General features: G+C 57.4%; 40 protein-coding genes and 1 pseudogene (1 of these 41 running past the window's edge). 22 read left to right on the forward strand and 19 right to left on the reverse strand.

Features of this window, described 5'->3' with window-relative positions:
* Positions 1-27: 27 nt before the first annotated feature.
* The 3 genes from M3089_RS06955 to M3089_RS06965 all read left to right on the forward strand — a co-directional run bounded on the left by M3089_RS06955 (position 28) and on the right by M3089_RS06965 (position 2919).
* The gene (locus M3089_RS06955) at positions 28-1182 is read left to right on the forward strand and encodes a retropepsin-like aspartic protease (protein ID WP_249082842.1); all 1155 of its coding nucleotides are present in this window, start codon (positions 28-30) and stop codon (positions 1180-1182) included.
* A 273-nt stretch (positions 1183-1455) separates the two neighbouring features.
* On the forward strand, positions 1456-2577 hold the full coding sequence (locus tag M3089_RS06960; RefSeq protein ID WP_249082844.1) for a family 43 glycosylhydrolase: 1122 nt from the start codon (positions 1456-1458) through the stop codon (positions 2575-2577).
* A gap of 18 nt (positions 2578-2595) precedes the next feature.
* Positions 2596-2919 (forward strand): beta-xylosidase family glycoside hydrolase, encoded by a 324-nt coding sequence (locus M3089_RS06965; protein WP_262922165.1) that lies wholly within the window; start codon positions 2596-2598, stop codon positions 2917-2919.
* Positions 2920-3012: 93 nt separating this feature from the next.
* On the opposite strand, the gene M3089_RS15920 is transcribed toward M3089_RS06965, so the two are convergent.
* A complete protein-coding gene (locus M3089_RS15920; RefSeq protein WP_394802263.1) occupies positions 3013-3156 on the reverse strand; it encodes a helix-turn-helix domain-containing protein in 144 nt (47 codons plus the stop codon).
* A 460-nt stretch (positions 3157-3616) separates the two neighbouring features.
* Complete coding sequence (locus tag M3089_RS06970) at positions 3617-3796, reverse strand: hypothetical protein (RefSeq protein WP_249082848.1); 180 nt, start codon at positions 3794-3796, stop codon at positions 3617-3619.
* A gap of 105 nt (positions 3797-3901) precedes the next feature.
* Here M3089_RS06970 and M3089_RS06975 point away from each other — a divergent pair, with 105 nt between their 5' ends.
* From M3089_RS06975 to M3089_RS06985, 3 genes are all read left to right on the forward strand, one after another.
* Positions 3902-4297, forward strand: a complete 396-nt coding sequence (locus M3089_RS06975; protein WP_249082850.1) for a hypothetical protein — start codon at positions 3902-3904, stop codon at positions 4295-4297.
* A 224-nt stretch (positions 4298-4521) separates the two neighbouring features.
* A complete protein-coding gene (locus tag M3089_RS06980; RefSeq protein WP_249082853.1) occupies positions 4522-6180 on the forward strand; it encodes a hypothetical protein in 1659 nt (552 codons plus the stop codon).
* A 67-nt stretch (positions 6181-6247) separates the two neighbouring features.
* On the forward strand, positions 6248-6523 hold the full coding sequence (locus M3089_RS06985) for a DUF6377 domain-containing protein (RefSeq protein ID WP_249082856.1): 276 nt from the start codon (positions 6248-6250) through the stop codon (positions 6521-6523).
* An 814-nt stretch (positions 6524-7337) separates the two neighbouring features.
* On the opposite strand, the gene M3089_RS06990 is transcribed toward M3089_RS06985, so the two are convergent.
* The 6 genes from M3089_RS06990 to lipA form a co-directional block, all read right to left on the reverse strand.
* Positions 7338-8687 carry a RagB/SusD family nutrient uptake outer membrane protein gene (locus M3089_RS06990; RefSeq protein ID WP_249082859.1) on the reverse strand — a complete coding sequence of 450 codons (1350 nt, stop codon included), beginning with the start codon at positions 8685-8687 and terminating at the stop codon, positions 7338-7340.
* Positions 8688-9588: 901 nt separating this feature from the next.
* Entirely contained in the window at positions 9589-11340 is a 1752-nt protein-coding gene (locus M3089_RS06995; protein WP_249082861.1) for a glycoside hydrolase, read from the reverse strand.
* Positions 11341-11425: 85 nt separating this feature from the next.
* Entirely contained in the window at positions 11426-13054 is a 1629-nt protein-coding gene (locus tag M3089_RS07000) for a RagB/SusD family nutrient uptake outer membrane protein (RefSeq protein ID WP_249082863.1), read from the reverse strand.
* A 19-nt stretch (positions 13055-13073) separates the two neighbouring features.
* A complete protein-coding gene (locus M3089_RS07005) occupies positions 13074-16100 on the reverse strand; it encodes a SusC/RagA family TonB-linked outer membrane protein (protein ID WP_249082865.1) in 3027 nt (1008 codons plus the stop codon).
* A 142-nt stretch (positions 16101-16242) separates the two neighbouring features.
* On the reverse strand, positions 16243-17682 hold the full coding sequence (locus tag M3089_RS07010) for a hypothetical protein (RefSeq protein ID WP_249082867.1): 1440 nt from the start codon (positions 17680-17682) through the stop codon (positions 16243-16245).
* Positions 17683-17962: 280 nt separating this feature from the next.
* Positions 17963-19792: a lipoyl synthase gene (gene lipA / locus M3089_RS07015; protein WP_249082868.1), complete on the reverse strand. Its 1830-nt coding sequence runs from the start codon at positions 19790-19792 to the stop codon at positions 17963-17965.
* Positions 19793-20449: 657 nt separating this feature from the next.
* Here lipA and M3089_RS07020 point away from each other — a divergent pair.
* From M3089_RS07020 to M3089_RS07030, 3 genes are all read left to right on the forward strand, one after another.
* The gene (locus tag M3089_RS07020; RefSeq protein ID WP_249082869.1) at positions 20450-22117 is read left to right on the forward strand and encodes a DUF6377 domain-containing protein; all 1668 of its coding nucleotides are present in this window, start codon (positions 20450-20452) and stop codon (positions 22115-22117) included.
* Between the two features lie 662 nt (positions 22118-22779).
* Entirely contained in the window at positions 22780-24750 is a 1971-nt protein-coding gene (locus M3089_RS07025; protein ID WP_249082873.1) for a glycoside hydrolase family 97 protein, read from the forward strand.
* Between the two features lie 309 nt (positions 24751-25059).
* Positions 25060-25944: a hypothetical protein gene (locus M3089_RS07030; RefSeq protein WP_249082876.1), complete on the forward strand. Its 885-nt coding sequence runs from the start codon at positions 25060-25062 to the stop codon at positions 25942-25944.
* A 194-nt stretch (positions 25945-26138) separates the two neighbouring features.
* Here M3089_RS07030 and M3089_RS07035 read toward each other — a convergent pair whose 3' ends face one another.
* The 5 genes from M3089_RS07035 to M3089_RS07055 form a co-directional block, all read right to left on the reverse strand.
* Entirely contained in the window at positions 26139-26729 is a 591-nt protein-coding gene (locus tag M3089_RS07035) for a septal ring lytic transglycosylase RlpA family protein (RefSeq protein ID WP_249082877.1), read from the reverse strand.
* 15 nt (positions 26730-26744) lie between these two features.
* Entirely contained in the window at positions 26745-28082 is a 1338-nt protein-coding gene (gene gdhA, locus M3089_RS07040; RefSeq protein ID WP_249082880.1) for an NADP-specific glutamate dehydrogenase, read from the reverse strand.
* Between the two features lie 1388 nt (positions 28083-29470).
* Complete coding sequence (locus M3089_RS07045) at positions 29471-30754, reverse strand: O-acetylhomoserine aminocarboxypropyltransferase/cysteine synthase family protein (RefSeq protein ID WP_205111047.1); 1284 nt, start codon at positions 30752-30754, stop codon at positions 29471-29473.
* A gap of 125 nt (positions 30755-30879) precedes the next feature.
* Complete coding sequence (locus tag M3089_RS07050; RefSeq protein WP_249082882.1) at positions 30880-31926, reverse strand: glycoside hydrolase family 43 protein; 1047 nt, start codon at positions 31924-31926, stop codon at positions 30880-30882.
* 19 nt (positions 31927-31945) lie between these two features.
* Positions 31946-34411 (reverse strand): alpha-L-arabinofuranosidase C-terminal domain-containing protein, encoded by a 2466-nt coding sequence (locus M3089_RS07055; RefSeq protein ID WP_249082885.1) that lies wholly within the window; start codon positions 34409-34411, stop codon positions 31946-31948.
* A gap of 871 nt (positions 34412-35282) precedes the next feature.
* On the opposite strand from M3089_RS07055, the gene M3089_RS07060 reads away from it, so the two are divergent.
* Complete coding sequence (locus tag M3089_RS07060; RefSeq protein ID WP_249082887.1) at positions 35283-36152, forward strand: PepSY-like domain-containing protein; 870 nt, start codon at positions 35283-35285, stop codon at positions 36150-36152.
* Positions 36153-36372: 220 nt separating this feature from the next.
* Positions 36373-39333 carry a PEP/pyruvate-binding domain-containing protein gene (locus M3089_RS07065; protein ID WP_249082889.1) on the forward strand — a complete coding sequence of 987 codons (2961 nt, stop codon included), beginning with the start codon at positions 36373-36375 and terminating at the stop codon, positions 39331-39333.
* 285 nt (positions 39334-39618) lie between these two features.
* Here M3089_RS07065 and M3089_RS07070 read toward each other — a convergent pair whose 3' ends face one another.
* Positions 39619-40560 (reverse strand): peptidoglycan DD-metalloendopeptidase family protein, encoded by a 942-nt coding sequence (locus tag M3089_RS07070; protein ID WP_394802264.1) that lies wholly within the window; start codon positions 40558-40560, stop codon positions 39619-39621.
* Between the two features lie 838 nt (positions 40561-41398).
* On the opposite strand from M3089_RS07070, the pseudogene M3089_RS07075 reads away from it, so the two are divergent.
* A pseudogene (locus M3089_RS07075) lies at positions 41399-42403 on the forward strand (glycoside hydrolase family 43 protein); the annotation flags it as partial.
* Between the two features lie 52 nt (positions 42404-42455).
* Here the strand turns inward: M3089_RS07075 and M3089_RS07080 are convergent.
* Positions 42456-43295: an ADP-ribosylglycohydrolase family protein gene (locus M3089_RS07080; protein WP_249082894.1), complete on the reverse strand. Its 840-nt coding sequence runs from the start codon at positions 43293-43295 to the stop codon at positions 42456-42458.
* 661 nt (positions 43296-43956) lie between these two features.
* Here M3089_RS07080 and M3089_RS07085 point away from each other — a divergent pair.
* Complete coding sequence (locus M3089_RS07085; protein WP_249082896.1) at positions 43957-44793, forward strand: hypothetical protein; 837 nt, start codon at positions 43957-43959, stop codon at positions 44791-44793.
* 480 nt (positions 44794-45273) lie between these two features.
* On the opposite strand, the gene M3089_RS07090 is transcribed toward M3089_RS07085, so the two are convergent.
* On the reverse strand, positions 45274-46347 hold the full coding sequence (locus M3089_RS07090; protein WP_249082898.1) for a DUF4831 family protein: 1074 nt from the start codon (positions 46345-46347) through the stop codon (positions 45274-45276).
* Positions 46348-46380: 33 nt separating this feature from the next.
* Positions 46381-47895 carry an NAD(P)H-hydrate dehydratase gene (locus tag M3089_RS07095; protein WP_249082900.1) on the reverse strand — a complete coding sequence of 505 codons (1515 nt, stop codon included), beginning with the start codon at positions 47893-47895 and terminating at the stop codon, positions 46381-46383.
* Between the two features lie 89 nt (positions 47896-47984).
* Here M3089_RS07095 and hpt point away from each other — a divergent pair, with 89 nt between their 5' ends.
* The 5 genes from hpt to M3089_RS07120 all read left to right on the forward strand — a co-directional run bounded on the left by hpt (position 47985) and on the right by M3089_RS07120 (position 52396).
* A complete protein-coding gene (gene hpt / locus M3089_RS07100; RefSeq protein ID WP_249082902.1) occupies positions 47985-48524 on the forward strand; it encodes a hypoxanthine phosphoribosyltransferase in 540 nt (179 codons plus the stop codon).
* A gap of 123 nt (positions 48525-48647) precedes the next feature.
* The gene (locus M3089_RS07105; protein WP_205111018.1) at positions 48648-49223 is read left to right on the forward strand and encodes an adenylate kinase; all 576 of its coding nucleotides are present in this window, start codon (positions 48648-48650) and stop codon (positions 49221-49223) included.
* 5 nt (positions 49224-49228) lie between these two features.
* Positions 49229-50422: a GTPase ObgE gene (obgE, locus tag M3089_RS07110; RefSeq protein WP_249082904.1), complete on the forward strand. Its 1194-nt coding sequence runs from the start codon at positions 49229-49231 to the stop codon at positions 50420-50422.
* Positions 50394-51203 (forward strand): peptidoglycan editing factor PgeF, encoded by an 810-nt coding sequence (pgeF, locus tag M3089_RS07115; protein WP_249082907.1) that lies wholly within the window; start codon positions 50394-50396, stop codon positions 51201-51203. Before obgE ends, pgeF begins: the two co-directional genes overlap by 29 nt.
* Positions 51204-51223: 20 nt before the next feature.
* Positions 51224-52396 (forward strand): M23 family metallopeptidase, encoded by a 1173-nt coding sequence (locus M3089_RS07120; protein WP_249082910.1) that lies wholly within the window; start codon positions 51224-51226, stop codon positions 52394-52396.
* Between the two features lie 309 nt (positions 52397-52705).
* Here the strand turns inward: M3089_RS07120 and M3089_RS07125 are convergent, their stop codons facing one another.
* Positions 52706-54373, reverse strand: coding sequence for an ABC transporter ATP-binding protein (locus M3089_RS07125; protein WP_249082912.1), 1668 nt, complete (start codon positions 54371-54373; stop codon positions 52706-52708).
* A gap of 64 nt (positions 54374-54437) precedes the next feature.
* Positions 54438-55325 carry an NAD kinase gene (locus M3089_RS07130; RefSeq protein WP_249082915.1) on the reverse strand — a complete coding sequence of 296 codons (888 nt, stop codon included), beginning with the start codon at positions 55323-55325 and terminating at the stop codon, positions 54438-54440.
* A 156-nt stretch (positions 55326-55481) separates the two neighbouring features.
* On the opposite strand from M3089_RS07130, the gene M3089_RS07135 reads away from it, so the two are divergent.
* The 4 genes in view from M3089_RS07135 to recG are tightly spaced (at most 56 nt apart) and all read left to right on the forward strand, a layout consistent with a single transcriptional unit that may run on beyond the window.
* Entirely contained in the window at positions 55482-56198 is a 717-nt protein-coding gene (locus tag M3089_RS07135) for a pyridoxine 5'-phosphate synthase (protein ID WP_205111006.1), read from the forward strand.
* A 56-nt stretch (positions 56199-56254) separates the two neighbouring features.
* Complete coding sequence (locus M3089_RS07140) at positions 56255-56815, forward strand: DJ-1 family glyoxalase III (RefSeq protein WP_249082918.1); 561 nt, start codon at positions 56255-56257, stop codon at positions 56813-56815.
* Positions 56812-57516, forward strand: a complete 705-nt coding sequence (locus M3089_RS07145; RefSeq protein WP_317236428.1) for a 2-C-methyl-D-erythritol 4-phosphate cytidylyltransferase — start codon at positions 56812-56814, stop codon at positions 57514-57516. Before M3089_RS07140 ends, M3089_RS07145 begins: the two co-directional genes overlap by 4 nt.
* A gap of 9 nt (positions 57517-57525) precedes the next feature.
* Positions 57526-57671: the 5' portion of an ATP-dependent DNA helicase RecG gene (gene recG / locus M3089_RS07150; RefSeq protein ID WP_249082921.1), read on the forward strand. 1954 nt of this gene lie beyond the right edge of the window; the window shows 146 of its 2100 coding nt (coding positions 1-146); it begins with the start codon at positions 57526-57528; its stop codon lies beyond the right edge, outside the window.

Below are 57671 nucleotides of genomic sequence, written 5' to 3' on the forward strand. Positions count from 1 at the left end.
TTATGTACTAATCAAATTTTTCCGAGTATGAAGAAGATAGCTTTTATTTTAATATTAGTCTTGTCATGTATTGCTACAAAAGCCCAAACCATAGACGAGCGTATAGGTGCGGCGATTAATTCGTCGGACAATTTCGGTCTATACGACATATATTACAATGCTCCGAAAGATTCGATAGATCCTTTTCTGGAATTGTTTTCACGGTGTTTGATTGGCAACCGCTTCAATCGCCCTGACATTTCCATTCCGGCCTTTGATGAACTTCTGAAAAAACAATCTGATCGTCTTGACCTGAACTTGCTTCTTCAATGTTCCGTTATGTTCTCAATGGATTTAAGCCGTGTAGGTAAGAATGAAGAAGCATACAACCTGATGTCCGCTGTATTGTCTTCTGCTTGCCAAATGGTAGATTCTGTGAGTCTTTCTCCGTATGCAGATATGATGGATCGATACAAAGCTCTTACAAAGTATTCGCCATATAGTATTTCCATTTCCGGTGAAAAAGGTATTACTCCGTTTGATACTATTCGTGTGGGAAAGCCTGACAGCAAACAATATCTGATGCAAATTACCGAAGCCGCAATAAACGGCCATCCTGCGAATATAACATTTGATACCGGAGCCGGAGTTAATGTTATAACCGATTCGTTGGCAAATGCCTATGGCTTGGAATTGCTTGATGCCAATGTTGCGGCAACTGGAGTTGCATCGTCTGCCGGACGGTATGCTGTTGCCAAAGAATTAAAGTTGGGGAACATTACAGTCAAAGATGTGCCGTTTTATGTTATCGACATACGCAGCCACCATGAAGAAGCAGACAAGTACACAAATGTTTTTGAATTGGTTGTAGGCAGCGAACTGATGCTTCAACTAAAAGATGTTACACTCGACTTCTCGGCAAAAGAAATACAGGTTCCTCTTATCACATCCGACCCCTCCAACGTGAGACCTAATATGAGCTTTTCGTCGGACATGAACCTTCTTACTGCTGCCGAAACCAACCAACAGCTCATGCTAATAAAACTTGACAGCGGCGATTCTTCATACGGACGGCTTAATAAGGCGTTTTTTGAAGCTAACAAGGATTATCTCACATCACAATGTCAGAGCGACACAGTAAATCAGGCTGGTGTCGGGGCGTGTGGTCGGTACTTTGCTATAAATTGCAGGATGCGACACTGACTATTGGTGGTAATACGGTTAAATTGCCGTCGATTCAAGTGCAGACCGAACAACAAGAAAATCATTATATGGATGACAACAACCTCGGCCTGATGGGTATGATGCTATTCCGTAAAGTACGCTTTAATCTTGTTGATATGGTTTTCTCGACCGAATTGTAAATAAGTCCATATTTTTTGTTTGATTGCCAGTTTCCTAATTTGAGCGGATTTGCTACATCCACCAATGGGAAACTGATGGAAATACATAAATCCTCACTTTATATTATTGGTAATGAAAAAGCTGGCTATTGTTTTTCTTCTTTCTGTTTTCATGCTTCCGGCGCGAGGCAGCGATTCCGTTTCAGGCTTTCCGCGTGTTATTTTGCCGGGCGACTTTGCCGACCCGACGATTGTTCGCGATGGAGCGGATTATTACATGACCCATTCGGCGTTCAGTTATGCCCCGGGATTCCTCGTCTGGCATTCGCGCGACCTGCTGTCTTGGGAGCCTGTCTGCCGTGTGCCCGGCTCGGGCTATGCCCCCGACCTCATAAAGTACGATGGCAAGTTCTATATCTATTACCCTGCCCATGGCACCAACTATGTGACTTGGGCCACAGACATAAAGGGCCCTTGGAGCAAGCCCATCGACCTGAAGGTGGGCGGCATCGACCCCGGTCATGTAGTCGACAGCCTCGGCAACCGTTACCTCCACCTCTCCGGCGGCACCATGGTCGAACTGTCTCGCGACGGCCTTTCTGCCGCAGGCAAGCGCCACAAGGTTTACGAGGGATGGCAGTATCCCGAAGACTGGGAAGTGGAATGCTTCTGCCTCGAGTCGCCCAAGCTCACATTCCACAACGGATATTTCTATATGACAAGTGCCGAAGGCGGCACCGCAGGGCCCGCCACGAGCCACATGGCCGTGTCGGCGCGCTCACGTTCGGCTGTAGGCCCATGGGAAAACTCGCCTTACAATCCCGTTGTGCATACCTACAGCGCCTCCGACCCGTGGTGGTCAAAGGGGCATGCCACCATCATCGACGACGTTAACGGCAATTGGTGGATAGTGTACCATGCTTACCAGAAAGGACTTCACACCCTCGGGCGCAGCACACTCATCGAGCCGATAGAGTGGACTGCTGACGGATGGTTTCGCACCAAGCCTTCAGCCAAGCCCATATCCCGGAATCCGCCCGTTGTGTTCTCCACGCCGTCCGACACGTTCGACGGCAACACCCTCGGCCTGTTGTGGTCGGGATGGCGGCGTCTGGGCAGTTCAGATGCCGTTGTTTCCGGCGGAAAGTTGTCGCTGCAGTCCAAGGGCAGCGGCATTGCCGACGGCCGTGTGCTCGTGACCACTCCCACCGATGCCCGCTATGATGTGCGTGTCGATGCCTTGGCCGATGGCTGAAGCGGTGCCGGCCTGACTCTGTTTTACAACGAGAAGGCTTTCATAGGCATAGTGGCAACGGCCGACAGCATAGCCTACTGGACATCGTCAGAAGTGCGCCATGCCGTGCCCAACGGCTTTGGGCGTGCCATGACGCTGCGCATTGTAAACGACAGCAACCGGTGCTCGCTGCAGGCCAGCCCCGATGGCAAGTCGTGGCGCGTGCTCGCCGACGGCATCGATGTGTCGGCCATGAACCACAACGAGCTTCGCGGCTTCCTTGCCCTGCGCGTAGGGCTTGTGGCTACGGGGCAGGGTGCGGCGCGCTTCGATAATTTCAGTTATGCCAAGCTGGGGCGCTGACACCGGCGCCATGGCCTTGCCGGTGTTAGTATGGCGTATTTTTGCTTGACTGTGCCCGTGGCTTTGCCGGATGCCTGTGGCCCTGGCGGCCTCTCAAGGTACTTCAGATGCTTTCTTATAGGTGAACCCGAGGCGGTTCAGCAGGTCTACAACCCCTTGGGGCGTGTACTCCACACCGAACGTGGACTTTATTCTTGCCGCCATGCTCCTGGCATCCGTGTAGATGTGCCCATGCAGTTCTTGCGCAAGGCTGCCAACTGGATGCTGTCAATAAGCCCCCAATAGCCTTTGTGGCGGTTCTCCAAAAGTTCATCGACACCGCCGTGAAAATAGACGGAACGGTAACGGTATGCTGTGGAAACGTCTTTTCCAAGACATTAGGCTACGTAAGAGGGGAATTGCCCATGCCCAACATCAGGATGCAAGCCACACGGGCATAGTCGGAACTACCGGCCAAATTCCGTTTAAGTTTACGCAAAACCTCCATTTATGATGTTGACAATTGGATTCACATAAGTAGGTGTTCAATATTAATTGCCATCAAATTGTGCACTCTGTCGGACCGCATACCAAAGTCCGAAAGGGCACACAAGATGGTGGCAAAGATATAGAGTACACCTGCAAGGGCAATTGTATCGGTTAATTTTGGACAGCTACTTACTGCAAAGATGGTACTTATGGGCGAATTATTCGCATTTCATTCGCATATTATTTGCTTTTGACAATAATTTTCTTGGCTGTTTATTGTAGGCGTTATATCTTTGTTGCTGTAAAAACTCGCCGGCGTGATTTCAAGTCCGCCCATGTTGGGCAGGCGTTGAATTCCTTCAGGGCGCTGCACATAAAGCACTGTAGATTCCTCTGTTGGTAAAGCCATGGTTTATTAAGAGGTCGCCATGCCCCTTGCGCACAACATGGCAGCATAGCCTGATAGCTCGAGTAGGGCATAACATTGCATTACTTAAAAAAGAAAAGTAATAGCATGAAGAAAATCATTATGCTTGCTGCTTTCGTAGCAATGACTACTGCAGCAATGGCTTGGGGAACTCAGGTGCCTGGAAATGGACAAACCTTGGAGCAGACATACTATGGAACAAAGGCCAGCAATATCCCCGAGAATCCATGCAAGGGTGCTACAACACGTGTTTGTGGCAAGGTCGTAGTAACCAACAACAACGGGATGATATCCCAGATCACCTATAGGCCCAACGGTTGGGTTATCTATTACGATGAGAAGCCTAAGAGTGAGTGGGTAAAAGAGCACGTCAACGAGGGTAACGCTGGCGTAGCAGCGGGTTCGTTGAAACCTTTTGTGTGGGAGGATTCTGACACAGACAACAACAGTGACATTTTTGATGGTAATGGTGGCGACAACTGATGTTGACAATGCCATGAATGTATGATAGGGTGGAGGCGGCCGGATATTGTCCGAGCAGCCTCCCCGCTTTAAATCATAAACATTTTGTTATGAAGAAACTTACATTAATCTTATTCGCTTTGCTTACGGCCGTCACGGAGTCACGCGCCGTTGGTGACTCTCTGCTGAGGGTTAACATGGCTATGGACCTGTAGATACGGCAGAAGCCGGGCAGCGAGAAGCTGTTGGCAGAATACCTGAACAGCCTGCCTGCAGTTCTCGACACGGTTTACGCCATAATATATGAGCCGGCTCAATGCCCGCGCTGCGAGGCGAGCATTCATGTTGATTACGCTGCGTTGAAGCGCGTGCGCCCCGATGCGCCGATGGTGCTCATCACCTCGTATCATGACTCCGCGAGTGCGGCGGCCTACAACCGCAAGAAAGGTTACATTGCCGATGGTTATATTTATGACACGGAGGGGGCGTATCGCAGCATCTTCAGTTTCAACTCAGGGAGCATGATAGGCACTTACATACTTAAGATGTGCCGTTCTACAGGGCAGCTGTTGTTTGGCGCAGAGTCTTTCTATATGGGCAGCAATGCATTCATGCGCGAGCTTACGGCGTGGAGCGGGCCTATGCCTGCTCATGACTTTGGGGTGGAAGGCGTAGGTGTTGACGAGGCAGCAAGCCAGCCGGTAAAGCCAGGATGCGCCCCGATAAGCGGCAGATATAAAGACCATACGTTGTCTACCGGCGGCGAGCCTCTGTCGGAAGTATATGATGTGCCAAAGTATGACGGCAACTATTTTTATTACAACGACAAGCTGGCCAACGGCATAATGCTGTTTCGCGATGGCGGAGACAGCCTGCGTTTCGTCTCGAAGATAGAAGCAGACAGTACCGAGAAAGACCGCTTCATAGAACTCGACGAGCCGTTGAGGTCGATGCGGGACGACGTGTACTACATTCCCTGTGCAGCCTCCATGCTCGACGGTGGCAGCATGGGCGTTTCTTACTCACTGCCCCACCTCATGTTGGACACCATCGCCAAGAACGGCGGCATAGCATATTTCAATAAAGCGGTGGTTCTTGTCCGCGATGTCAGTACGGGCGAGCCTCTGCCGATGTTCGTGCCCGACTTTGACATGGCTGACACCTTGTTCTTTTATAAGCACTTCACGTTTACCACTTTCAAAGGTGAGGCAGTGTTTGCCTGCCAGAAACTGACATGGCCGATGGATTATGAGCGTGAGGAATATGAGCACAAGCCGTATCTAAACCCGTTCTGCGACGCCTTCTACAGTTCTGGCAATCCGTGGATAGCCACGTTCAGCCTCAATACAGGCAAGCTGACGGGGCATTTCGGCGAGCTTGAACCGTGTGCCAAGGCCGGCCGTACCGGCTATGAGTTTGTCAGTCCGATAATGTACGGCAACGGGAAAGAGCTGCTCTATTCAGACGGATATTCCGGCACGGTGCATATCACTGACAATCTGCACGGCGGAACAGACAAGGCATATTCGGCCTTTGCGGTTGATACGGCGGCGTTCCCCCGGCCTGACACCGCAATGTTTTACACCGAAGGGTATGCCAATGCTTATAGCCGTTATTACTACCGGCGCATCATTTCGGCCCGGATGGACGATGAGAGGGTGTATTGCATAGTAAAGTATATGCCAAACGGCCTTTACGTCCCGTCAGTTGAGAGCAATGATTTTACCTTCGTTGCCATCGACCGCCGCAGCGGCCGGGCCACCGAAAGCCTGTTGCCGCACATCGGCGGATGTCACACCTTGGGCTTCGAGTTGCACTCGTCGGCTGGCCGTACGGTTCCCTTCGGCCTCTATCATCGTGATGACGGCGGCTATGTGGTTCGCGAATGGACGGGTGAAGAGTAGCGATTGGGGTTGATGGCGTTTGGCCTGTCTGCCATGTCGGGTTTCCGGCTACCGCCGGTACAGCATCATGTCCGGCCAGTCGGCGTTTTTCTGCGGATGCAAGGGCGACGAAGCCAACGGGAAGCCCTACCTGCTCATGGACGCCGTCTCTGGCTGCACCGGCTGTATCCGTGAGGAGAACTCGCTGCGCGGACTGGCCTTGATGCTCTTTGATGAAGGCGACTACGAGCGTGCTTACAGGTATCTCAATGCGTCGATAGGCAATGCCAACAGCTATGGCGCGTGGCTGCGCAACATCCGGGCCTCCACGCTGCAACCCATTATCTTGCCGTGTACAATGTGATGAGGAGGATCTGCGCAGTCGCGCTCAGGCCATGACGGGCTGCATATAGGTCATTGCCTCTATGCTTGTGGTGGTGCGGGTGTTTTCCCGAGATGTACCGTCAGGCCGCCGTGGATGTGTTTGTGGAGCTTTTCCCGCCATTGCTCTTTGTCCCTAAAGGCCTACCGGGAGTTGCTGCCGAAAGAAGGCCATGCCAAGCATTGTGCAGCTGCCTTGGCACGGCTCTTTTTTCAGCCCTGAGGCGTGGGCGTTGTCGGCGTAGGGCCGTTGCTGTTGGAATCAGGCAGCATGCCTGTTTGGCTTCTGCCAGCATGCACTGCGGCAGCCTGAGGGCGCGCACCACCATTAACAATTTTATGTTAAAGGCCACTGCAGGGGTGGCTTTTGCCAATGACAAGACATACAATTGGTTGCAAGGCATGGCGTTTTGCCATGTGGAAAGGGCCGTTTTGGCCGCCGAAACGGCCCGTGCCGCAGTGAGATACGTGCCGTTTTGGGGCGTGGAATGGCATAGGCCGTAAACCAAGGCGTGGTATGCTGTTTCTTGGTTGCATATTTCCATGTATGTGCTGATAGCCTATAGACATTGCAGCCCCGTGGAGGGTGGCATGCCGGAATCACAGTTCGCAATCAACAAAGACAAGCAAACGCCAGGAGACGGGCCCCAGGCACGTTGCCGTCAGCCCGTTTCCTGGCGTTTGTTTTTGCCAATGCCGTAGTGTCAGTTCAACCCTGTCAGGTTGCAATAGCCAAGCGTGAAAGCCGGTGAAAGCTGCAAAGCCGCATCCACTGCCATCCTACGGGCGGTGCTGGTTCAATAGCCCGGGTTCTGCTTCAGCGCTGCATTCACTTCCAGTTCGATTTGCGGCAAGGGCATCAGCAGTTCGTGCTCTTCGCAGCCGGCGGTCTCTTGCGCCAGCCCAATGCGTTTCAGCATGCTCCAGTAGCCCCACGACAGGCCATTGGCCCGCCAGGCCTCGGCCAGAGTGTGCGCATCGGCGTTGCTGCCAAGCATGGCTTCCTGCAGCAGCAAGTTGGTTTTTTCAGGCGTATAGTTGGGTATCCTGTCGCCCAATGCCTGGTAAATTTCGGGCGAGTCTTGCTCTGAAACCACTATGCTGAAGTCGGGTTGGCAGCCTGACAGCAATTGGGCTGCCTCTTCCCTGTTGCCCCGGCATAGTGCTATTTCGCCGAGCATGGCCTTTACCGTTTCTTTAGTCACACCGTGTTCCCTGTCGGTCAGCATGTCTATGTTTCTCAGCGTGTTGTCCAGTTCGGCGTATAAATCCTGTGGCGACAGTATTTGCATTTGCGTTGCGTCGAAGGTGTTGTCCTTGTCGTAGGTGGTTATGTAAGGCACGTTCCCCCACAGTTGTGCAATGTTGAGATATACAATGCACCTAATTGCCCTTGCTTCGTCGGCGTAAGCCCTTAGTGTCTGTTCGTCGAGGCCTGTGTTGTCGCTTTTTTCAATGGCTGCGGCCAAGAAGTTTGCCTTGTTGATTACCGTGAACGCGGCAGTCCACGTGTCGTAGACAATGTTGCTGTTTGGCGTGATCGGATTGGCCCTGTTGCCTTGGAAGTCCTTGCCTGTGAGCCTGATTTTTTCCAGCAACAGCTGTTTATATTCATATCCGCCCAGGTCGCGGTAGAGCAAATTGACTATGTTGTCCAACTCCCCCTGTGACATGTTCTCGTTGCCGGGCGAGACCGAAGGCAACGGGTCGATGAGGTTGTCTTCGTATTCTGCCTTCAGCTCATTGATTTTGCTTTCGCTCCCGTCGTATCGGGTGAGCATGAAAACCACGTCGCCATCGGTCAGCGACAAGCTGTTGCCCACTATTCCGGCCACACCTACGAACACCTCGCCCCTTGCGGGCTTTATCGTGACAAGGTTGTCGGCTATGGTGTATTGCAGTGTGGTGGTTTCAGCGGCCCATCCACCGTATGCATAGGTATTGACGGTGGCGGTGCCTGTTCCGTCGGCCTTGAACGTAAGGCTCCATATCACATTGTCGTCAGTGTAGTACCAGTGTCCGGTCATTTCGTTTGTCACGCCCCCTTCTGGCGAACCGTCATCATTGTCAGAGCAAGCGGTCAGCCATGCCATGCAGACCAAAAGCATCAGTGCCGCCATCAGTCGTGAAGTAATCGTTTTGTTCATTTTGAATATGATTTGGTTGTTAGTCGATTGTTGTTTTCAATGCCCGTGTTGTGTCTCATCCTGCTTCTCGGCGACGGAAGCGAACACAGCTTCATGCCTGCCACGCATCGTGAGTGCAGCTTGTCTTATGCAAAGATAATGCAAGCGAGCGGCAAGTGAGCTTGCTCACAGTTGCCCGAGTGTAGCTTATCTTATGCAAAGATAATGCAAGCGAGCGGCAAGTGAGCTTGCTCACAGTTGCCCGAGTGTAGCTTATCTTATGCAAAGTTACAAAGTTTTTCCTGCTTTGGTTGGCAAGAGGGCAATTTTTGTTTTTCCGTATAAATAATACGGCGCGGGTGGGAGGCAGGCGATTGATGTTGTATAAAGAAAGCCGAAACAAACAGCCTGCGGTTTGATGGCCCTTTGGGGTAAAAATGCAGGCGGGCCCGACGCCCCGGCAAGGCGGCCCCGGCCTGCCGCCCACATCCGCGTCAGACCCAGCCTGCATGGTGTCCAAGCCCCCTGCATATTGATTTGGGTGGGGGCTGGTCGACATTATGCCCGGCTTTGCTTGCTGTTGTCAACGCAGTGGCAGCGCCAACGCCGGCATCCAGAATATCCATGAGCAGTCAGTCGGCAAGTGGTATTGTGCCATTGTCACCCATGTGATTTTCAAACTGCCATTGCGGGCAGCAGCTCCATCCGTGCATGCTGTATGGAGTTAAGTAGGTGTTCAAAATTAATTGCCATCAAATTGTGCGCTATTTCTGAGATGCATGCCAAAGTCCGAAGAGAGAGCGTAGCGGGCTACGCGACCGATGAGACTTTAGTATGCGGCCCGAAAGAGCACACAAGATGGTGGCAAAGATATAGAGGACACCTGCAAGGTCTATTGTATCGGTTAATTTTGAACAGCTACTTATCTTTTCAAGACTTTCACGCCGTTTACAATGTACAGTCCTTTCGGAAGGTTGTCTGCCGAATTGCCTGAAGACACTTTGCGCCCATCAATGGCATAAACACCCTTGTCATTTGCCGGCATTGCCGCAGATGTGCCTTTGATGCCAGCAGTTTGGTCGATGTCTATAACCATGGTTGTCACCGAGTTCTTTCTGATTCGGAACTGCCCGCCGAGCCTCCGGGGGGCGTAACTTGTGTTTTTGTTCAGTGTGAGAGTGCCCTTTTGCGTGCTTAGCTCGTAGGTCTCATAGCACTTTACCGAATGGGCGTCGCTGATGCCGACAACGTTTGGCACTATGCGCCTGACGCTGCCCATGTTTACGAACACCAGCACTATGCGGTTGCCGTCGGGTGACAGGTAAGCCGACCCCATGAGGCCATTGAGGTCGGTGTCGTCGATGGCCATGTCAATGCGCTTGAAGCCGGGGCGGATGAAGCGGCTGTAGTTGCCGAGAACCCAAAGGTTCATGTCGGCAGTTATGCGACCGCCCTCTGCCAGGTCGCCATAGCTCTCGTTGCCGTTGTCGCCTTTTGCATTGAGGCGCAGCAGGTAAAAGCGGTTTTTCTGGCTCCATCTCTCCTGGGCCATCGCCGTCCAATAGCTCCACGACGCCATGTTCCCGTATACAAGGTCGCAATGTATGAGCTTCGCCATATACAAGGCTATGTCCATGTGCCCCGCGGCATCGTAGCTTGCGGGGAAGCCGGCATCAGCCGACGGCGCCTTGTCAAGCATCGACCACTCTGTCTGGTATACATCAAGTCCATACTTGGCGGCTTTTTCGGCAACAGATGTGCGTATGTTCTTCAGGTCGGCATTGTTTCCAAAAGTCCAGTAGCTGTGGCCTGCAATGGCCTTGCCGAGATGGGGCAGGTTGCCGATGTAGGTGTTTGTGTTGGCAGGGTTGAAGAACGCTTCCACCTGGTTGTTTGCACGTTGCTCCGTGCCCTCCTTGATGAGCGCGTTCCATTGGCAGGCCTCAGGTATGAGTATTTTCTGCTGAAGGCCATAACCTTCCAGGGCGGCATCTATATGGCGCACCAGCCTGGCAATGCACTCATTTGTCCACGGCGACCCTTCCTGGCCGTCGGTCCAGTTGTATTGAGGCTCGTTGACGGGTGAAATGAAAGAGATGTTGTAGCCCTCGTCGACGAAGTGCCTTGTGGTTGTGGCGAGGAATTTGGCAAAGTCAGCGTAGCATTCGTCTTTCAGGTTGCTCCCTCTTACGCCTGCGCCGGCATGCGCAAGCCCGTTTTTCGTGAAGTAAACGGGGGCAGAGTTGGAGAACAGGACGAAGTGGTCGACGCCATACTTGCGTGCCTGAGCCATGAAATACTGCTGTCCTTCGGCCTTCGTCCAGTCGTATGTGCCGTCGGCATTGAGGAAACAGTGGCCGCGGCGGGTCTTGTCGGGTATGTCGCTTCCGTCGCCTTGCTCTTCAGAACCTGCGCCAAGGTTTACGCGCCAGGCCGAGAGGCCAATGCCTTCAGGGTTGCCGCCGGCATCCATCTGCTGGGAGAAGAGCCACCGTGCGGCATTTTCCTTCTGTCTGTCAGAGAAATGCTTGCCCACGAAATCAGCCGTCCAGCAGTCGCTCGCGCCGAAATCCCGTATGGTCTGGTACGTGGTCTGGGGGTTGACGGTAACGTTGGTCTGTGCCACGGCAGCCGGCGGCAAGGCCATGAGCATGAGGGTAAAGATGAATTTCATATCATGTCAATCCAAGTGCCATGGTGAATGGAATGGCAACGAGTTGCCAACCAATTCACCATGACATCATTATCAGTATGTTTTATTATTTCCAACCCGGGTTTTGGGTGATGGTTCCGTTGGACATGGTTATCTCATAGAGAGGTATGGGGAATAGCAAGTCTCTGCTCTTGTCGAAGCTGATGCCCTTGTCGCTCGCCTCCTTCTGGTTGTCCCATTCGTAAGAGTCGCGTGTGGCAGGGTCGGTATTCCATTTTACGAAACTTCCGTTCGGCCCCATAATCTTGGCGATGAGCGGTTCGCCATCCTCTTTCCACCGGCGCAAGTCGTCGAGGCGATGGCCCTCGAGGGCAAGCTCCAGACGGCGTTCCTTGCGGATGTCTTGTCGCAGGTCGTTGCCCGAGGTGGTCACACCGGGCAGTTTTACGCGGTTGCGAACCTCGTTCAGATACTTGCGGGCGGTGGCGTCGTCGCCGGTCTCGTTGCAGGCCTCGGCGTAAAGCAACAGTACGTCGGCATAGCGGAGGATGCGCTGCCCGAGCGGTATGCGGCCTTTCTCGAATTTCTCGGGCCGCTTGGCGTAAGGTATGAATATCTTTCGGCTTATGCGGGCCGACTTGTGCGACTTGGGAGGTATGCAGTAGGTGCCGTCTCCGTTCTTGTTTCCCTGTGCTTCCACGAGCTCAGCGAAGTTGTCTTCGCCCGCAATCTCGGTGGCACCGTTCTTGATGATGGTCCATTTCAGGCGTATGTCGTCGCCGGCCTCCTTGAAGGCAGCTTCAAGATTTGCCGTGGGAAGCCCCCATGCCCAGCCGTCTTGGTCGCTGACATCGCGAGGGCCGCTTATTATTGAGCGGAAACTGCCAAGCGCATAGGTCTCGTCGTAGATGGCTTGAACCTCGAAAATGGACTCTTTGTTATTGTTGTGGTCAACGTCCCAGATGTCGCCGAAGTTCTCCATGAGCTGATACTCGCCGGAGTCGATGACCTGCTTCAGGCATGTTTTAGCCTCTGCATACTTGCCCTGGTACATGTAAGCTTTGCCAAGCATGCCGAGAGCGGCGCCTTTGGTGGCATGGCCCGTCTCGCTTGCAGCCTGTTTGCTGCGATTGGGCAGCACCGCGGCAGCGTCCTTGAAGTCTTGCTCCACGAGCGCCCATACATCTTCCTCGCTGGCCCGTGTGATGCCGCTGATCTCTTCAGGCATTACGAAGCCTTTGACAATGGGCACCCCGCCGAAGTTCTTTACGAGTTCGAAATAGAAGTAACCGCGAAGGAACTTGGCCTCGGCTATGAGCAAGTTCTTCTTGTTCTCGTCGGCTATGTTGGCTTGAGGTATGCGCTCTATGGCGATGTTGCATTTCAAGATACCCTTGTATCGGTATTGCCAGAAATTGGCAATGGTGCCGTTTTCCTGGCCGGTGCCCTGATAGTGGGCCAGCGAGATATATCCGCTTTGATCCTGGGTGGTGTTGCCCATCCAGTAGTCGTCGGTGCACATGTCGCACAGATTCCAGAAGTTGTCAATCTGCCACCAGTCGTCGAAGGTGATGGCTTGGTAGCAGCCGGTGAGGAATTTGTCGGCTTCAGCCTCGGTCTGGAAGTATGTGTCCAGGTTTTCCTGGCCTCTGACGTCCTCTGTCAGGAAGTCTTCGCATGAGGTAGTCGTGAGCAAAGAAGCTACGGCCAATGCAAGAATATATATCTTTTTCATCTTATTCAATTATATATGTTTAGAACTTTAGGTCGATTCCGAACAGGAATGTGCGTGGGTTGGGATATCCTGCGTTGTCAATGCCCTTCTCGATGACGCTGCTTGAGTATGCTGCGCGCTCAGGGTCCAAGCCGCTGTAGCCGGTTATGGTGAACAGGTTCTGTGCAGAGAGGAATAGTCTGAGGTTGACGTCTCCGAGCATTTTCTTCGGGAATGTGTAGCCCACCTGCAACATCTTGCAGCGGAAATAGGAACCGTCTTCCACATAGAAGCTCGACACACGGCTGTAGTTCCGGTTGAGGTCGCTATATGTCAGGCGTGGAATGTCTGTGCTTGTGCCTTCGCCGTTCCATGCCTTTTGAAGGGTTCCGGCATACACGTTCTCGCCATTCTGGCCGCTGTAGCGTGCCTTGGTGGTGTTGAAGATGTCGTTGCCGAATGTGCCGTAGAAGTTGGCGGAGACGTCCCAGTTCTTGTAGTTCAGTCCGAAGTTGAATCCGAGCATGAGGTCTGGATATGGATTGCCTATGTATTTCTTGTCGTCAGCGCTTAGCTTGCCGTCGTGGTTGAGGTCAAGGAAGCGGATGTCGCCGGGCTTTGCGTTTGGCTGTATGATTCTTCCGTGCTCGTCGGTGTGGGCGTATACCTCTGTCCAGTTCTGGAAGATGCCGTCGGCAACATACCCGTAGAAGCGGCTTATCTCGCCGCCATCCTCGTTGCGGATAATCTGGTCGCCGTTGAAGCCGCCTGTGTATATGGGGCCGTCGCCGGATAGTTTGACGGCTTTGTTCTTGACTGATGATAGGTTGACGCCTACGTTGTAGTCCAATTCGCTCACCTTGTCTTGCCAGTTGATGCTAAGTTCCCAGCCTGTAGCTTTCATCTCTCCGATGTTCATCGTTACTTCGCTGTTCCAGTTGGGATACCCCAAGGCATATATGTTTTGCTTGTTGTAGAGCATGTCGTGGCTCTTCTTGATGAAGTAGTCGGCTGTTATGGCCAAGCGGTTTCTGAGGAAAGCCATGTCGATGCCTATGTCGTAGTCCTCGACAGTCTCCCATTTCAGCTTGTTGTTTCCAACGCTGCTGACCGTGGTGCCTATGGCGCGGTTGCCGCCAAAGACGTAATCGGCGGTGCCCATGAGTGTCAGGGTGGAAGAGTTGCTGATGTTCTGGTTGCCGACGCGGCCCCAGCCGACGCGCAGCTTGAGGTTGTCGACGACGCTCTGGTCTTTCATGAACTCCTCGCCCGTGACGCGCCACGCAGCAGAAACAGAGGGGAAGGTGGCCCACTTGTTGCCTTTGGTGAACTTGGAAGAACCGTCTGCGCGCATCGTGGCGGTCAGGTAGTAGCGGCCGTCGTAGTTGTACATGATGCGGCCAAGATAAGACACGAGTGTGTTGAAAGATGTATTGCCATAGGCTTTCTGGGCCGTCGTACCTGCGCTGACCTCGCGCAATGTCTCTATGTCGCTTGGAACGCCTTCGCGCGAGGCACTTACGGTATAGTCGGCGAAGCGCTCAGAGGTGAAGCCTGCCATTACGTTGAGGTTGTGTTTCTTTGCAATGGTGGTGATATAGTTCAGGGTGTTGGTCCAGTTCCAGTCGACCCACTGCTCTGAAGAGCGGCTTATCTGGCTTGCTTCTGTTTTTTCGAGAGCGTCAATCTTGAACAGAGGAGTATAGTTGTCAGACAATTGGAAGCGGGCATTTGCACCAAATTGTGTGCGGAAGGTGAGCCCGCTGATTGGTGTAACCTGCAGGAAGGAGGTCATCAGCATGCCATACTGGCGGGAGTGGCCAACAGGACGGTTGACAGAAGCGACAGGGTTCCATGTCTGGTTGTTGTAGCTTCGCTGGTAGCGGTCATAGACGTTGTCTGTCCACTCGCTCTCCGGGCGGAACACGGGAGTAGTCGGGTCCATGGTCATACAGGAGTTTAGCTGGTTGGGAGTGTCGTCCCAAGACTCTGTGCGGGGAGCGAGGTCGATGCCGAACTTCACATATTTGCTGAAGGTATACTCTGTGTTCAAGCGTATGTTTATCTTGTCCCAGTAGCCAACCTTATACTGCGAGTTGTTGCGGAAGTATCCGGCGCTAAGGCTGTAGACGAGTTTGTCGTTGCCGCCGGAAACGCCTAACTGGTAGTTTTGGACGAGAGCGGTGCTGTTTACCACCTCTTTCCACCAGTCGGTTCCCTCTGCGTCGGTATAGCCTTCCTTGGGGCTGTTCCATACCGGGGCCTTGCCTTCGTTGGCATACCGTGCCTTGAACACCTGCTCGTACTCTCCTGCGCCGGCCATCTCGGGCTTGCTGAGGGTTTGGAAACCAACGCTCGAATTGAAGTTGAAGCGAGTCTTGCCCGCGCTGCCTTTCTTTGTGGTGATGAGGATGACGCCATTGCTGCCTCGTGTACCGTATATCGCAGCGGCAGAGGCATCTTTCAAGACCTCCATTGACTCGATGTCGTTGTTGTTTAGGAAGTTGATGCTTGTGCCAACAGGCATGCCGTCGACAACGTATAGCGGGTCGCTGCCGTTGACGGTCGTTACACCCCGGATGAGCACCTTGGGCTGGGAACCCGGTCCGCCGGCAGATACGATCTGCACGCCGTTTACCTTTCCCTGTAGTGCATCCATGGCATTGCCGGTTGTTACCTCGGTAATCTGCGCGCCCTTCACTGTGGATATGCTACTTGTGAGGTCGCTTTTCTTTACCGTGCCATAACCGATGACAACCACCTCGTTGAGGTCGCTGCCTTTGTCTTCGAGTGTTACGTTAATCGTTGTCTGCCCGTCGACAGCCACTTCTTTCGTTGCGAAGCCAATCATCGAGAAGACGAGAGTGGCATTCTTGGCTGCATTGATTGTGTAGTTGCCGTCGTAGTCGGTGATGGCGCCTGTTTGTCCGCCTTTCACCTTTACCGTTACTCCGATTAGACTTTCTTTGTCTGATGCCGATGTTACTTTGCCCGTGACCTTCACGTTCTGCGCACTTAGTGCCAGAGAGAAGACAGACACCATGATGAATAAAATATATCTCTTCATAAGATTCTTGTCTTTTTTGCTCCTGTTCCGCAAGCCTTGCGTTGTTCCGTTGCCTGTTGTCCGGTTGACCACAATGAATAATAATGTGTAGTCTGTTCGGTATGCTTGGCCCATTGCAGCCTGCGCAGTCAGTGTTGTTGTTTTATTTAACCAGAGTTATTCGTGAGCGAAGCAGGCTATAGTCGAACTCAAAGCGGTAGGTTCCGTCTGCAGGAACTGTTACTGCCTTCATGTTGTCGCCGCCGTTCAGCACATTCTTTTCGTTGCCGTTGCTGCCGTCGAAGCGCCAGAACGGTTCCGGCCACCAGCCCCAGCAATGTGTCTGTGAGATGGTGAAGCTCACTTCGGTTCCTTTCTTTAGTTCCATCTCGCGGTAAAGCAGGTATGGGTTGGCCTTGTCTTGGGCCAGTATGAATGCTCCGTTGTTCTGGTTTGTTGTCCAGCTCGGCGTGTTTGGCAGTCCGCTACCGGCAAGGCATATCTGTGCGGGCTGTTCGCCACTGCCGTCGCCGAAGTCAATGGTGGCAGTGCCGTCGAGGGTCATATCCTTCGTAGTCGGTGTGTATTCGCTCACACTGTATTCGCCCTTCATTGTGTTGAGGCTGATGGCATAGTACGTATTGGCCTTTGGCAATACGATGGCCTGCCCGTCGCCATAGCTTGAGGCGAGGTGTCCCGGGCTCTTTGGGTCTTCGCTGAAGCATATTGGCTCGAAGTCGGTGGTCTGAGGGATGAAGCGAATGCCTGTGTTGGCTTTCTTGTTGTAATAGCGAGCGGTGTACATGAACTTGCCGGTGTGTTCGATTGCCATGGGCACGCCATAGAGGTCGCTGGTCAGTTCCTTGGCTTCGGTAACGTCAGCAAGGTACATCTTGTCGAAGTCGGGCAGTTCGCTCACCTTGATTGTGCTCGTGGTGGTGGTCTTGTTGCCTGTCTTGTCGTAGACGGTCATGGTGAGTTGGAACTCATCCTCCTCGGCCGGGAACTCGTAGGCTTTCTCGAATGAGTCTTCCTTTGTTCCGTTCAGCAGTATAGAGTCTTTCTCGACGATGCGAGGGATGCTTACCACCACGCTCTGCAGAGCCTTGTTGTCGGCCATTGCTGCGTTTAGTTTCAACTTAGTCGCCTCCTGTACAAGGACTGTGATTTCGCCGGCCGGGGCTTGTGTGAATACCGGGTTGCTGCTGTCGCCGTCGGCTTTTACATTCAGTATCTCGGTGGTCTTGTTGCCCACCACGTCTTCTGCGGTAATCTCGAGAGCAAACGATTTGCCCTCTTCCCATGTGTCGGCGGCTTTGAAACTGTAGTCGAGATTGTAGTTGTGAACCAGCGAATCGCCATAGATGTCAAGCAAGTCGATGGTTTTAACCAGTTGCATCTCAACATTACTCAGTCTGATGCTCTTGATGCCATCGGCATCTTTCACATTTCCCTTGATGCTGAAGGTCTTGCCTTGTTCCACGTGTATGGTCTTGGCGGCAATGTTTATGGTAGGGTTCTGATTGTCTACAGGGTCGAAATCAGAATCGCTGCATGACTGGAAACCTGCTCCAGCCAATGCGAGAAGAATCCAGATGGGCACTTCCCTCTATCTTTTTGCTTTGTACATAATTGTTTTGTTAGCATGATTGGTTAATGTTGTTATTATCGGTTTTGGTTATTGTCTGCAGTTGTTTTGCCTTGCCTCTAACGCTTGCCCGCTGATGGTCGAGGCGTCGGCCTTGGCAGTTTGTTGCTTGTTGACGCCGATGTCCGTCGGGCCAACGATGTCGCCGGCCTGTAGCGTGGCCTGAGCGGTTGTGGCCTGGGCATGGGTTTCTGTCGGCCACAGCGTGCTCCTCGGCTGTCGGCCTGCGTTGGCGTCAGTCGGTCGCGGCGCGTTCGGCGTGATACGACGATCGCACCAGCGGGCCGCTCTCCACGTGCTCAAAGCCCTTGGCCAGGGCCGTCTTGCGGTAGTCGGCAAACTTGTCGGGGTGAATGTATGCCGCCACGGGCAGGTGGCGGGCCGTTGGTTGCAGGTATTGGCCTATGGTCAGGCGGCGGCAACCGGTTGAAAGAATGTCGTCCATGGTTTGTTCCACCTCTTCGTCGGTCTCGCCCAGCCCCACCATGAACCCCGTCTTGGCGCTTATTCCGTGGGCCGCGATGGCGCGCAGCACGTCGAGGCTCCTGTCATAGCTGGCCACGCTGCGCACCGACGGCGTGAGCCTGCGCACGGTCTCCAGGTTGTGCCCCGCCACATACGGCCTTGTGTCGAGCACCATTCCCAGCAGGTCGGCGCGCCCCATGAAGTCGGGCAGCAGCACCTCGATGCGTGTCTCGGGGTTGAGCCGCCCTATGGCCTTTATCGTCTCCACCCAGTGTGCGGCCCCATAGTCGGGCAGGTCGTCGCGGTCTACCGACGTAATGACGGCATAGCGCAACCCGAGAGCCTTGACCGTGGCGGCCACATGGCCGGGCTCCATGGGGTCGAGTGGCTTCGGGCGGCCCGACAGGGTGTTGCAGAAGCGGCAGTTGCGCGTGCACACGTCGCCGCCAATCATGATTGTGGCCGTGCGTGCCGCCCAGCATTCGTGGCGGTTGGGGCAAAGTCCGCTGGTGCAGATGGTGTTGAGCCTGTGCCGCTCTATTATTCCGGCCGTCTCGCCCGTGCTCCCCTTGGCGCGCAGGTCTATCTTCAGCCAGTCGGGTTTCATCACGTGGGCAGGCCGCCCGAAGAGCAGGCGGAGCAGCCTGTCGGCCGTAAGACCCCTGACAACGGCCCCCACATCGGTGCCGGCCAGGGCCTCGGCCACGCCCTCGCGGGTGAACGGGCGGCGCAGCATCGGGGCTATCAGTTGGTTGTCGATGTCGCCCGACATGAAAAAGTCGCCCACGAAGTTGATGTCTGCTATGGCGTTGTTCTTCACTTCTATGTAAGCCTCGATGGTGCCAACGTCGGCAAAGCGCATCTTCCTCACCACCGCGTGGCGGGGATTCTTGCCGTAGACGAACTCCGGCGAGGCCAGCCTCCGCTCAATCTCGGATATGCGGCCCATGTCGTCGGCCGACAGCACCCTCACGCTGTCGCCGCAGAAGTGGCGGCGGGCGTGGGCGATGAACTCGTCGATGGTGAGCCGCGTGTGGTCGCCCACGTTTGTCACGCGCTGCCTCACCGAGGCCACGCCCTTGCTCTGCAGCTTCTCCTTCGGCACGTTGAGGGCCTGCGACAGGTGGTCGAGGGTGGTGTCGAACAGCAGCGAGTTGTGCAAAACGCTGCGCCGGCCAATGCGGTAGTAGGCGCTGCCGGCCACCTTGCGCCCGCCAACGAGTATGTCGTTGCGCCCCGACCGTTCGGCGTCTACGCCCACAGAGCGCAGCATGGCAGCCACTGTTTCCATGTACCGCGGAAAGGCCGCTTCAACGTTGCCGGCGTCGGATATGTAAGAAAACTGCATGCAGCCCATGTCGGCATAGATGCATCCGCCGCCGCTCTTGCGCCTGAAGATGTGTATGCCGTTGGCACGGCAGTAGTCTGTGTTCACCTCGCTCTCCACGAGCTGGTTGCGACCGAGCATCACCGTGGGTTCCACGCGCCAGATGAAGAAATAGTCGTCGTCGGTATAGGTGTTGGCCACATACTCCTCGACCGCAAAATAGAATGGGAGCAGCCGAGGCCGGTCGGCCTGGGGTAGCATCAAGTATTTCATTGTTTGCTCTGTGCAAGTGATTTTAGGTTTTGTCGTTTGTCAGGCAAACTTACAAAAAAGAGTTTAAATGCCCAAAATTTTCATTTGCTATGCTCGCATCCGTAAGAATAATTGTCGCGCCAAGACCAATCGGGGCATGGCTGCCGTGGCTGTTGGTGGCTCATTGCGTAGCGCCGTCTCCGTAGGGTTGGGGCCTGTCGCCATCCGTGTGGCGCCGTCCATGCGCCACGTTGGTGTGTGCCAGCCGTGCCCACGGACGTGCCGTATGCCGTGCTTGACGCACCGGTGGCTGTCGTGCCCGCCTGCCGTGGCATGGCCTCCTGCGGGTCGGGCTGGCTCTGTAGCCATGAATCATGGTGGGGGTCACAAGGGTGACTGCGTGTGCCGGCTGTGCCAAACGGCGCATAAAATAGTTAGGATGTCTGTATCGTGCGGTGTCGGGTTGGGCTTGCGGATATTTATTCAGTTTAAAATTTGCCGGGAATATATATTTTCATACCTTTGTAAAGGCTTACCGTCAGCAGGCAATCAGTGGGCAAGCTCACATTGCGGCTGTTTGCATCGGCATGACATTATATAAATTATGTTCGGAAACACGTGCCAAAGGTTGCACCCTTTTCGTTTGAATCATCATAGCGGATTAAACATTTTGAAAGAATGAAGATATGCCTCACCATAATGTGTTGCCTGGCCCTGTCGTGCACCGTGTGTCTTGCGGGTCAGGACGAGCAGCGGTTGTACGGCCGGCTTGACATGCTGATAGCCCGTCAGGCCGACATAGAGGCCGAAAAGATGAGGCACATCGAGGGCATGGTGCAGATACTGAAAGACGCCACGCTGACCGATGCAGAGCGATATGCCGTCAACGACAGGCTGTACAACGAGTATTCCACGCTGAAGTACGACTCTGCTTTCAGCTATCTCAGGCAGAACATCGCCCTTGCCGAAAAGATGGGCGACCGGTGGCGCGCCACCCGCAGCAGGCTGTCGATGGCCCACATCCTGGCCGTGGCAGGGCTCTTCGGCGAGGCCGAGAAGGCTCTGGCGGCCATTGACACAAGCCGCCTTGAGGGCGATGTGCTGGTTGGTTATTACAAGCAGCTCAACGAACTCAACCTCTTCAAGTCTGAATTTGCCAGCGGGACTCCGTTCAACGACGACTACCATAAGAACATGCAGGACTACCGGCGGCTGCTTATTGCCAATGCCGACAGGGGTTCGTACGACTATGTTTCGGTGCTTGCCGATTACCGGGCTTACCAGGGCAACATCGACTCCGCCATACAGATGCTGCTCGAGTACCTGCCGGCACTGAAGCCCGGCGACCGCCGTTACAGCATTCAGACCAGCCAGCTGGCGTTCTTCTACGGGTGCAAGGGCGACATGCGACGCAAGAAGCAATACCTGCTGCTGAGCGCCATCTCCGACCAGGCGGGGTGCATACGCGAGGAGAACTCGCTGCGCGAACTGGCGTCGATGCTCTTTGACGAAGGCGACTATGAGCGCGCTTACAAATACCTCAATGTGTCGATAAACAACGCCAACAGCTATGGCACGAGGCTGCGCAACACACAGGCATCGATGTTGATGCCGAAAATACTGGCAGGCTATAACGTGATGAAAGAGACACAGCACAGGCGCATGCAGACGCTCATGGTCTGCATATCGGTCATTGCGGTCATGCTGGTGGTGGCGCTCTTTGCCGTTTACATGCTGCTGAAGCGTTACCGGAGGTCGAACCAGACCGTGGCCTACGTCAACGGCCGTCTGGAGGAGGCCGTCGGCGAGCTCAGGCGGAGCAACGCCATGATGAAAGAGGGCAACAGGATTAAGGAAGAATACATAGGCAGGTTTATGGAACTGGCCTCGGTGCTGATAGACAAGGCCGAGTCGTACCGCAAGCTGGCCAACAGATATGCCAAGGAGCACGACATGAAGTCGCTCTATGCGCTCATCAAGAGCAGCGCGGCTTTCAATGAGAGCACGTCGCTGTTCTACGGCAATTTCGACTCGGCTTTCCTGCGCATCTACCCCAATTTCGTCGACAAGGTGAACGAGTTGCTCTCCGACGAATGCAAGATTACCCCAAAGGGCGAACGGCTGACCACCGAGCTGCGCATACTGGCGCTGATAAGGCTGGGCATAACCGACAACCACAAGATAGCCGGCATACTGCGCTCGAGCATCACCACTGTCTACACTTACCGCTCGAAGCTCAAGGCCCGCTCTGTGGTCAAGGACGACTTTGAGCGCTGTGTGGCCTCAATCGACTCGTGGCAGGAGGCAGACGCAGCCTCTGTCACTGCCGTTGAGGCTCCCGGCTGAGGCTGTTAGCGGTATGGGGCGGATGCTGGCCCGGTGCCCCTTCCGGCAGATGCGCCACGGCCCCGTGTGCAATAAGGCCCGTTCGGGATTCCGATACGGGCCGTTTTGCATTGCAATATCGGCCGTTCTGCATTGCGATATCGGCCGTTTGGCAGGGCCCTTTGCCGGTGGCGGCGGCGAGGGGCGGCGCTCGCGGCCCGTGGGCCGGCCTTTGTGGCATTTTCCCGAGGTCGTTCGATGTGCCGCCTGATGGCTGTTTTGCGTTTGTGCCATGCTTAAAAAGCGGTTCCACCCTTTGTCCGGCACCCTGTATGCCGCTTTGGCTTGCAGTTGCTCGCCGCCCCTTCGGCAGTGGCGTATGTCAATCGCCAATGTCATTTGTGATGATTGTTCCGCCCGCTTACGGCCTGTTTGGGCTGAAAGGTGCATATACCTTGTGCCGGTGGTTGATAATGTTTAGATTTCAAAGAGGTGTTTCCGAATGAATGGGCTGATAATCAATATATTGCAATTTTATTGGTTTAGATTTTCGTTAGGCGGTCTTTTACGTGGTAATATAAACTCATATCTTTGTAGAAAATAAGCTGCGCTCGGCAACAGGTGAGTAAGCTCACATTGCCCTCGCTTGCATTATCTTTGTCGAAAATAATGATATTGACGCAATGAGCAGATTGGTATTCTTAATCATGATGGTTGCCTTATTGTCCGCAAGGGCAGCTGCGGCCACGAAGATATGTTCGCCCGACGGGCGGATAGTGTTGTCGGTTGCCGTAAGCAAGGGCAAGGTGTTCTACGAGTTGGCGCGCGATGGGGCGGCGGTGATGAAACCGTCGGCGCTCGGCTTTGTGCTGGCCGACGGCAGGCTCGACAGCGGTTTTGCGGTGGCGGGCACCGACACGGCAAGCCACGACGACACCTGGAGGCAGGTGTGGGGCGAAGATGAGTATGTGCGCAACCACTACAATGAGCTCACTCTGCACCTCGTGCAGAAGCACGGCAAGCGGAGGCGGCTCGACATTGTGTTCAGGGCGTTCGACGACGGCATAGGATTCCGCTATGTGATACCCGCCCAGCCCACCGTGGGGCACATTGCCGTGAAGGACGAGGTCACCCAGTTTTCGCTGGCCCACGATGCCTATGCGTGGTCGATACCCACCAACCGTACGCAGTATTTCGAGGGTATATACACCCGGCAGCGCGTTTCAGACCTCGATACCGTGTGCACGCCGCTCACCATCGAGTATGAACCGGGCCTGTATATGGCCATTCACGAGGCGGCCCTCGAAGACTATGCGGGCATCAACCTGGCTTCGCGCGGCACTACTCTCGTCACAGCCCTCACGCCGTGGAGCGACGGCACCAAGGTGTATGCGTCGCAATCGATGAAAAGCCCGTGGCGCATCATAATGATGGCCGACACGCCCGGAGGGCTGATAACGTCGCGCATGATGCTCAACCTCAGCGAGCCATGCCGCATTACCGACACTTCGTGGATCGAGCCGGGCAAGTATGTGGGCATCTGGTGGAGCATCCACAAGAAGAAGAACACATGGGAGATGGGGCCGAAACACGGGGCTACCACCGCCAACGTGAAGCGATACATCGACTTCGCGGCACGCCACGGGTTCAGCGGGGTGCTGGCCGAAGGCTGGAACTACGGCTGGGGCCAGGGCGAACAGCTCAGTTTTCTGAAGGCATACCCCGACTTCGACATTGCCGGGGTGGCCGACTATGCCCTCGGCAAGGGCCTGCGCTTCATTGCACACATGGAGTCGTGGGGCAACGCACGGCTCATTGAAGAGCAGATGGACTCGGCTTTTGCTTGGTACGCAAGCATGGGCATCCGTGTGGTAAAGACCGGATACGTGGGCCGTCTGATGGACGGCAGGGAGCTGTCGGCATCGCAATACGGCATACGGCACTACCGCAAGGTGGTCGAGGCGGCCGCCAGGCACCATATAATGATAGACAACCATGAGCCGGCAATGCCCACTGGCTTGCAGCGCACATACCCGAACCTGATGACGCAGGAGGGTGTGAGGGGGCAGGAGTACAACGCCTGGGACACTCGCGGGGGCAATCCGCCTGAGCATACGGCCACGCTGCCGTTTACGCGGTGCCTTGCCGGCCCGGTAGACTTCACCCCGGCCATATTCAATTTCAGCGAAGTGGTGGAGGGCACTCACCCGCACTCCACGCTGGCCAAGCAGCTGGCAGAGTTTGTCGTGCTCTATAGTCCGCTGCAGATGGCGGCCGACGAGATTGCCAACTATGAGTTTCACCCGGCCCTTTCGTTCATCGAGAGTTGCCCGACCACATGGAGCAAGACCGTTGTTCCCAACGGGGTGATAGGCAGTTATGTCACCATCGCCCGCAAGGAGCGCGGTGGCGACACCTGGTTTGTGGGCAGTCTCACCGGCTCCGACAGCAGGGAAATAAGCCTCAAGCTCGATTTCCTCGACCAGGATGCCGTGTATGAGGCTTTCGTCTACGAAGACGGCGAGGGCGCCGACTACCAGGCAAACCCTTACTCCATGGGCTTCAGGCAGGTGGAAGTGACGGCAGACTCTGTTTTGGACCTAAGGCTTGCGCGCGGAGGGGGTGCTGCCATACGCATAGTAAAGGTGAGATGACCGTGGCGCGGCAGCCCCGGCATCTTGCCTGCGCGGTGGCTTTTGCTGTGGGCGGCGGCATTGTTGCCTGTCCGTGTCGCTCGCGCTGGAGTGCACACGGCCGTTTGGCGATGGCATCATGAGGCCTTTCGGCCCATGGCAATGGCTGTTTTGAGAAGCCGGTTTATGTCTGTGAGTGCTCGAGAAATATCCTTTTTTTCATATTTTGCATGCCTACGGTGTTATGATGGCGTTCTTTTCACTTTTTTTATTGCACGACATCCGACTATTATTAGTATCTTAGTCGCCGGTAACATGTTCAATATTGATATGAAGAATAGCATCGTTTTATTGTTGGGTGTGGCGCTGTCATTAGGCTCATGCGGCACTTATACAGGCCAGGGGGCAGCCACTGGAGCCACGTTTGGCTCTATACTCGGCTCTGCCATAGGCGGTATCACCGGAGGGCCGCGGGGCAGCGACATTGGCACCGTTGTAGGCATGGCAGGCGGAGCGGCGGTCGGTGCAGCTGTGGGGGCGTCGGCCGACAAGGCGAAGCAAGACGAATACCGCAGGTATATGGAGTACCGCGATTCGCGGTACGGCCGCAGTGGCAACTATGGCGAGGGCTACGGGAGCGGCCGTAGTGCCTATGTGCCGCCGCAGCAGGGCAGCGATGAGAGCGGATTTGACCCTACCCACAGCGGCGACGACCGCATTGTGTTCGATGACGGAGGCGCACAGGTGCCACCGTATGGCGGTGGCGGCGACAGCAGGGTGGGCGTGGCAGGACGCCAGGTGGCCCCCTCGGTGTCGGTAGACGAGTTGCGCAGCAGCATGCCGGGCTACAAGCTGGCTGTCAACAAAGACATGGAAGTGCGCAATATCACTTTTGTTGATGCCAGCGGCGACGGCGCCCTAAGCCGCCGCGAAGACGGCAAGGTGTCGTTCGAGATAATGAATTGCTCGGGCATTACGCTCTACGATGTCAACCCAACGGTGGTCGAGGTGACCGGAAACAAGCATGTACACGTGTCGCCACCGCTAAGGGTAGAGAGCATCGCCCCCGGTCGTGGCGTGCGGTATACGGCAACTGTCTATGCCGACTCGCGCGTAAAGGATGGCGAAGCGGTGGTAAGGGTGGCCGTGGTGCAGGGCAACAAGGAGATAACATCGCAGGTTAGGGAGTTCCGTGTGCCGCTGAGGCGGCGCTGACGGGCGCCCGCCTTGCTGTCTGCCATTGCCGCGTGCCTACGGCCTTTGCCCGTTGCCGGAATGTGCCGGCGGCAAAGCCGTTGCCGGCCATAGCTGTCTTTGGCTGCTTAAAGGTGTGGTGCTGCAATGCGTCTGTGCCTTGTCTATGTGGCCGGCCCATGCTGTCGGCAAGTGGTTATGCCGTAGGCCGGCTTTCATTTTTGCTTGCCCGACGTCTGTTGCTTGGTGACTTTGGAGGTTGGCCTGTGCTTTTCCTTGCTGTCGTTTCGCTTGGCCTGACGCCTGTTTTGCTGCCCGGCGCTGGTTCGGCGGTTCACTTCCTTCATCTCTTGCCATGTAGGGCGCAGCATCTCGGCCACGTTGCTGCTTTCAAAATCGAATTCTATTACGTGCTTTTCTTCGCTCGGTTTGAACGGCACGACTATCTTGTCGGCCCTCACCACCTCGACCATGGCCACTCCCTGGGCCAGCATTCCAAGCTCTTTTGCCGCCTTCCACGACAAGTCGATGATGCGTCCGCGTGCGAACGGGCCCCTGTCGGTAACCTTGACAATTACCGACTTGCCGTTGGCGGGGTTGGTAACCTTGAGCTTCGTGCCGAAAGGATAGGTGCGGTGGGCGCATGTCAGACTGTCGTGGTGAACCCTTTCGCCGCTGCTTGTGCGCGCCCCGGTGGCTCGTTTGGAATAATAAGTGGCTTTGCCCCGTTGCACGTACTGGGCGTGCAATGAGGCAAAGCCTGTTAAAAGTGTTGTTAGTGCTATACCTATTAACCTGTATCTCACGTTGAAAATTTTGTCTTAAACTATGCCTTGGGCCATCATGGCGTTGGCAACCTTCATGAAACCGGCAATGTTGGCACCCTTTACGTAGTCAACATATCCGTCGGCTTCGCGGCCGTACTTCACGCACTGGTCGTGTATGTTGTGCATGATGTAGTGCAGCTTGTCGTCCACTTCGGCCTCGCTCCAGTTCAGGCGCATGGCGTTCTGGGTCATTTCAAGGCCCGATGTGGCCACGCCGCCGGCGTTGACAGCCTTGCCCGGGGCGAAGAGTTGCTTGGCGGCAACGAATTTCTCTGCGGCTTCGGCCGTGCATCCCATGTTAGACACCTCGGCAATGCAGATAGGCTTGTTGGCCAGCAGCAGGTCGGCGTCTGCCCCGTTGAGCTCGTTCTGTGTGGCGCATGGCAGCGCGATGTCGCACTTCACTTCCCACGGCTTGCGTCCGGCGCGGAACTCCGAGCCCGGGAACTCGTCGGCGTAGGGCTGGCAAACGTCGTTGCCGCTTGCGCGAAGCTCAAGCATGTATGCAATCTTCTCGTCGTCGAGGCCGGCCGGGTCGTAGATGTAGCCGTCGGGTCCGGATATCGTTATCACCTTGGCACCAAGCTCTGTGGCCTTCTTGGCTGCTCCCCAAGCCACGTTGCCGAATCCGCTTATGGCAACGGTCTTGCCTTTTATGTCGTAGCCGTGGGTCTGGAGCATCTGGTTTACGAAGTAGAGCGCTCCGTAGCCTGTTGCCTCCGGGCGTATGCGCGAGCCGCCCCATTCGAGGCCCTTGCCCGTCAATACACCGTTCCAGTGGTGCGTCAGTTTCTTGTACATGCCGAACAGGTAGCCTATTTCGCGTGCTCCCACACCGATGTCTCCTGCGGGTATGTCTTCCTCCGGGCCAATCACTCGGTATAGCTCTGTCATGAACGACTGGCAGAAGCGCATTACCTCGTTGTCTGAACGGCCGCGGATGGAGAAGTCTGAGCCACCCTTGCCACCGCCCATGGGCAGTGTGGTGAGCGCGTTCTTGAACGTCTGCTCGAATCCGAGGAACTTCAGTATCGAGAGGTTCACCGACGGGTGGAACCTTAGTCCGCCCTTATACGGACCTATGGCGCTATTGAACTGAACGCGATAGCCGAGGTTTACGTGCACCTCGCCGCGGTCGTCGACCCATGGCACACGGAACGTCACGATGCGCTCCGGCTCCACTATGCGCTCAATTATCTTGGCTTTCTCGAATTCGGGATGCTGATTGTAAACGTCCTTTACCGAGATTAGCACCTCTCTTACTGCCTGTAAGTACTCCAGCTCGCCCGGATGCTTCTGCTCCAGCGACTGCATTATTTTCTCCACCTCCATAGTAATCCGATATTTAAAGGGTTCAACTATTACTGTGTCATTGTGTCATTACAACGTCACAAAAATAAGAAAAAGCCCTTGAAACACCAAACGAAAATCGGAAAATTTTGCTGCCGATACTTTCTTTTTGTTAATTTTCTGCTTCCGTCTGGCTCTTGTCTTCGCTGTCTGCGAACACAGTCGCCATTCGGCCTCGCGCGGCTTGCCGGTGTGTTGCGCCTTTTGTGTCTGTCGTGAGCATTTGTAATGGCTGTTGACAGCCTTGCCGTTGCTGTTTGGCGCTGTCGGTTCGCTTCGGATGTTTGCATGCTGCCATGTGTTCCGGCGGTTGCTGGGTCACAGTCGGGGCGGCTGGTTCACCCTGCCGGTTGCGGCGTGCCGTCCGGCCTTATCGTTGCCTCAGCCATTCGGTGGTAGCCGGGCAGTTCCACCGTTGAGGCCCATGTTTTGGTCCACATTAATATAATGCGTTGCAAACCCTTGCGTCGTTTTGCCGCCACCATGCCTGACGCCCGGCCCCGGCGCAGCCCGCCGTTCCACGGTGAAAGGCTCTGCCAGATATGTACGGCGGCAAGATGTTACAGTGTTGGGCACGGGATGGCCAAGCGGTCTTGGCGCAGGTGTCACCGCGTATTGGGTCGGCGGTCAGGTGCCTGCAGCCATGCCGCGGCCTGTAGCGGTATTGCAAAAATAGTGAATTTTGCCTTAACGCCAAGCCAAACCAGCCCGATATAAAACTGTTATATCTTTATTTGGCAGATTTTAACCCAAATGTCACCTTGTTTCTATATGTGTCTGTTTTTGCGCCTGTGCGTTTATCCACATGCCTTCGGGCCGCCGTGCCGCCATCCTGCCTGCCGTTTTCCTCTCTGCCGCCTGCCTGGCTTCGGCCTAAGGCGGCAGGGCTAATGCCTGGAACAGGGCGGAGGCGCTTTTGGCCCATGCTTGTAGGGCGTGTCGTGACATTGTCTTGGCTGTTGTTTGCGTGCGCCGTCGTAGTCGGGCGCGGCCTGTCTCAGCGGCGGCCGCACGGCAGTCTTTTGTGGGCAAGAGTGGTGGCGGTAGCCAAAACGTGCCATATTGCATTGTCAAACGGCCCATTTCTCAACGCCATACGGCCCGTTTTGCAGTATAAAACTGCCCGTTTTGCAAGTGGCTGTGGCACAGCGCATTGTACGGGGCGGCCAATACGGCGGCACAGTACGGCAAAACATAGTGGCATAGAGCATCGTGCCGCAGTGGCCCGGGGGCAGCCGCAGTATGCCGTGACGGGCCGTGCCCCTTGGCCGGAAAACAAAAGCGGATGCGGAAAGGCTCCGCATCCGCTTTCGCTTACTGCCCGTGCTGGCTTTTGCCTCAGGCCGTTCGGCCCCGATGGTTTTCTGCGTTCAGATTTTGTCGAGGGCCTGGCGTATGTCGTCGAGAATGTCTTCCACGTCTTCGATGCCCACCGACAGGCGTATCAGGTCGGGCGCGATGCCGGCCTCCCTCAGCTGTTCGTCGGACAGCTGGCGGTGGGTGTGGCTTGCCGGGTGGAGCACGCAGGTGCGCGCATCGGCCACGTGGGTCACGATGTTAATCATCTTCAGCGAGTCCATGAACTTGATAGCTGTGTCGCGGTTGCCCTTCAGTCCGAAGGCAATCACTCCGCAGCTGCCGTCGGGCAGGTATTTCTCGGCCAGCTCGTGATACTCGTTGCCCTTCAGCCCGGGGTAGTTTACCCATGCCACGCGCGGGTCGCCGTTGAGGAACTCGGCCACCGTCTGCGCGTTGGCGCAGTGCTGCCTCATGCGCAGGTGCAGCGTCTGCAGCCCGATGTTGAGCAGAAACGCGTTCATAGGCGCCGGTATGGAGCCGAGGTCGCGCATGAGCTGTGCCACGAGCTTGGTGGTATAGGCCATCTTTCCGAAGGCTTCGGCGTAGACAAGTCCGTGGTACGACTCGTCGGGGCGGCACAGCCCCGGGTAGCGGTCGGCGTGGGCCATCCAGTCGAAGCGTCCGCTGTCTACCACACATCCGCCCACCTGCGTGGCGTGGCCGTCCATATACTTGGTCGTGGAGTGCGTAACGATGTCGGCCCCCCACTCAAACGGTCGGCAGTTGACGGGCGTGGCGAAGGTGTTGTCGACTATGAGTGGCACGCCGTTGCTGTGGGCCAGGCGTGCAAACCGCTCAATGTCGAGCACCTTGCAGCCCGGATTGGAGATGGTTTCGCCAAACATCACCTTGGTGTTCGGGCGGAAAGCCTTCTGTATCTCGTCGTCGCCGGCTTCGGGATTGACGAAGGTGCACTCTATGCCGAGCTTCTTGAGTGTCACGCCGAACAAGTTGAACGTTCCGCCGTAAATCTCGTTGGAGGCCACGATGTGGTCGCCGGCCTCGCAGATGTTGAACACCGCGTAGAAGTTGGCGGCCTGGCCCGACGACGTCAGCACAGCGCCCACTCCCCCTTCGAGGGCGGCAATCTTGGCCGCCACGGCATCGTTGGTGGGATTTTGCAGCCGTGTGTAGAAGTAGCCTTCCTTCTTCAGGTCGAAGAGCATGGCCATCTCGTCGCTGTCGTCGTACTTGAATGTGGTGCTTTGGATGATGGGCGGCTCCACGGGCTCGCCGTTCTTTGGGCTCCATCCTGCGCGCACGCAGAGTGAAGCCGGTCGTAGTTTCTTTTCCATTTCGTGTTGATTGTGATGATGGCCGCGCCCCGTTGGCGCGGCTCGTTGTTTCTTTTTGTTTGCCGTAGGGCGGGGGAGGATGGTAGATGAGGGTTGGCCGAGGCGGCCACAATGCCTTGTGGCCCTCACTTTCCGGCGCCCCAGCGCTCCAGCCGCTCGTATTCCTCCTTTGTCAGGCGCATGAACGAGCCGTGCTGCGGGGCCTCTACCCCCTTGATGTCTTGCGGCGAGTGGAAGTTGCGCAAGTACTTGTCGGCCCGGCATATACGGTATCTCTTGGGCTTCGACGAGTATTCTATGTAGATGAGCCACGTTGAGTCGCCCGCCAGCTGGAAGGCCGACACGCCCTCACACTTCTTCTTGCCCTCGAAGTCTACGTAATCGTCGTCCACCGGCTCGCTCCACGGGCCTGTTAGCTTGGGGGCGGTGGCCGTAAACAGGCCCGGCGTGCCTCCCTCTTTCTTTATCATCATGTGGTAAAGGCCGTCGCTTTCAAGGTAATTGATGTCGGCGTCGATGGTGGCATAGCCCCAGTCGAAGAGCAGTCGCGGCTTTGTCAGGGTGGTAAACGATTCGTCGGCATACGAGTAATACATCCTGTCGTACTTCTCTTCGGCCTGGTTCCACATCGAGAAGTATATGAAGTATCCGCCGCGGCGTCCGTCCGGCCACGTGTATGTGGGGTCCCAGAATATCTGCGGGGCCCATACGCGGTTGACGGTTGAGTAGTCGCGGTATGGGTCGGGGCTGTCTTTGTCGGAGAATATGGCCGCCCCCTTGCGGAAGTCGAACGTCGTCGACTTCCAGTTTATCATGTCGTCGCTCGTGAGCAGGTTGATTCCGTAGTTGTTCCACACCTTGCTCTTGCCCACGCACATGTCGGTTGTCACCATGAGATAGCCCGACAGGTCGTGCTTGCGGCAGATGTAGGCATCCCGTGTGCCCCCTTCGATGGCGGCAAGTGCCTTTTGGTCGAACACAGGTCCGCCTCCGCGCAGGTCGTGGTAGTTCAGTCCGTCGCGGCTGATGGCGTAGGCAGTCCATTCACCCCGTCCGCTCATGTGGCAGAACAGGTAGCCGTAGTCGCCCTTCTGCGGGTTTTGCGCCGTGGCGTTGGTGGCGGCAGCCATTGCAATCATGGCCGCCATTAACGCTTTGAGAGTCTTTTTCATAATCCTTTACGTTGTTGGTCTATTTCTTTAGAGTGCTTCCCGCCTTCGCCCTTATCACCGTAAACGAGTAGGGTTCCAGGCTTATGGCCTGCTCTTTGCTTATCGTTCCCGTGGTCTTCGACGGCTTGGCTCGGGTGTCCGACGGCTCCCCGGCCATGCGCTCCACCTCGGTTGGCGTGCCGTCGGCCACCATGTCGCCGAGGTTCAGCCTGCATTCCACGCCCACGGGCAACGCGTTGACGAGCTTGATGATTACGTCGCCAGTCTCCTTGTCGCGCACCACCGACTGCCCGAAGCGCAGGTTGACGTCTTCGCGGTCGTTGTCTGATGCCACCGTGGCGGGTATATAGTCGTCGCCCACGTTCTGTCCGTACATGCGCTGCACGTAATAATCAGTGGTGAGCCTCACCGAAGTGTTGTCAAAGTACATCATGTCGGGAGTCCACTGCGTGTTGCCCCGTCGCGCCATGAGCGGTGCAAAGCTGCTCAGGCTCACCACGTCGGCGTTGCGCTCCAGGTCGGTCAGGTAGAGCGCCACGCTCAGGGCGGTCTCCATGTTGTTAGGCCTGCCGGGGGCGTGGGCGGCATATTCGCCCAAGTAAACCTTCGGCCCGCGGCGGTCGTAGGCGTCGTAGAAGTCGCGGTTGTGTATGAACCAGCCCGGCGGGCAGTAGTAGTGCTCGTCGACGATGGGCACGTCGAGCTCCTTGGCAAACTGCCATCCGTACTCATAGTCGGAGCCCTCGTAGAACGGCCCCACCGTTCCGATGACCGTGATGTCGGGGTATTTCGCCTTGACGGCGTCGTAGATGAGCTTGAACCTCTCCTTGAACACCTCGGAGATGAGGTCTTCGTTGCCTATGCCGACATACTTCAGGTTGAACGGCTTGGGGTGTCCGGCCTCGGCGCGCACGCGTCCCCACTTGGTGGTCTTGTCGCCGTTGGCCCACTCAATGAGGTCGAGCACGTCCTGTATGTATTCGTCCATCTCCTTGCCCAGGGGTATTCCGCCCTGCTGCCCGTCGCCTCCCCACGACGAGTTTTGGCACGGCACTCCTGCGGCGAGCACCGGCAGCGGCTCGGCCCCCATGTCTTCGCAGAACTGGAAGTACTCATAGAAGCCCAGGTCCACCGACTGGTGGTAGCGCCAAATGTTGGCCATGCCCTTGCGGCTCTCCAGCGGTCCGACGGTGTTTTTCCACCTGTAGATGTTCTGTATGCCGTTGCCGTGGGCCACGCATCCGCCTGGGAAGCGCACAAAACGCGGCTTGAGGTTGGCTATGGCCTCCGCCAGGTCGCGCCTGAGGCCGTTGCGCCGCCCTTTGTAAGTGTCTTTTGGAAACAGCGACACCATGTCGAACGCATATCGGCCGGCAGCTTCCGGCATTATGGCCAGCTCGGCGTCGGCCGCTGTTTCGGTGGCCTTTATCTTGGCGTTGAGCTTGCGCCACCCGTCGCGGGGCAGCGTTACGGCTACCGAGCCAATCTCGCGTCCGTCCTTGGTGCGCAGAGCCACGCGCACCCGCCGTCCGTTGCCCTCGACCATGCGGCCGAAGAGCGACAGCAGGTAGGTGTCGCCCTGCTTCACGGCGATGCCGTCGAAGCCAGTGTTGGCCATGGCGTCACCGGGCTTGCTGACGTCGAGCACGGCATAGTGTGCGTTGTTGGCGTGTATTGGATTGGCGGTGTCAAAGCTGAGCGCGGCCCCGCCGTAGGTGCGCCATGCGTAAGCCGGCCCCCAGCCCTCGTGCCTGGGGTGGTCGGCGTCGGAGTATTCAAACCCCCGGTTCTGCACCAGTTCGGCGTAGAGCCCGCCGTCGGCAGCATAGTTTATGTCTTCGAAGAACACCCCGAACAAGTCGGGGCTGATGGCCTTTTGGTCTTGTGGGCGGGGCGTAACCGTCACCGTCACCTTGCCGAGGCCTGCAAACCGCGCCTTGTCGTCCTTCATCAGCTCGTTGTTGCGCGCCGTGCGGTATTGCCTCCGCTCGTATTCGGCTATTACGTTCTCCACCACCTGCTTCTCCACGCGGTGCACCCTGCCGGTGGCCCGGGTGCCGTCGTTGAATGCCACGGTGTCGCGCGGCACGTTGCGGTTGGGCCCCATCATGACGCGGGCCGACATATAGTCTTGCGGTTTCCACAGTAGCAGGTCGCGGCTCTCGGTCAGCGCCATCACGCAGCCGTCTTTCTTGACCAGCCACGAGCACACCCATATGCCGCCTTTCTGCCTTTCGAGCACAGGGTCGAACATGCGTTTGCCACTGCCCCATGCGCCGTAGTCGCTCTTCACGAAGTCGTAGCCGCCACCTATCTTGTGCCACATCTTCCCGTCGGCACTCCAGGCCAGGCGCAGCCCTCCGTTGCCGTTGATGTTGTCTGAGGCATAAGAAAACAGGTAGAGTGAGTCGTTGGTGCTCTCCGAGGCCCTTGCCCCGATGGCACTTGAGGCCATGAGCATGGCGCAAATCAAGGCTTTTTTCATTGTCCTTATTATGGTTTTTGTTGGTAATTAAGTTTGTTTCATGGCTTGCCGGCCGGTGCGCGGCCGTTTGCCCGGTGTTGCATTGCCGCCACGGCGGGGCCCAATGCCCCGGCAACAGTATTGTTGCCGATTGCCGGATGCTGCTATTTGAGTACAAAGGTAGCTGTTTTCTCGCTACCGGGCGGCTTGCCATCCGCTTTCTTAATTATATTTAACCCAAATCGATTGTTGCGCCGCCGCATGCCTGTTTCCACATTAATGCCATGCCTCACAAGCGCTTAAGCCCCCTTGCAGCCCTCTTGCTTCCGTCCGGCCACGGCTTGGATGGCGTCGCCTTTGGCCACGGCAGCATGCAAGGGGCACGGCAATGTCACAGAATAGTCATGTGGATTGGAATGGCGTCTGGGTGCCGGCGGTTTGCAGGCCTATGCCCGCCGGAGCAGGGCATGGGGCGTAGTCCGTGGCTGCCAAGGCGGTAATAAAAGCCGACAAACGTGGCCCGCGGGCGAGCCCGCGGCCGTATGGCTGCGCGAAACGGGCCGTATGGCGGTGCAAAACGGGCCGTACGGCACCGTGGAACGTGCTGTTTTGTGCAGCCGAGTGGCCCGTTTGGCAAACGGCTGTGGCCCAGGCTGTTGCGGCAGGCCTGCGCCAGGGTAACGTAGTCTTACAAATCTGGTGCCGCCGGTGGGGCGTTGCCACCCAGGATTTCAGTAGCGCCTGCTGGGCAGTGGCATTTGCCTGGGGTAACATATATTGCAGTTTTGTTTCATTTTTGGCCATTTTTCAGAATCTTTTCAGATTCACCCCGTATCTTTGCCTGCGTGAACAGACAATTAGAAAACAAACAAACAGAAAAGGAGAATAGATTATGAAGAAATGGAAATGGATTGGAATGGCAATGGCCTGTGCAGTGGGTATGGTGGCGTTCACGTCGTGCGACGACGACGACAACGATGATTACGCCCGCGTGCCCGACGCCGTTACGGCGGCCTTCTCTCACCAATATGGCAACCCGGGCTATGTGGAGTGGGATTCAGAGCGTGGCGGTTACTATGTGGCCGAGTTCCGCAAGGACGGCCGCGACCACGAGGCATGGTACACACATGCCGGATTGTGGGCCATGACCGAGGTTGACTATGGCCGCAGCCTGGCCGACCTGCCTCAGGCGGTGCAGTCGGGATATGCCGCCACGGCCTATGCGCTCGATGCTTGGACGGTTGACGACATCGACGAGATACAGCGCCCCGACTACGAGACGGTGTACAAGATAGAGGTTGAGAAGCGCGGGCAGGCCGACCACGACCTATACTTCGACCTCGGCGGCACGCTCTACCGCGACGTTGAAGGCTCGGGCTCAGGCAGCGGCAACGGCGGGATGATACAGCAGGGCATGCCGGCCGAGGTCAAGGCATACGTCGACTCGGCGTTTGCCGGGGCGGCCGTGGTTGACTTCGACATCGAGGACAACGGCATGATAGAGGTCGACCTGCGCCACGGCGGCAAGAGCGTCGAGGTGTTGTTCACCGCCGCTTACGAGTGGGTGATGACCAAGACCGACTGCAGCCGCGACGTGCCGGCATTGGTGGCCGACGCCGTTCGGCAGGCCTTGCCGGGGGCGCGCATCGACGACTGCGACTATGTGCAGACCGCTACAGAGAGCTATTATCTCGTGGACACCGACAACCCCGACCGCGACCTCAGGGTGACGCCCGACGGACAGGTGACCCAGGCGTGGTGAGGGCGGCCCCTCCGATGGATGGATGAAGCTGGGGGCACGGCGCAGGGCATGCGCTGTGCCCTTTGCCATTTTATGCAGCGGCATGCTGCCAAAACAGTACCCGTGTTCTTGCGTATGTCGGATTTTATGGCTACATTTGCAATGTGTAATGCCCGACGCCGCCATGCCGCCGGACAATGTTGGCCGCGGAGGGCCGTGAAATACTGAAAACCGTGATTCTATGAGAGCAAACATACCACCCGAGTGGAACAAGTTCTACTTGAAAGACGTGTCGTTCGTCAACCTTATGACGCGCCGCATATTCAACGTGCTTATCGTGGCCAATCCCTACGACGCCTTCATGCTTGAGGACGACGGGCGCGTTGACGAGAAGATTTTCGACGAGTACATGGACCTGGGGCTGCGCTATCCGCCCACGTTCACGCAGGTGACAACGACAGAAGAGGCCGACAAGGTGCTAAAGACCACCGACATTGACCTTGTGATATGCATGCCGGGCAATGCCGACAACGATGCCTTCGATGTGGCCCGGGCCGTGAAGGAGGCCTCGCCGTCGACGCCGTGCGTGGTGCTCACGCCTTTCTCGCACGGCATCACGAAGCGGATGGAGAACGAAGACCTGTCGATGTTCGACTACGTGTTCTGCTGGCTGGGCAACACCAACCTCATCCTCTCCATCATAAAGCTCATCGAAGACAAGATGAACATAGAGCACGACATGGCCGAAGCCGGTGTGCAGATGATTCTGCTTGTGGAAGACGGCATACGGTTTTACTCCTCCATACTGCCCAATCTATACAACTACATACTGCTGCAGGCCAAGCGCTTCTCTACCGAGGCGCTCAACCCGCATGCCGCGGCGCAGCGGAAGAGGGGGCGGCCAAAGGTGTTGCTGGCGCGCACTTACGAGGAGGCCATGGAGCTGTACGACCGGTATGGCGACAACGCGCTGGGCATAATAAGCGACGCGCGCTTCCCGAAAGGCGGCGCGAAAGACCCAGAGGCCGGGCTCAAGCTGCTGCGCGAGATAAGGAAACGCGACGAGTATGTGCCGCTGATACTGCAGAGCGCCGAGTCGGACAACCGTTTCAAGGCCGAGGCCGAGGGCTTCCGCTTCGTAGACAAGAACTCGAAGAAGATGGATATCGACCTGCGACGCCTCATGGAAGAGCACATGGGCTTCGGCGACTTTGTGTTCCACGACCCGAAAACGGGCAAGGAGATTCTGCGCATACACAGCCTCAAGGAGTTGCAGGACAATATCTTTACCATACCCAACGACTCGATGCTCTACCACGTGAGCCGCAACCACATGAGCCGATGGCTGTCGGCCAGGGCCATCTTCCCCGTGTCGGCATTCCTGAAACATGTCACATGGCACAAGCTGCAGGACGTCGACGCGCACCGACAGATTATATTCGACGCCATTGTGCAGTACAGGCGGATGAAGAACATTGGCGTGGTGGCTGTATTCGACCGGGGGAAGTTCGACGCCTACGGCCACTTCGCGCGCATCGGCGACGGCTCGCTCGGCGGCAAGGGGCGCGGACTGGCTTTCCTTGACAATATCATCAAGCGCCACCCCGAGCTCAACCAGTATACCGGGGCGGCCGTTTGCATACCGAAGACACTGGTGCTCTGCACCGACGTCTTCGACGATTTCATGGACAAGAACAACCTTTACCAGGTGGCACTGAGCGATGCCAGCGACGAGGAAATACTGTCGCACTTCCTCAGGGCGCAACTGCCAGACTCGCTCATTGCCGACTTCTTCACGTTCTTCGATGCCGTCAAGGCACCTATAGCCATCAGGTCGTCGTCGCTTCTGGAAGACAGTCACTACCAACCCTTTGCCGGAATATACTCGACATACATGATTCCGTATCTCGACGACAAGTATGAGATGCTGCGCATGCTGGCCTCTGCCATCAAGGGAGTGTACGCATCGGTATACTACCGCGACTCGAAGGCTTACATGACTGCCACGAGCAACATCATAGACCAGGAGAAAATGGCCGTCATACTGCAGGAGGTGGTGGGCAGGCGATATGGCGACAGGTTCTACCCGAGCTTCAGCGGTGTGCTGAGGTCGCTCAATTACTACCCCATAGGCGAGGAAAAGGCAGAGGAGGGGATAGTAAACCTGGCCCTCGGATTGGGCAAGTATATCGTTGACGGGGGCCAGACGCTGCGCGTTTGCCCCTATCACCCGAGCCAGGTGCTGCAGACCAGCGAGATGGAAATGGCCCTGCGGGAAACCCAGACGCGCTTCTACGCGCTCGACATGACCGACATCGGGGGCGGGTTCAAGGTGGACGACGGTTTCAACATTCTCAACCTGAGGGTAAAGGAGGCCGACAAGGATGGCTCGCTGCAGTACATCGCCTCGACGTTCGACCCTTACGACCAGGTCATCCGCGACGGCATCTACGAGGGAGGGCGCAAGGTCATCACCTTCTGCGGGGTGCTGCAGCACGGCGTCTTCCCGTTGCCGGAACTGTTGCAGATGGTTCAGAAGCTTGGAACGGAGGAGATGAGGCGCCCCGTTGAGATTGAGTTTGCGTGCAACCTCGGCCCCGACAAGACCGGCGAACTGAACCTGTTGCAAATCAGGCCCATTGTCGACAGCAAGCAGATGCTTGACGAAGACGTGGCCTCGATACCCGACTCGCGCTGCCTGCTGCGCTCGCACAACTCGTTGGGACACGGCATCAGCGAAGACGTGACCGACGTTGTGTATGTCAAGACGGGCGACGACTTCACGGCATCCAACAATCCGGCCATCGCATGCGAGATTGAGCGACTAAACAGGAAGTTCCTGGCCGAGGGCCGCAATTATGTGCTTGTGGGCCCGGGACGATGGGGATCGAGCGACCCGTGGCTTGGCATCCCGGTCAAATGGCCGCACATCAGCGCCGCAAGGGTCATCGTCGAGGCAGGCTTGAAGAACTATCGCGTCGACCCGAGTCAGGGCACTCACTTCTTCCAGAACCTCACGTCGTTTGGCGTGGGCTACTTCACCATCAACACATACCGTGGCGACGGGCTGCTCAGGGCCGACGTGCTCGATGCCATGCCGGCTGTGGATGAGACGGCTTATGTGCGCCATGTGCGTTTCGAACGGCCGCTGAAGATAATGATGGACGGCAAGAAGCAGGAGGGAGTGGTGCTCTTCGGCTGATTGGCCTTAGCCTTGATGGCAATGTCCGGGAACACCCGATAAACATAGGGGGGCTTTTGGGGAGTTAACTCCTTCACTTCCCAACTCCTTAACTCCTAATAAGCCTCTTGGATTTATCTGGTGAGCCATGCTCGCGGCCGGGGGCATGCATGCCGTGGGCCGGTATGTGCAACCGCATGGGGCATGTGGGCCTGCAGCACCAGGCCCGATGGCAAAAGCAACGTGGGAGACAGTGCATCAAACACTGTCTCCCACGTTGCCTTTGAGCGCTATTATATAAGTATGTCAGTTGTATTTCAGTATCTGGCCCGGCATGAGCCTTGTGCTCTTGCTGATGTGGTTGAGGCGGCAAAGCTCGTTGACGGTAGTGTTGCGCTTGCGCGCTATGTGGCCCAGAGTCTCGCCGCGGCGCACCTTGTGGTAGCGAATGGTGCGCTCCACCTTTGCCGCCGGCGCCGTGGTTGCCAGTTCCTCGTCTTCGCTGTCGTCGTTGTCAACTTCCTGCGCGCCCACCCCGCGTAGCTTGTTGGCAGCCAGCCCTTCGCTCTGGTAGCTGTCGCGGCGGAACATGTAGAAGTCGCTTACGACGTCTTGGTTGACGAAATCAAACATGAGGGTGGGGTTGAGGGCCACCCCGCAGAGCCTTGTCTCGAAGTGAAGGTGCGACCCCGTGCTTCTGCCGGTGTTGCCGCCGAGGCCAATCGGGTCGCCTGCGCGCACCTCCTGGTCTTCTTCCACGAGCTGCTTCGACATGTGCCCGTAGATGGTCTCAAGCCCGTTGTAATGGCGTATTACCACGTATTTGCCGTAGCCGCGGGCTTCGTATTTCACTATTCTCACCTTTCCGCTGAATGCAGCCCTAATGGTGTCGCCTATATACACCTTGATGTCGAGCCCCTTGTGCTGCCTTCCCCATCTTGCGCCGAAGTTGGATGTAAGCACGCGGCTCGTCGTTGGCATGCAGAAGTGGCGCAGGTCGATGCGGAACGAGTCGGGCAGCTCGGTGGCGCGATGGGCATATTTGTTGTCCCAGTCGGCGTAGAGGTCGGCTGCGGGCGATTCAAGTTGCTCGTTCTGGATAAGCCTGTGCAGCGCAACAGAGTCCACTGCTTTCATCTTTCTGTCTATCGGTGCCTGTCGTGCCAGCAGGTCTTGTCCTGCAATTGGAAGTGCGCTCACTGACATCAAGGCTAATATAACGGCTGTCTTTAACTTTCTAATCATTATAATCGTTATTGGTTCGAGTGAGAATAACGTCCATTGTGCAAAGGAATGACATAATAATTATAACCCAATTATAGCCATGTCATATTCCTCGTTTTTGCTTGAACGTTGCAAAGGTAACAAATATTTCATGAAAACCGAGCGCGGTTAACACAATTTGTTGGTTATTTAACACTTGCGGCCCTGCTGATAGTCAGGATGTTAACGAAACGTAATACGAGGCGCCTGCTTCCGAAGCGTGTTTCGGAACGCTGGCGGCCGGTATGCTATTGCGTGCCGTAGCCGTGCACGTGTTTTTGTTTATGCGCCTCGTCCTGAGGCCATCATTGTCGTTGTCGTAGCCCGACGTTGCGGCGGCACGGCCGTAACGGCGCTGTCATACGGCCCGTTTTGCATTCCCGAAAGGCCTGTTTCACACCACGAAACGGGCTGTTTGGGAATGCAAAACGAGCTGTATGCCTAACTGGTTGTGGCACAGGTGATTGGCGGGCTGCTCGTCGGTGGCGCCTGGTACGGCTGTTGGCGGCATGCCTTATGGCGTGGCACGTCGCTGCATGCGGTGTCTATGGGTCTGTGATGGCGGTGGGGCCAGGTGGAAAATCATGGGCGTTGTGGGCAATAAATATGGCGCCGGGTTTGTGGAAATGTCGGATTTGTTGTAACTTTGCACCGCAATGGCATTGCCGCCACACCTCGCTTGCAATGACGGGCGCCCCGGCGGCCATGCCTCAAGACAGTATATCAATAATTAAAATAGCCATTACAGATGAAACCACTGAAAGCAATCATTGCACTGGCGGCGCTGTTCGCTGCCGGCGCGGCACCTGCCATGGGGGCAGATGTGCCTGAGGAGAAAGACATGGGAGCATATCTCATGGTTTACCACAAGGACGACACGCACAGCCTGCACATGGCCATCAGCTACGACGGGCACACGTTTACGGCAGTCAACAACAACGAGCCTGTGATTGCCGGCGACACCATCGCCATGCAGCGGGGCATACGCGACCCGCACATCTTCCGCGGGCCGGACGGGGCTTTCTACCTCGCCATGACCGACTTGCACATTTACGCCAAGCAAGCCGGCTTCCGCCAGACCGAATGGGAGCGAGACGGGAATAAGTTCGGGTGGGGAAACAACCTCGGACTGGTGCTCATGAAGTCGAAAGACCTTATCAACTGGACGCGCGCAAACATACGCGTAGACCAGCTCGACCCATCGCTCGCCGACATAGGATGCGCCTGGGCGCCTGAGACTTGCTACGACCCGGTGAAGAAAAAGCTCATGGTGCACTTCACCATGCGCCACGGCAAGGAGAAGACCAAGCTTTATTACTTCTACATCAACGACGACTTCAACAAGCCCGAGGGAAAGCCCGAGGTGCTGTTCACTTACCCGAAGGAGGGCAAGGAGGCCATCGACGGCAACATGGTCTACAAGGATGGCACATTCCATCTGTTCTTTTGCTCGCACGACGGCAAGACCGGCGTGAAGCAGGCCACGTCGAAGAGCATCACCGGCCCGTGGACGTTTGACGACCGCCTGTGCGACCCGGAGAAGATTGGGTGTGAGGCTCCGAGTGTCTATAAGCTGATAGGGCAGGACAAATGGATTCTGATGTACGACGTTTATCGCGCCAACCCGATGAACTTCGGCTTCTCGGAGACCACCGACCTCGAGACGTTCAAGCCCCTGGGCCGCTTCGACGAGGGCGTGATGAAGCGCACCAACTTCGACGGCCAGAAGCATGGGGCGGTGACGTGGCTCACAAAGAAAGAGGCCAAGAGGCTCGAGGAGTACTGGAAGAAAAACCAGCGCGACTTCCCGGGAAAGATTAAGCTCTGACCCGCATGGCCATGCCCGGCGGGCATGACGGCGGCAGCGGCCCGGCGGCACCTCAGTGGGTGGCGCCGGGCCGCGTCTGCATAGTGGCCCGGCCTGCGGCCCTGTCGGCTGCGGCGCCCTCGAAACTGTCGATGATGGCAGCCAGCTCGGGTGTGAGCCTGCGGCGGCATTCCTGTTCCATCCAGTCGGGCACGGGCCACCGCGCTGCGGCCATCGATGCGGCTATGGCTGCCTGCGTGTCGGCGTCGCCGCCCAGAGAGATAGCCAGCCGCACGGCCTGCTCAACACTGTCGGCATCGAGGAAGACCGTGATGGCCTCGGGCACGGAGCCCCGGCACGACACATCCCACGCGTAGCCCGGCCTTATCTCGCCGATGGTGCGGCTCAGGTCGTAGCCGAAACTGTTTTCCACGTAACTACGTATCTCGCCGTTGCCGGCCCCGTGGCGCGCCATGAACACCGCCGCGGCCACGGCCCGGGCCGCCCCGACGGCCTCGGGATGGTCGTGAGACACCTCTGCCGACACCGTGGCCAGCCGCAGTGCCTCGTCGAGGGTGGTGGCATAAAGCCCAGCCGGGCTCACGCGCATGGCCGCGCCGTTGCCCCAGCTGCCGTAGGGCTTGGGGTTGTCGGCGGCCAACCAGCGGGCGAAGGCCGGCCCATAGCCTGCGTCGGGATACTTGCGGCCCAGTTTCTGCATGGCTTCAACGAGCGAGGCCGCGCTCTTGTCGCGGCTGTCTGTCAGCCACCGGGCCACGGCGAGCGTCATCACCGAGTCGTCGGTGAAGCGGCTCGTGGCCATGAACAGCGTTATCTTGCTTGGGTCGCTGAACTTCTGCAGGCACGACTCGTAGGACGAGCCTGCCACGTCTCCAACTATTGCTCCTAACATATCTCTGTATCGTTTTTGTCTGTCGGGCTTACTGCCTTCGCTTGTAGGGCCTTTTGCCGATATGTTTTCATTTCGAGTCCAATTATAATCAAAAAGTCGGAATAAGCGGCGTTTTTAATTTGTTTTAACCAAAAATCGCCTTCCCCGTGCCCGTATGCCGGTGGATTCGGCGCCGGTTGCTTGTGTGGCAGATTGTATGGCGAAGCGCATATTTGGTAGAAAAACATTACAAAGCAGACTGCGCTTGAAGGTCGGCTGGCGGCAACTGCGCAGCCTATGCTGCAGTGGCAGATGGCAGTATGGGCCGTTTTGCGGTGCATAACGGCCTGTTTTGGACTTCAATACGGCCCGTTTTGCAGGCCCAAACGGGCTGTATTGTAATCCGCTGTCAGACAGGCGGTTGCGCCATGCGCTGCCCGGGTCGTGGTGGTGGCGCCAAGGCGGCGTGGGCGTGAGGTTGCTGCCGTAGGTGTGGGTAGGCGGGCCTTTCCGCCGTTACAAACCGTGTGAAAGAGTTTTTTTCAGGCCATGGCAGTGCTGTTTGTAGCAAAAAATAGCTATCTTTGTCCGGTCGGCCACTGTTGAGACGCGCGTTGTGTAGCGCAGTGTGCATGGCTATCGAACGAAATAACCACCATATACACAGCATTGACTTATGAGAATGAACAGGATTTTGATGGCTGCAGCCATGGCGTTGATGGTCGGAGGCACCGCCGGGGCTACCACCGACCGCTACCGTGAGGCACTTAAGCAGGTGTTGTTTGCCGACAGTGCCAGCATGGCCATCAGGAAGTCGCAGATGAAAATGTTTGTTGCCGGGGCGTTGTCGCGCAGCCGGCACGGTGTGAGCAGCGAAGAAGCGTTGCGCCTTGAGAAAAGTCTCGACAGGTATATCGCCACGCAATATGGCGACGACATGGTTGACATGGCCTTGCCATGCTTCCGCGAGAATGTGTCTGAACAGCAACTGGTAGGGCTGGCCGGGCTCTTGGCGCGCCCCGACATAAGGCAGGCCAACGCCCACATCTCTTCGCTTTACGCAGACATAGTAAAGGACATAATGCCCACAATGTCGTCGGCTTTCGGCGCTCTGAAGGATGGGCGCCAACCCACGCTGCCATCGGTGGCCGAGTGTACCGAGGCATACAAGGAGAAGTTTGAGGCATATTGGCAGGCCAGCGGTACGGAGCAGCTTATGACTTCGGCCGTCGACAATGTGCTGGCTAAGGTTGGCGTGGGCGTCGACGAAGACAAGGTGAAGACCGTGTTGGGCTTTGTTACCGGCATGACCAAGGCCTTGATGCTCAACAGGTTTGTGGGCAGTGTCAGCGAGTCGGAGCTCGACTGCGTGATACTGCTTATGCGCTCGGACAGTTACCGGGCCCAGCTCAACGCTGCAGCCTGCATGGCTTCAGACCCCATGAAGCTGATAAAGGACATGGAAAAGGCGTTTGTAGACTGGGCTAAGGCCAACGGCGAGAGCTTTGACTTGCATTGACGGCCCGGGGCAGCGGCTGTTGGCGGCATGGGCCGGCCTTGGTGTGGCTGCGCCTGTGGGCCCGTGGTGTTGCGTTGCCTTGTGGCTCATCCGTTGATGGGGCGGCATGGCGGCCGCCGGGGGCGGTGGGTCGGTTATGCAGTCGCGATGTGCCCGCGCCGGCGTTGCGCTTCATGGCGGGTGTTCCCCATTCCCGTTTGTCGTGCAGCCGGGGGGCGCCGCCCGGCCGTTGGCCCATCCCCACAATAATATATATATGTATAGGTGTGGTCAATTCCGCATTGAGGGGCACCCTTGGCCCCTGTCCGGTTGCCGCGGACGGGTGTTTGGGTCGTCGTTGCCCGGCCTTTTGCCGCTACTGTAGGGCCTCTGGCATCCAGGCGTGGCATAAAAACAGTGCGCCGGTAGCCACAAGGGCTCCGGCGCACTGTTGGTTTTCCGGTTTGGCGGGTGGTGGCCCTCTGCCGCCGCCAAGCGCCTTTATTCAGGCTGCTCGGCATCAAGCTTGTCGATGGCCCCGGTGGCGGGGTTGAGCGTCAGGTGGGTGGTGTATCGCTTGTTGAACAGCTCTCCGCTCAGCAGTTCGGTGTAGCCATACTGCGCGGCGCTCGTCTCGAAGCTGTCGAGCAGGGTCGCCCCCTTGTATATATTGACGGTAATCTTTCCCGGAATGTTGACGTATATGCCGTCTTCCTTTTCTTTCTTCTTCTTTCCGCCCTCGGTCTCGGGTGCTGCCGCCGGCAGGCTCTGCTCGTCGGTGACGCTGATGTAGTATGGCTCACCCGACAAGTCGTCGTTGTCAACGAGCCCCAGCTTCTGCGAAAGGCGGAAGAGCACCTGCTCCTGCATGCCCGGTTGCGGGCACACCGTGAGCACATACTCAGTGGTGTCCTTGGTTGTCGTGCCGGTGAAGAGCTGTGTCAGTGCCTTGTCCTGCCTGTCGAGGTTGGCCAGCATTATGCGCAGCTGCTCCCCGTCTTTGGGCATGTAGTCGGCCTCTCCGCGGTTAAGGTAGTTCTTGCTGTCGCGTATGTCGTAGATGTCTTGTGCGGTCAGCTCGGCCATCTTGGCCGTGCTTCCTGCGGCGAGCACTTCTTCGCTGAGATACTGCCTCGGGTTTACCGGTGCCGGTTTGGGCGCCGGGACAAACGGGACTGGCGCCTCTGGCTTGCGTGCCGTGGCGTTGACGGCCAGCAACGTGCCGTCGTCGGCCAGCGAAATGTTGCATGCCGATGTCTTGGCGTTGAACTTCACGGCGTAGCCCTTTGCCTTGTCGGCCTCGCCATAGGTGCCCATGGTCATGCCAATGAGCTTGTGTGTTGTCGAAGCCTCGGCCTCTACATCGTTCAGGCGCAGGTATCGCTGGGCATACCGGCAGAAGTCTCCCGGCGTGTAAGTGGTCTTTTCCACCCTGACAACGAAGCGCAGCACGGTCTTTGGGAGGAAGTATACAGCGCCCTCAGGGGTCACCCCCGGCCTGTAGTTGCTTGTCTCGGTCTGGGCGAACGCTCCGCTGCAAACGGCGAGCAGCCCTGCTATGAATAACTTTCTCATGATGCTGATGGTTACTTTTTGAGTGTATTATGGTCAGTCTTCAAGCCGCATGAACGCCTGCGGCAGGTAGTTGATGATGTCGCCGGCCGTGAGGCTCTCCTTGCCCAGGCTGCGTGCGGCCAGGTCGCCGGCCAGTCCGTGCAGGTACATTCCCACCGTGCAGGCGTCGGCCTGCTTGTAGCCGCGTGCCAGCAGGGCCGTGATTATGCCTGTGAGCACGTCGCCGCTGCCGGCCGTGGCCATGCCGGCGTTGCCCGTGGGGTTGAAGGCCACGTGCCCGTCGGGCTTGCATAGCGCAGAGTAGTGGCCTTTGACTATGATGTATGCTCCCAGTCTCTCGGCCATGTCGCACGCCCTCGACAGCCTTTCGTAGCTGTCGGCACAGTGCCCGTTGATGCGGTCGAACTCCTTGGGGTGGGGTGTCAGTATTATGCCCTTTGGCAACTGTTGCAGCCATGCGCGGTGGTTGGCCAGTATGTTTAGTGCGTCGGCGTCGGCCACGATGGGGCATTGGGTGCGCCGCAGCTGCGCTATGAGCGCAATGGCAGTGGTCTCGCTCTGCCCCAGGCCGGGGCCTATGCCCAGCGCGGTGTAGTCTTCGGCGTCGACAGGCTCCGAGAACACCGTCTCTTCCTGGTCGAGCTGCACCACGGCTTCGGGCACAGATATCTGCAGCACGAGGCTGTTGCACTTTGGCGAGTGCACCGTCACTTTGCCCACGCCGGCCCTCAGGCAAGCCCGCGCTGCCAGCACGGCGGCGCCGCCCATGCCGTAGCTGCCTGCCACAAGCAGGGCGTTGCCCATGCTCCCCTTGTGGGCGAAGTCGCTGCGCTTCTTCAGCAGAGGGCGCACTTCGTTCTCGTCTACTATGTGGTAGCGGGCGTCTGTCTTTGCCATGCCTTCCTCGCTGATGCGTATGTCGAGCACTTTCAGCCTGCCGATGTAGTGCTGGTTCTCTGCGAAAAGGAACGACAGCTTGGGCTGTTGGAGCGTCAGCGTCAGGTCGGCATGTATGGTGTTGGCCCTCACGTTGTAGGTGTTGTCCTCGGCCATCAGCCCCGACGGCACGTCGATGCTCACCACGCTGGCCGGGGAAGCGTTGATATATTTTACCAGCGAGGCGAAACCGCCCGCCAGCGGCTTGTTGAGCCCGGAGCCAAACAGCCCGTCGACCACCAGGGTGCCGGCGTCGAGGTGGGGCGGGTCGAACTCTTGCTTCACTTCAATGAACTGCTGTATTTTCTTGACGGAAACGAGCCTGTCCTTGTTTGCGGCGCAATCGGCCGACAGATGCCCGGTGATGTTGAATAAAAATGCAGACACACCGTAGCCTTGCTCGGCCAGAAGCCTGGCCACGGCAAGGGCGTCGCCGCCATTGTTCCCAGGGCCTGCGAATACCACAACAGGCGTCGCCGTGCTCCATTCTTCGGCTATCGAGCGCGCAATTGCCTTTGCCGCGCGCTCCATGAGGTCGATGGAATCTATCGGCTCGTGCTCTATTGTGTATTTGTCAAGCTCATGTATCTGAGCACTAGTGAAAATCTTCATACGTGCAAAAATACAAAATTAATGCTAACCGCTGCGTAGTCTTTGGCAGAATTTTAGTAATTTTGCCTCAAAATTTCTAAAAACGAAGCATGAGTGTAGTCAAAATCCAAGACAAACTGTTTGAGACTTCAATATCTGAGGCCGAGATTAAGCAGCGCGTTAAAGCCGTTGCAGAACAGATAAACCACGACATGGCGGGCAAGAACCCGCTGTTGCTGGCAGTGCTCAACGGCGCTTTTATTTTCGCTGCCGACCTGATGAGAGAGATAACCATACCCTGCGAGATATCGTTTGTGAAGCTTGCGTCTTACCAGGGCGTCACTTCGAGCGGCACGGTGAAAGAGGTTATCGGCATCAACGAGAACTTGTCGGGGCGCACGGTAATCATTGTCGAGGACATAGTTGAGAGCGGACTCACCATGAAGAGGATGATAGAGAGCATCGGCACGCGCAACCCCGCGTCTGTGCATATATGCACCCTGCTGCTAAAGCCCGACAGGCTGAAGGTGCCATTGACCATAGACTACGTGGCTTTCAGGATTCCCAACGACTTCATCCTGGGCTACGGGCTGGACTATGACCAGCAGGGCAGGCAGCTGAAAGACATATATACGCTGAAGAACGACTGACGGCGTGGGTGCCCTTCGGCTTGTTCCGGCATGCGGCGCGCGCCCATCGGGGCTGTGGCTGCGGAGGGACAATAGTTAGACAGTATACGTTTCATACAAACAATAGACAAAACAGGACTTACGATGAAGAATATTGTGATATTCGGAGCGCCGGGATCCGGCAAGGGAACACAGAGCGACTTGCTCATAAAGAAGTATGGTTTCGGTCACATCTCAACCGGCGATGTGCTGCGCAATGAGATAAAGAACGGCACCGAGCTGGGCAAGACAGCCAAGGGTTACATTGACAACGGCCAGCTGATACCCGACGAACTGATGGTGAGCATACTGGCAAGCGTTTACGACGGTTTCGGCGCCGACCACGCGGGAGTCATCTTCGACGGGTTCCCACGCACCATCGCGCAGGCCGAGGCGCTCAAGGCCATGCTTGCGGAGCGCGGCCATGCCGTGGCGGCTATGATTGAACTCGACGTGCCCGAGGCAGAGCTCATGAAGCGGCTCATAAAGAGAGGCCAGGAGAGCGGGCGCTCCGACGACAACGAGGAGACCATAAAGAAGCGCCTCGACGTTTACCACAACCAGACGTCGCCTCTGATAGACTGGTATGAGAAAGAAGGAATACACAACCACATCGATGGCCTCGGTGAGCTTGACAGGATTTTCAAGGACATCTGCGAGGTCGTTGACAACATAAACTGATGTAGATGGCAGCATCCAACTTTGTAGACTACGTGAAGATATACTGCCGCTCCGGCAAGGGCGGCAGGGGCTCGATGCACCTGCGCCGGGCCAAGTACCAGCCCAACGGAGGGCCTGACGGAGGTGACGGAGGGCGTGGCGGCAATGTATACCTGCGCGGCAACCATAACTATTGGACGCTGCTTCACCTGCGCTATGACCGCCATATACGCGCCGGGCACGGCGGCAATGGCGGGCGAGACAAATGCCATGGCACCGACGGCAAGGATGTTTACATCGACGTGCCGTGCGGTACCGTGGCCTACAACGCCGAGACCGGCAAGTACATCTGCGACGTTGCGCGCGACGGGCAGGTGGTAATGCTGCTCAAGGGCGGCCGCGGAGGGTTGGGCAATTACCAGTTCCGCACCGCCACCAACCAGGCTCCGCGCTTTGCCCAGCCCGGCGAGCCCATGCAGGAGATGACCGTCATACTCGAGCTCAAGCTGTTGGCCGACGTGGGCTTGGTCGGTTTCCCCAATGCCGGCAAGTCAACGCTGCTCTCGGCGCTGTCGAGCGCGCGCCCCAAAATAGCCAACTACCCGTTTACCACGCTCGAACCGTCGTTGGGAATAGTGGAGTATCGCGACCGCCAGTCGTTTGTCATGGCCGACATTCCGGGCATCATCGAGGGAGCGAGCGAAGGGCGCGGCCTCGGGTTGCGCTTCTTGCGCCACATAGAGCGCAACTCGCTGCTGCTCTTCATGGTGCCGGGCGACACCGACGACATAAAGCGCGAGTATGAGATACTGCTCAACGAACTGCGCAATTTCAACCCGGAGATGCTCGACAAGCACCGTGTGCTGGCCGTCACCAAGGCCGACCTGCTCGACGCGGAGCTCATAGAGATGTTGCGCGAGACCGTGCCCGACGACATACCCGTGGTGTTCATCTCGGCAGTGGCGCACATGGGGCTCGACGACCTCAAGGACGTGCTGTGGCGGGAGCTCAACAGCGAGAGCAACAAGCTGAAGGAAATAACGGCCGAAGAGACCCTTGTGCACCGCGACAAGGACATGAGCGCCTTCATTGCCGAGCTGGCGGCCGAGGGCGAAGACGACGACGAGGGCTTCGGGGATGACGACGGCGACGACGACGTTGAAGACATTGAGGACTACGACGACTTCGAGTATGAATACGAAGACGACGGCAACCCCTGAGCCCACATTGCGCCGCTACAGCCTCGGCGAAGGCGTGGTTGCCTTCAGCACCACGCGCTACGGCGGCTACAGCCATGGCAACCACGGTTCGTTCAACGTGAACGAGTATTGCGGCGACGACCCACTGGCCGTGGCAAATAACCGCGGCCTGCTGTGCCGCGAGCTCGGCATCGGCGAAGAACGGCTGGTAATGCCGCACCAGACCCACGGGGTGGAAGTGAGGCAGATAGCCGGCGAGTTCATGGCCCTGCCGCCGTCTACGCGGAAAATGCTGCTCGAGGGTGTCGATGCCGTGATGACCGACGTTGAGCGCGTTTGCGTCGGTGTGTCAACGGCCGACTGCATGCCCATCCTCCTTTACGACCCGTGCCACCGCGCCTGCTGCGCCGTGCATGCCGGATGGCGCGGCACGGTGGCCCACATAGCCGCGCGTGCCGTGGCAGCCATGGCGGCTGCATACCACACCGAGCCGTCGGCGCTGCGGGCTTGCATAGGCCCGGGCATCTCGCTCGAGCATTTCGAGGTGGGCGACGAGGTGTACGGGCTGTTTGCCGACGCCGGTTTCGACATGGACAAGGTGGCCCGCCGCCACGGCAAGTGGCACATAGACCTGTGGGAATGCAACCGCATCGAATTGTGCCTTGCCGGGTTGCAGCCCGCGTCGGTCAGCGTCGAGGGCCCCTGCACCTACTCTCATGCCGATGAATATTTCTCCGCGCGCCGCCTTGGAACGGCGTCGGGCAGGATATTCACCGGGATAATGATAGACAAAAGCCAATGAACCAATAACATGGAATAGCAATGAAGATGAAGCACCTGCTTGTTTCGGCGGTGGCCCTCGTGACGCTTACCTCGGCCACCAAAGACGGGTTTACGCCGCTCGAGCAGCAGCAGATAAGCATTTCTACACCGGGCCTGTTTGCCCGTTCGGACGCCTTCACCGTCGATTTTGCCGCGGCGCGTCCGTCAGACTACAGCTTCCCCTTGCCCGTTGGCAAGGCCAGGCTGACCGATGACAACACCCTTGAGATATCAACTAAGCGCGGCGACGCCGTAAAGGCGATGTTCGGCGGCACGGTACGCCTGTCAAGGCACCACCTAAAGCACGGCAATGTGATTGTGGTGCGTCATGACAATGGACTTGAAACGGTCTATGGTCACAACGCACAGAACCTCGTGAAGGTGGGCCAGAGGGTGAAGGCCGGGCAGACCATAGCCATAGTAGGCGCTCGCGGCGACCAGGGCTTTTGCTTGTTTGCCATAATGGTGAATGGCGGGCGCATCAACCCGGCCACCATCTTGAGCGTCGAGAGCCACAGGCTGCTGCGCCAGACCATCATGTGCCGGAAGGACGGAGAGCGCGTAAGCCTTACGGTGACCCACCCGGACAGCGAGCAGAAGGCGCTTGCGGAGCGCAAGGCCGTCGAGCGCAAGGTGGAGTCGTACACAGCAAACCCATTCGCCGGCGGCAACCGCTTTACCGTCAACCTGGCCACGCTGAACCCCGGAGAGTGGTGCTACCCCCTTCCCGGTGCAAAGGTGATAAGCCGATACGGCCGCAGGGGAGGCAGGATGCACAGCGGGGTCGACCTGAAGACGACGCCCCACGACAAGATTCTGGCCGCCTTCGACGGCGTGGTCACCATGTCGCAGCGCTATTATGCCTATGGAAACTATATCAAGATACGCCATGCCAACGGCATTGAGACTTGCTACAGCCACAACTCCAAGAACCTGGTCAAGAAGGGCGACGTGGTCAAGGCAGGGCAGGTGATAGCCCTGACCGGTCGCACCGGGCGTGCCACCACCGAGCACCTGCACTTCGAGTGTCGCATCAACGGCCGCACGTTCGACCCTGGCAAGATATTCGACCACTCAAACCAGGCCATCAAGATGGAGCAGCTCACGTTTACAAAGAGTGGCAGCAGCATTTCCATAAAGTCGGAACGCAACTACATGGCCAAGGGCAAGTGACGGCAACCCCATGCCTCTGCCATGCCGGGAGGCGCCGCGGCTCACGTTGTGGTGTAGCTTTTTTTCAGTCCGTATGGCCGCGGGGCGCAACCGGCTGCAGCCCAGCGCGTTGCAAGTTTGCTACGGACATGTTTGCCAAAAGGGCCGTCTTGCAATGCAAGACGGCCCTTTTGGCGTCGTGAAACAGCCCGTATCGCAGGCCCGTACGGCCCATTCGGCCGCGGCCCCTGCTCGGTGTCAACATTCAGTCATGGCGGTGCGGCCGCCATGCCGCGGCCCGGTGCCGTGGGTGAATGGCCTTTCCCGCGGTCATGTCAGGCGCAGCGTCTGGTCGCAGTAGTCCATTACGGCGGGCCGGTGGGTGATGAATATCACCGTCTTGTCGCGGTTGCAGAGAATGTTTTCGAGCAGTTGCTTCTCGGTGGCGGGGTCGAGTGCGCTCGTGGCCTCGTCGAATAGCATTACGCTCCGCCCCCTGAGCAGGGCCCTGGCTATGGCTATCCGCTGCGCCTGGCCTTCGCTCAGGCCCCCTCCTCCCTCCGCAACCTTGGTGTCGAGCCCGTCGGGCAGCTCCTCGACGAAGTCGGCGCAAGCCGTGTGCAGGGCCTCGAGCATGTCTTGTTCCGATGCGGCGGGGGCGGCCAGCCGCAGGTTTGTGCGCACCGTTCCGCTCAGCAGGGTGTTGCCCTGGGGCACATACACAAAGTTGCACCTGTCGGCCGGCGACACTTCGCGGCTCTCGTCGGCATTGTATATGGCGATGGTGCCCGCCGTAGGCCGTATTAGAGCGAGTATCAGTCGTATTAGGGTGGTCTTGCCGGCGCCCGTCTCGCCGAGTATTGCGGTGCATGTGCCGGGTCGGAAGTCGAACGACAGCCCGTCAATCACGTTGTCCTTGCCGTCGTCGTAGGCATAGCTCACCCCTTCCAGCCTCACCCCGCATGGGGCGCCCATGGGCTTGCCGCCCGAGTGTTCCTCCTGTGGCATCTCCTCGAGCTCCATCAGCCGTTCGGCCGCGGTGAACACTGCGACGAACGCCGGGGCCAGCCTTGTGAGGTCGCGCGCCGGCGACTGTATCCTGTAGACCAGTTGCAGGAATGCCGTCATGCCCCCAAACGTCAGCGTGCCTTGCTGCAACCGCAGCGCGCTCCATAGGAAAGCCACGAGGTAACCCAGTGAGAACCCTGAGTTGAGCAGCAGGTTCGACATCACCGAGAAGGCCGTGCGGCGTCGCACGTGGCGTCGCAGCACGCTTTGGGTTAAGTCGAGCCGGCTCACGATGTGGCTGTCGCACTCGAGCGTCTTTATCAGCATGCGGTTCTGCACTGTCTCCTGCAGCAGGCTTTGCACGCGGCTGTCGCTGCGCCTTACCCTCCTGGTGAGCTTGCGCATCCGCGTGATGTATATCCTGCTTGCAAGCATGAACACGGGCAGCATGGCCACGGTGATTATGGCCAGCACGGCGTCCATGCGCAGCAGGTAGGCAAAGGCGCCGGTGAACATGGCCGCCACCGACAGGGCCCCAGGCAGCGTCTCGGTGACAAACGTGACGACAGTGGCCACGTCTTGCTCAAGTCTGTTGATCACGTCGCCGCTGTGATAGCGCTCCCGGCCGCGCCATTCGGAGCGCAGCAGCCTGTCGAGCATTTGCTGCTGCATGTGGTTCTGCGCCTTTATCCCGAGAATGTTCTTTATCCATACGCGCGCTATGCCGAGCCCGAACTCGCATGCCGTGAACAAGGCCATTAGCCCCACGGCCCAGTAGAGCGAGCCTTGTTGCGCGCCGGCGGCAATGTCGATGGCGCGCTGCACGGCCCACACGGCAGCCAGGCTCACGGCCACCGAGGCCAGGCCTACGGCGGCATTGAGCGCGGCCTGCAGCCTGTTGCCCCTCAGGGCCCGCCACAGCCAGCCGGATAGCTGGCCCACGCTGTAAGGCGACTTCTGCAGCCTCAGTATTTCTTTTATCTTTTTCATCCTTTTCGATTGGTGCTTTGTGGGCCCTTGCGGGCATTGGCGGCGGGTGCTCCCGGCCGCCCGTTCATTCGCGTCCGTCGGCACCCCACATCATCTTCTCGCGCAGCGTGTCGAAGTAACTGGCGCCCGGGCGCTTGACAATCCTCACCTTGTAGGGTGCCTTGCGCAGCGTTATGCTGACGCTCTCGGCGCATTTCTCCGACCGTCCGTCGATGGCTATCAGGAAGTTATGGCTCCTGCTCTCCACGCAAAGCCTCACCACCGAGTCGTCGGATATCACTATTGGGCGCGTGTTCAGGCTGTGGGGAGCCACGGCGGTGATGGCAAACACGGGCGTGCCCGGCACTATTATGGGCCCGCCGTTGCTCAGCGAGTAGGCGGTGGAGCCGGTGGGGGTGCTCACTATGAGGCCGTCGGCCTGGTAGGTGGTTAGGCACTCGCCGTTGATTTCGGCGCTGATTGATATCATCGAGGCGTCGTCGCGCTTGAGTATGGCCACGTCGTTGAGCGCGCACGAAGGCCCGGAGGGCTCCCATCCGTCGGCCTCGACCGTCAGGGCGCCCCTGTCTTCAATGGTAAACTCGCCCGTGTGCAGCGCCTTTATGCAGGCTTCGATGTCGCAAGGGGTTACGTCGGCAAGGAAGCCCAGCCTGCCCATGTTGACCCCAACGATGGGTATCTGCTTCGTCCCGACGCGCGCCGCGGCTTTCAGGAACGTGCCGTCGCCGCCCATGGATATCACGAAGTCGGCGTCGAAATCGCCATCGTCGAACACCCGTGCCACCCCCTGGGCGCTGCAGCCGCTGCGCTGTATGAAGTCGTAGAAGGCCGAATCCATCGACACCTCGGCCCCGTTTTGCGAAAGGCAGGTAAGCAATCGGGTTATTGATGCCGACTTCTTGGGCTGGAACACATTGCCGAAGATGGCGAACTTAAGTCTGTGTGATGTCATGCAAAATCGTCTTTTTATATATCTTTAGCCATGCCAAATGTCGTTATTTGGTAAACATTTAGTATTTTTGCGGTTGAGAATGCCACGCAAAACGTATGCAAAAATACACAATTATCGCGAAAATGGCATTGCAATGAGACATTTAATTGCTTACAGATGACTAAATTAAGCGTTAACATTAACAAGGTGGCCACACTGCGCAACGCACGGGGCGGCAACCATCCCGACGTTCTCAGGGTGGCAGCCGACTGCGAGATGTTCGGCGCCGACGGCATCACCGTACATCCAAGGCCCGACGAACGGCACATAAGGTATGCCGACGTGAGGGCAATAAGGCCGCAGATAACAACAGAACTCAACATCGAGGGCAACCCCATCGACCGATACATAGACCTTGTTCTCGAGGTCAAGCCGACGCAGGTGACGCTCGTACCCGATGCAGAAGACCAGATAACGTCGAACCACGGATGGGACACCAAGGCCAACCGCGCGTTCCTAACCGACGTGGTGGGCCGATTCCGCGAGGCAGGCATACGCACGTCGATATTCGTCGACCCCTCGGTCGAGATGGTGGGCTACGCCAAGGAGTGCGGCGCCGACCGCGTGGAGCTCTACACCGAGCCCTATGCCGCCGGCTACGAGCGCGACCGCGAGGCGGCCATAGCGCCTTTCGTGGCTGCCGCCGAGGAGGCCCGCCGCATAGGGCTCGGCCTCAATGCGGGTCACGACCTGAGCCTGCAGAACCTTCATTTCTTCCATGAGCGCATACCATGGGTGGATGAAGTGAGCATAGGGCATGCCATTATATGCGACGCGCTCTACCTCGGGCTTCATGAAACGATTGCCATGTACAGGCGGGCGATAGGCCGGTGAGCCTGCGCCGAGTGCGATATGGCAGCTACAATAACAAACGACTAACATTTGGAACCATGGTTTACGAATTTCTTGCAACGGGCTTCGAGGAAGTGGAAGCCCTCGCCCCGGTGGACATCTTGCGCCGTGGCGGAGTGGAAATAAAGACGGTGAGCGTCACGAGCGACCTGCTCGTGGAGTCGGCTCACGGAGTGGCAATCAAGGCAGACCTGCTTTTTGAAGACGCCGACCTGGCTTCGGCCGACCTGCTCTTGCTCCCCGGTGGGCTGCCAGGGGCAACAAACCTCAACGAGCATGAGGGCTTGCGCAAGGCGCTTGTAGGGCAAAACGAGCGCGGAGGGCGCATCGCCGCCATCTGCGCTGCGCCGTTGGTGCTCGGTGGGCTCGGGCTGCTCAATGGCAAAAAGGCCACGTGCTACCCCGGGTTTGAGAAGTATCTGACCGGCGCAACCTACACGGCCGACCTCTGCACCGTCGACGGCAACATCACCACAGGGCGCGGACCGGCCGCCGTACTGCCTTTCAGTTATGCGCTGCTCGAGCAGTTTGTGGGTGCCGAAGCAACCAAGGCCGTGCGCGACGGCATGATTTACACACAGCTGATGGAGGCGAAGTGACCAACGATTATGCCATAATAGTGGCCGGGGGCAAGGGGTTGCGCATGGGCGCCCCCCTGCCCAAGCAGTTCATCTCCGTAGGCGGCAGGCCGGTGCTGATGCACACCATCTCCCGCTTCCGCGAGGCTTTGCCCGGAGTGACGGTCATCCTCGTGCTGCCCCGCGAGCAACAGGACTATTGGGGTGGGCTGTGCCGCGACTACGGTTTCGGTGCCGACTGCCTCGTGGCAGCCGGGGGTGAGACGCGTTTCCATTCCGTACGCAACGGCCTTGGGCTCGTGCCCGACGGAGCGCAGGGCATGGTCGGCGTGCACGACGGTGTGCGCCCGTTTGCCTCGGTGGCCACCATCAGGGCCTGCTACAGTGCGGCCCGCACCAGCGGGGCGGCCATACCGGTCACGCCCGTGGTCGAGACGCTGCGCCACGTGGGCGGCCATACCGTGCCCAGAGGCGACTACCGGCTGGTGCAGACGCCCCAGGTGTTCGAGGCATCGTTGCTAAAGGATGCCTATGCACAGCCCTACCGTGAGGCTTTCACAGACGACGCGTCGGTGGTCGAGGCTGCCGGCCACGAGGTGACGCTCGTCGAAGGCAACCGCGAGAACATTAAGATTACTACCCCGTTCGACCTTGCCGTGGCCGAGGCGTTGCTCGGCAGGCAGGCCGGGGCGGCGGAGGGAGTGACGCAACCAGCACCATAGATTGCAGCCGTGCCAGACATACTGACCCAAGACATACAGTTCCTGCCGGGCGTGGGCCCGTCGCGCAAGAAGATACTCAGCCAGGAGCTGGGCATCAGCACCTACGGCGACCTGCTCCAGTATTACCCTTATAAATATGTAGACCGCAGCCGCCT

The organism is Marseilla massiliensis (assembly GCF_023336985.1).
Classification (GTDB): domain Bacteria; phylum Bacteroidota; class Bacteroidia; order Bacteroidales; family Bacteroidaceae; genus Prevotella; species Prevotella intestinigallinarum.

Excerpts from the sequence above, each read along its gene's own strand:
- M3089_RS07005 (WP_249082865.1), bottom strand. The coding sequence starts at position 16,100 with ATGAAGAGATATATTTTATTCATCATGGTGTCTGTCTTCTCTCTGGCA.
- hpt (WP_249082902.1), top strand. The coding sequence starts at position 47,985 with ATGAGTGTAGTCAAAATCCAAGACAAACTGTTTGAGACTTCAATATCT.
- lipA (WP_249082868.1), bottom strand. The coding sequence starts at position 19,792 with ATGAAATACTTGATGCTACCCCAGGCCGACCGGCCTCGGCTGCTCCCA.
- M3089_RS06970 (WP_249082848.1), bottom strand. The coding sequence starts at position 3,796 with ATGGCTTTACCAACAGAGGAATCTACAGTGCTTTATGTGCAGCGCCCT.
- M3089_RS07055 (WP_249082885.1), bottom strand. The coding sequence starts at position 34,411 with ATGAAAAAAGCCTTGATTTGCGCCATGCTCATGGCCTCAAGTGCCATC.
- M3089_RS06975 (WP_249082850.1), top strand. The coding sequence starts at position 3,902 with ATGAAGAAAATCATTATGCTTGCTGCTTTCGTAGCAATGACTACTGCA.
- M3089_RS07130 (WP_249082915.1), bottom strand. The coding sequence starts at position 55,325 with ATGACATCACACAGACTTAAGTTCGCCATCTTCGGCAATGTGTTCCAG.
- M3089_RS06960 (WP_249082844.1), top strand. The coding sequence starts at position 1,456 with ATGAAAAAGCTGGCTATTGTTTTTCTTCTTTCTGTTTTCATGCTTCCG.
- M3089_RS06990 (WP_249082859.1), bottom strand. The coding sequence starts at position 8,687 with ATGAACAAAACGATTACTTCACGACTGATGGCGGCACTGATGCTTTTG.
- M3089_RS06985 (WP_249082856.1), top strand. The coding sequence starts at position 6,248 with ATGTCCGGCCAGTCGGCGTTTTTCTGCGGATGCAAGGGCGACGAAGCC.
- M3089_RS07125 (WP_249082912.1), bottom strand. The coding sequence starts at position 54,373 with ATGAAAAAGATAAAAGAAATACTGAGGCTGCAGAAGTCGCCTTACAGC.
- M3089_RS07135 (WP_205111006.1), top strand. The coding sequence starts at position 55,482 with ATGACTAAATTAAGCGTTAACATTAACAAGGTGGCCACACTGCGCAAC.
- M3089_RS07045 (WP_205111047.1), bottom strand. The coding sequence starts at position 30,754 with ATGGAAAAGAAACTACGACCGGCTTCACTCTGCGTGCGCGCAGGATGG.
- M3089_RS06995 (WP_249082861.1), bottom strand. The coding sequence starts at position 11,340 with ATGAAATTCATCTTTACCCTCATGCTCATGGCCTTGCCGCCGGCTGCC.
- gdhA (WP_249082880.1), bottom strand. The coding sequence starts at position 28,082 with ATGGAGGTGGAGAAAATAATGCAGTCGCTGGAGCAGAAGCATCCGGGC.
- M3089_RS07090 (WP_249082898.1), bottom strand. The coding sequence starts at position 46,347 with ATGAGAAAGTTATTCATAGCAGGGCTGCTCGCCGTTTGCAGCGGAGCG.
- M3089_RS07060 (WP_249082887.1), top strand. The coding sequence starts at position 35,283 with ATGAAGAAATGGAAATGGATTGGAATGGCAATGGCCTGTGCAGTGGGT.
- M3089_RS07050 (WP_249082882.1), bottom strand. The coding sequence starts at position 31,926 with ATGAAAAAGACTCTCAAAGCGTTAATGGCGGCCATGATTGCAATGGCT.
- M3089_RS07065 (WP_249082889.1), top strand. The coding sequence starts at position 36,373 with ATGAGAGCAAACATACCACCCGAGTGGAACAAGTTCTACTTGAAAGAC.
- M3089_RS07025 (WP_249082873.1), top strand. The coding sequence starts at position 22,780 with ATGAGCAGATTGGTATTCTTAATCATGATGGTTGCCTTATTGTCCGCA.
- M3089_RS07120 (WP_249082910.1), top strand. The coding sequence starts at position 51,224 with ATGAAGATGAAGCACCTGCTTGTTTCGGCGGTGGCCCTCGTGACGCTT.
- M3089_RS07030 (WP_249082876.1), top strand. The coding sequence starts at position 25,060 with ATGAAGAATAGCATCGTTTTATTGTTGGGTGTGGCGCTGTCATTAGGC.
- obgE (WP_249082904.1), top strand. The coding sequence starts at position 49,229 with ATGGCAGCATCCAACTTTGTAGACTACGTGAAGATATACTGCCGCTCC.
- M3089_RS07020 (WP_249082869.1), top strand. The coding sequence starts at position 20,450 with ATGAAGATATGCCTCACCATAATGTGTTGCCTGGCCCTGTCGTGCACC.
- M3089_RS07085 (WP_249082896.1), top strand. The coding sequence starts at position 43,957 with ATGAACAGGATTTTGATGGCTGCAGCCATGGCGTTGATGGTCGGAGGC.
- M3089_RS06955 (WP_249082842.1), top strand. The coding sequence starts at position 28 with ATGAAGAAGATAGCTTTTATTTTAATATTAGTCTTGTCATGTATTGCT.
- M3089_RS07095 (WP_249082900.1), bottom strand. The coding sequence starts at position 47,895 with ATGAAGATTTTCACTAGTGCTCAGATACATGAGCTTGACAAATACACA.
- M3089_RS07000 (WP_249082863.1), bottom strand. The coding sequence starts at position 13,054 with ATGAAAAAGATATATATTCTTGCATTGGCCGTAGCTTCTTTGCTCACG.
- M3089_RS07080 (WP_249082894.1), bottom strand. The coding sequence starts at position 43,295 with ATGTTAGGAGCAATAGTTGGAGACGTGGCAGGCTCGTCCTACGAGTCG.
- M3089_RS07140 (WP_249082918.1), top strand. The coding sequence starts at position 56,255 with ATGGTTTACGAATTTCTTGCAACGGGCTTCGAGGAAGTGGAAGCCCTC.
- M3089_RS07105 (WP_205111018.1), top strand. The coding sequence starts at position 48,648 with ATGAAGAATATTGTGATATTCGGAGCGCCGGGATCCGGCAAGGGAACA.
- pgeF (WP_249082907.1), top strand. The coding sequence starts at position 50,394 with ATGAATACGAAGACGACGGCAACCCCTGAGCCCACATTGCGCCGCTAC.